Raw genomic sequence first — 57,671 nt, 5'->3', positions numbered from 1 at the left:
CCAGTCACTAAGTGCGATCGCTTCCGCTAGTGGCATGTTTCCCTATTCCTCGTCTTGAGGATCCGCTTGACCTTCGCGCACTTCAAGTCCATCCTTTTCTTCAACTTGGTCGGCTTCCTGAGTTTGGACTGTTTCTTCTTCTGCTTTTTCAGCAGCTTGAGCCTCAGCAGCATTAGAAATAGCTGCATTAGCCGCTTCAGTCCCCGCTGGATCCGCCTTTTGTGTCCGAGCAATCGCTGAACGTTCGAATACGAGCAGGACCCCTTCACAATCTAAGGTAATGGTGTTCTTCACTTCATCGATCTCATAGATGACACCATGAAGGCCGCCGATCGTTACCGCATGGTCACCGACACCCATAGAGGATAGCATGTCCTTATGCTTCTCTTGGCGTTTTTTCTGTGGACGGATCATTAAGAAGTACATAATCCCACCAACAACAATAAAGTATAACAAGAGACTCATTAAGCCTCCGCCAGATGCTGCAATATAATATGAATTCATTCTAATTAGTCGCTCCTTTCAAAAGTAAATGCCGTTAATACGTCTATTCTAACATAGCTCGTCTCCTAAGAGGCTAATTAGCCCTTTAATTCCTAAAAGTTTTTAGGATTTTTAGTATTTAGGCCATATGCTTCGAAGAATTCTTCCTTGAAGTCTAAAAGATTATCATCACGGATCGCTTGGCGGACCTGGGACATGAGATCTAAGAGGAAGTGGAGGTTATGGATAGAAGTTAGGCGCAGACCAAATGTCTCATCCGCCTTAAAGAGGTGGCGGACATAGGCCCGGCTGAAATTCTGGCAGGTATAGCAAGAACAGTTTGGATCGATGGGGTTAAAGTCCCTCTGATAAGGGGCATTCTTAACCACCAAACGCCCTTGGCTAGTCATGCAGGTCCCATTCCGAGCAATCCGGGTCGCCAAGACGCAGTCAAACATATCGACGCCACGAATGACACCTTCAATTAAGGCATCTGGGCTCCCTACCCCCATCAGGTAACGGGGTTTGTGTTCGGGCATGACGGGGGTCAGATAATCGAGGACTTGGTACATCTCGTCCTTGGATTCCCCTACCGATAAGCCACCAATGGAATAACCTGGGAAGTCCAGACTGATCATATCCTTAGCGTGTTGGAGGCGCAGATCCTTATAACCTGCGCCCTGGAGGATCCCGAAGAGAGCCTGGTCGTCTGGTCTCTGATGGGCCTTGAGCCCCCGTTCAGCCCAGCGTGTCGTCCGATCAATGCTGTGTTTAACATAGTCATAATCATGGTTAAAGTCCGGACACTCATCCAAGGACATGATAATGTCTGCGCCCAAATTATTTTCGATTTCAATCGCTTTTTCAGGGCTCAAGAAGAGCTTACGTCCATCCAAGTGGCTCTTAAAGTGGACCCCTTCTTCGGTCAATTTCCGGCTGTCGCTCAAAGAAAAAACTTGGAAGCCACCGGAATCTGTTAAAATGGGCCGGTCCCAATTCATAAACTGGTGGAGTCCGCCTGCCTCTTTAACAATATCATCACCTGGCCTTAACCAGAGATGGTAGGTATTCGATAGAATAATCTGAGCATTCATAGCCTTTAATTCTTCCGGTGACAAGCTCTTCACCGTGGCCAAGGTACCTACTGGCATAAAGATAGGCGTTTCAATAATGCCGTGGGGGGTCTTAATTTCCCCCAAACGGGCCCCTGTGTGTTTTTCTTTTTTGATTAATCGATATTCCAAAGCTGGCATGGACTGGCATCCTTTCTATCAAAGCTAAAGCCTAGCATTCATTGCTTCAATCATCATTTAATCCTACCACATTCTACGCCCCAGCTGCAAGCTCGGGACATATGGATAAGAAAAAAGAGAGTGCGACAAAAGTCGATCAGGCCTGAACCACTGGAGCGAACTATGAGAAAACTTTTATCAACGATTTCTCATAGTTCGTGAAGTGGATGTCAGGCCTGACTTTTGGAGCAGGTTTTTGAAAAATGTTCGCTATTTAAAAAGAGGTTGGAACTTTTGTCCCAGCCTCTCGCGCATTGGCGCTAATTAATCAATTTTAACAGCTTCCTTGACCAGAGCCACAACTTCATCTGCTGTTGTAGCTTCATTTAAGGCTTTATCAGCCAGAGCTGCCATTTCCTTGGTATCTAATTCCGCCATCAAGGCCTTGGTTCTCAGGATGCTTGAAGCAGACATGGAGAATTCATCCAAGCCCATACCAACGAGCAATGGTGCAGCGATTTGGTCGCCGGCCATTTCCCCACACATCCCGGTCCATTTACCTTCTTTATGTGATGAATCAATCACATGCTTGATCAGACGAAGGACAGATGGATTGTAGGGTTGGTAGAGGTAAGACACATGCTCATTCATCCGGTCTGCTGCCATAGTGTATTGGATCAAGTCATTGGTCCCGATAGAGAAGAAGTCTACTTCCTTAGCGAACTGGTCAGCAAGAACAGCTGCTGCAGGGATTTCAATCATGATACCGACTTCAATATCTGAAGCTACTTCATGGCCTTCTCCTTCAAGTTCTTGGCGCACTTCTTCTAGGAAGGATTTAGCCTCACGAAACTCTTGCAGGCTAGCAATCATTGGGAACATGATCTTCAAGTGACCGTGTGCTGAAGCACGGAGCAGGGCCCGAAGTTGGGTGCGGAAGAGATCCTTTTGGTCGAGGGCAATCCGGATGGCCCGGTAGCCCAAGAAGGGGTTCATCTCTTCAGGCAGGTCCATATAAGGCAATTCCTTATCACCACCGATATCCATGGTCCGGATCACAACCGCCTTGTCGCCCATAGCTTCTAGGACTTTCTTGTAGGATTCATACTGGGCCTCTTCTGTTGGCATTTCATCAGAATCCATGTAGAGGAATTCTGTCCGGTAGAGGCCAATCCCTTCTGCCCCATTATTGAGGGCCCCGTCCACATCCTTAGGGGTCCCAATATTAGCGCAGAGTTCAAAATGTTGACCGTCTTTCGTTACGGTTTCAGCATCTTTTAGGAGTGCCCATTGCTTGCGTTTTTCTTCAAAAGCAGCCGCCTTTTCACGGTAAGTGGCGAGTTCTTCTTCAGTCGGGTTAACAATAACTTCCCCGTCTAAACCGTCAATAACAACGATATCGCCATCATTTACGGATTGGGAAATCTTAGCTGTCCCTACGACAGCAGGAATTTCTAAAGAGCGGGCCATAATCGCGGAGTGAGAAGTCCGGCCCCCAATGTCTGTCGCAAAACCGAGCACGTATTGCTTGTTCAATTGCGCCGTATCACTTGGGGTTAAGTCGCGGGCGATCACAATGGCTTCTTCATCGATCGTCGCTGCATTGGGGATGTTCACCCCTAATAACTTAGCTAGGATCCGGTTAGAAACATCACGGACATCGGCCGCCCGTTCTTGCATATAAGCGTTATCCACCATTGCTTCAAAGGTTTGGATAAAGAAATCTGCCACTTGGCGTAGGGCCGCTTCAGCATTGACTTGGTCGCTCTCGATCTTAGCTGTAATCTGTCCGTTAAATTCAGGGTCATCGATCATCTGTAAGTGAGCATCAAAGACAGCCGCTGCTTCTGGTCCAACATTTTCTAATGCTGACTCATAAACTTTTTCAATTTCTTGACGGGCTTCTAAGCGAGCCGCTTCAAAGCGTTGCTGTTCGGCTTTGATATCTTCAATGGTTTTTTCTTCGAAACTTAAGTCTGGTTCAGCTAGTGAGTAGGCCTTGGCAATTGCAATCCCATCACTTGCTGCAATACCTGTTAATTGTAAGGTCATAGGTCCTCCTTAGTTAAAAAGCTTTTTAATGCGTTTACACATCTATTTTACTATATCTTTCGATAAAAGCCCATAGGAATTACTTAGCTTTTGGGTCACGTTTGAGGAAGAAGTTTAGGAGTAAGGCCCCAACTACAGAACCAACTAACCAAGCAATCACATATTGAACGGGGTTAGTCACACCATTGGTCAATACCGCAAAGATCCCACCATGTGGTACATAGCTGACACAGTTAAAGAACATGCTCAAGGCACCGGCTACCCCAGCCCCAATGGCTAAGGAAGGAATCACGCGGACTGGGTTAGAGGCTGCAAAAGGAATAGCCCCTTCAGTAATGAAGGCTGCCCCCATCACATAGTTGACTATAGCTGAGTTGCGTTGGGCTTCTGGCCATAGGTTACGGTTTAGGGTTGCTGAGATAGCAATAGCCATTGGTGGCACCATCCCACCGACCATAACGGCAGCCATAACATCTGAACCTGCCCCATTAGCCTGAGTAACTAAAGCTGTCCCTGTCACATAAGCTGCCTTGTTTAAAGGACCGCCCATATCAATAGACATCATGGCACCGACGATGAAGCCGAGGACAACCCCTAATTCGCTAGGAATAGAAGCCAGGCCATTGGTTAAGGCATCCATGATCATGCCCATTGGCGTATTGACAACAAAGAACATGGCTAAGCCCATGAGCAGGACACCGAAGAGTGGGTAGATGAAGATTGGTTTCATCCCTTCCAAGGACTTAGGCAACCAAGCGAAGGCTTTCTTCAAGAGCCAGATAATCCCACCGGCTAAGAAACCTGCAACTAAAGCACCCAAGAAGCCAGATGGCGCTGCAGTGGCGAAGTAGCCTTCTTGGTTAAAGGCAGTCAAGATCCCTGGATTGGCAAAGACGCCCCCCATAGCCCCTACAACTAAACCTGGCGTATCAGCAATAGATTGCCCGATAAAACCAGCCAAGACTGGGAGCATCATGGCAAAGGCTAAACCACCTAGGGTATTTAAGAAGTGGGCGATTTCATTAAAGCTTGGGTCTGCTGGGTCTGCAGAATTAATCCCCCAGAAGAAGGAAATGGCAATTAACATCCCCCCTGCCACAACAAATGGCAGCATGTGGGAAACCCCATTCATCAAGTGCTTGTAGATTTGACGGCCGAGTGATTCATTGCTTGAATCTTCCTCTTCCTCATGGGTAGATTCACTAGCATGGAAGGTCTTCGCTTCCCCTTCTGCTGCCTGACGAATCAATTCATCTGCCATATTAATCCCATCCGCTACCTTACGGAAGATGACAGGTTTACCATCGAAGCGATTAATTTCTACTTTACGGTCAGCAGCTACAATAATAGCTGTGGCTGCATCGATATCCGCCTTGGTCAAGCGGTGGTTAACCCCACCCTGGCCATTGGTTTCAACTTTGATCTTGTAGCCAGCTTTTTCAGCAGCCTGTTTGAGTTTTTCTTCGGCCATATAGGTATGGGCAATCCCGGTTGGGCAGGCAGTAACGGCTAGGATGTACACATCGTCATCAGCAACAGCTGGTGCGGCTTCCACTTCCTCTTCTTCAGCCTCTTCTTCCTTATCCGGATCAAATTTGTCCATGATAGCAACCACATCGGCAGTTGTTTCAGCTTCTAATAATGCTGCCTTGGCTTCAGGTTTCATCAAGACACCAGATAATTTAGAGAGGGCTTGTAAGTGCTCATTGCCTTCGCCTTCAGGTGCTGCAATCATGAAGATTAATTTAGCCGGTTGCCCGTCCATAGATTCCCATTCGATGCCTTCCTTGCTGCGGCCAAAGATAACCGCTGCTTGCTTAATGGAAGGATGTTGGGCATGCGGAATCGCGATCTCATCGCCTACCCCAGTGGTTGACATTTCTTCGCGGGCCTCTAATTTTGCCACATACTCATCGACATTGGTCACGCCACCAGCTTGGGCAAATTTTTCTGCCAGGTGCTTGAGCGTGTCGGTCTTCGTTGTTGTCTGTAAGTCCAAGTCCATTGCGTCTTGGATAAATAAATCTGCTAATGCCATAAATAACTCCCCTCAAATGCTTCTATTTAATTTCTTTGACATTAATTTCTTGGTAAAGTGCATAAACTTTATCGGCTGTTGCAATCCCTGCGGAATAAGTGGTGGCAGAGCCAGAAGCCGCACCTTGTTGCAAGCTTTGGGCATAGTCTTCTGTTTCCAAGTACTTGGCCATAAAGCCAGCCAGCATGGAATCCCCAGCACCAGTTGGGTTGACCACTTGGCCATTTGGTACGTCTGACTGGTAAACTTCCCCATTAGCTGCTACCAGGAGGGCACCCTTAGCCCCTAAGGAAACCAGCACATTCTCTGCGCCTTCCTCTTGAAGCTTCTTAGCATAGTAGATGATGTCTTCAACACTTTCAATCTTGACATTGAAAATTTCACTCAACTCTTCATTATTCGGCTTAATAATGAAGGGCTTAGAAGCGAGGCAGGCACGCAAGAGATCGCGGTTAGTGTCTAAGACAAAACGCGCGCCCTTGTCCAAGCAAATATCGGCAATTTTCTTGAAGTCATCGGCTGTCATCCCGGGTGCCTTGTTGCCCATTAGGAAAACCACATCACCGGCCTGGAGTTCTTTTTGGAAGAAGACTGCCAGTTCCTCGCGTTTTGCTTGTGGAATCTGAGGGCCTTCGCCGTTAACCTCTGTTGCCGTTGCTTGACGGGTATTGATCTTCGCATTAATCCGGGTAAAGCCATCGACCTCAATAAAATAAGGATCGATTCCTTCAGCTTGGAGCTCATCTTTAATGAACTGACCGGTAAAGCCACCTAGAAAGCCCGTTGCCCGGTTCTCATGACCCAAGCGCCGTAAAAGAATGGACGCATTGACCCCTTTACCCCCAGCGACATAGCTTTCTTCAGCTGAGCGATTCAATCCGCCTTCAACTAATTGATCAAGCTGGTAGACCATGTCGACGGCCGGATTGAAAGTAATTGTATAAATCATCCCTTCACCTCTCTTAAATTAATTTGTTCGCTACATTGTTGCTTGAGCTCAGGGCTCAGCTCGCTCGTTATCACAATTCCTGTGTCCGCATCAGCTACCTTGGCAAAAGACATCTTGTCCAATTTGCTGCTGTCAGCGAGGAAATACACCTGGCCGCCTTGGCTGATCGCCTCTTGCTTAATATTAGCCTCCTCGATATCTGGAGTCGTCATGCCAAAATCGGGGTGGATAGCATTGATCCCCATGAAGACCTTGTTAAAGTGATAATTCGCAAGTTGCTGAAAAGCTTGGGAACCGACGACAGCCCGCGTGTTTTTTTTCAGATTACCGCCCAACATAATCGTATCGATAGCTAAAGCATTCAAAGCCATGGCTTGTTCAATTCCATTGGTAACCACCAAAATATCGAGGCCCGCTAAATGGGGAACCATCTGCAAGGTGGTTGTCCCAGCATCTAAATAAATAATATCCTTATCTTGAACCAAGTCAGCTGCTGCCTTAGCAATCGCTTCTTTCTCTTCAATATGTTGGGTCAACTTCTCGTCGAGTGACTTCTCATTATCCAATGAATAATGCCGTCTAGCGCCACCATGAACGCGGGTTAGCTTCCCTTCATCTTCTAAAGTGGATAAGTCACGTCGGATGGTCGCCTCAGAAGCCCCGAGTTGGTCAACCAGACTGGTTACCTTGACTAGGGACTCTTTCTCGAGCATCTCCACAATGAGTTGCCTTCTTTCTGTCGCAAGCGTTTTCAACACCCCCTCTCAATTAATAGAATATCATGTTCGAAGGATCGTTTCAATCATTTTCGATCATATTCGATCACTTTTTTTGATAGTAAAGCCCTTAACTGGTCAATTATGGTCACCATCAATCATTTATCGCTCGACATAAAAAGAAAATTATGTAAAAAGAGGCTGAAAATTTCAGCCTCAATCTTTCAAATGATAGTATAAATAATCCTTCAGGCAATGGCTAAAGAGCTTCTCATGCGAGAGGAAGGGACTGTGGCCTGCTCCAGGGATAATACGGAAAGCCTTCTGGGGAGCTTGGACCTGGTCAAAGAAGTCAAAGACTTGGTCTAGGGGAGCCTGCCAGTCCAGAGCTCCTGAGACTAGGAGCAGGGGGACCTCCAAGCGATCGATAGCTGTTAAGTCCATACGCTGGGCCTCTTCCATCAGGTCAGCTTGGATCTGGGTAAAGCGCGTCCCTTGGCAGGCCATAAGCCCGTACCAACGCAGGTCGGCCCAGCTTAGATCAGGTGAGCTGAGAGCTTGCCAAAAAACCTTTGCTTGGGCCTTCCAGGGAATCGTCCGCAGATAATCTTGGGCCAAGCGCTCCACCTTAAGATAGTTCTTCGCTTCGATATAGCGAGACTGAAGGGCATGGCGGGTGGCTCGCTTGGCCTTGGTCAAGGAAGCCAGGGCCTGGCGGTCACCAAGACGGTTGATGACCCCCTCAGCCATATCCAAGATGAGGAAGTTACCGGCAATCATGTCCGTAATCTGACTGATCCCCACATAGGCTAAGAGCTTGCCTGGATGGGCCTTGGCATAGCCTAGACCCAAGATGGACCCAAAAGAATGGCCGACCAAGATCAGCTTATCCTTACCGTAACGCTGGCAAAGTTTATCGACTAAGTCATCCAGGCTCCCTTCCAATTCCTGGTAGCTGGGGCCCTCTTGACAACGGTCCGGATTAAGGTAGTAAGATCGGCCAGATCCAGCCTGGGTCCAGTAGCAAATGATAAAATCGTCTTCCAATGCTTCCTGGTAGCTATAAGTAAGCGCCGGATTAGGAAGACCTGGCCCTCCGTGGATCCATAAGATAAGGGGCTTAGTCCGGTCTTGCCCCCGCACCTGGACTGCCTGCCGGTAAGCCCGAGGTCCAAGGTCAAATACCAAGTCCTCAGCCAGTTCAGATCGGTAGAGACGCTGGTTGACCTTTCGATAAATATAGAGAAAAGCAAAGGCGAGGACGAGACAAATCAGGCAAATGATCATAAATGAGCTCCTTTTTAGGGCGGTCAGGCTAGGCTTGGTAGCGGCATTCCCCTTTAAGATAAGTAGCTTTAAGATCCAAGTTTTCGTCCAGAATAATGAAGTCCGCATCCAGGCCAGGCTTAATTTGACCGCACACATTTTCCAAACCTAGCGACTTGGCTGGGTAATAGGAAGCCATCCGGACAGCTTCGGGGAGCGATGCCAAGCCCCATTCCACCACATGCTTAACGGCTGTCTTTAGTTCTAGAATGGAACCAGCCAAGTTACCTCCCTCTTTCAAGCGGGCCGCTCCATCTTTAACGATGACTTCAAACTCACCTAGCTTGGAAGGCCCATCTGCTAAGCCCCCTGCTCGCATGCAGTCGGTCACGAGGAGGCTTTCTTTCGGTCCACGCTGGTCGACTAGAATTTGAGCAGCGCGCGGATGGACATGGTAACCATCACAGATGAGTTCGGCATAAACCTCCTTGAAGCTTAGCGCCGCCCCCACCATACCCGGTTCGCGGTGGTGGAGACCAGACATGCCATTGTAGGTATGGACAAAGAAGTCAGCCCCCGCTTCATGGCAGGCCTTGGCTTGGTCATAGGTCGCATTAGAGTGGCCTAAGCCAACATGGACGCCCAGTTCTTTGGCAGCTTTGACAAAGTCAACTGCCCCTTCACGTTCCGGTGCAATCCCGATCCGGTTAACTAAGCCCTGGGAAAGTTGCCGCCAATTTTTCAGCTGGTCAATTTCTGGATCTAACATGTAATTAGGGTTCTGTGCGCCCTTGTATTTCTCAGTGAAGAAAGGGCCTTCTAGGAAAATTCCTTGAACCCTAGCTCCACTTAAGTGAGGTGCTGTATCACCAATCATCTGGCAAACTTGGTTGAGTTCTTCCGTCGGTGCAGTCAGGGTCGTTGGCAACCAAGAAGTGACCCCACAAGACAATAAGCCTTCCGCAATCGCTGCTAGGCCTTGGGGATCTGCATCCATTACATCATGGCCCAAGAAGCCATGGATATGGAGGTCAAAGAGGCCCGGTGCCAGGGTGACTTCCCCTAGGTCCACATAGTCTCGCCCCTCCTCAAGTTCAGTGTAAATGCCAACGAATTTGCCGCCTGCTACTTCAATATAGGCATCACTTAGGTCTTCCTGGCTGAGGATCACCCGCTTGGCCCTGTAAATTTCTGACATCTCTGTTCATTCCTTTCTCATATCTACCCCGATCACTTATCACATGGCAGAGCTTATTACTGACCTTTATTTTACTCTGTCCCCCTAGAAATTCAAGGCTCTTTCAACCCGCTAATTTTTCTTTAATTACAGAATGAAAGTTTTTTCACCGGCATTCATGGTAAAATAGTCCTAAAGCTTAAAATAGAAAGAAGGACTTAGACATGCCCTACCAAGTATATGCCGACAAAGAGACTGCCTCACAAGCCGTATTTGAGCTTTTTAAGGAAGAGTTCAGCACTAATCCGCAGACCGTCTTTGGCTTAGCAACCGGCTCAACGCCAGAAAAACTCTACCAGTTACTCAGAGAATCTGATCTTGATTTCAGCCAGGCCACTTCAATTAACCTGGATGAATACTACGGTCTGCCGGCTGACCATCCCCAGTCCTACCATTATTTCATGCAAAAAGAACTTTTTGCTGCCAAGCCATTCCGATCTTCCTACCTTCCTGACGGTAGTACGGATGACCCTCAAGCAGAAGTTAAGGCCTATGAAGCTATTATTGACCAAAACCCCATCCAGGTCCAAATCCTAGGCATTGGCCACAATGGCCACATTGGCTTTAATGAACCAGGTTCACCTTTCGATAGTTTAACCCGCCTAGTTGACCTCACCCAATCGACCATCGAAGCTAACCAACGCTTCTTCGATAGCATTGACGAGGTCCCCACCCAGGCTTTGAGCATGGGGATTGCGAGCATTATGAAGGCGGACAAGGTTATCCTCATGGCCTTCGGTGAAGAAAAAGCCAAAATCGTCCAAGCGGCATTAGAAGGGCCGGTGACCGAAGAGGTGCCAGCCAGCATCCTCCAAAACCACCCCAATGCCCTCTTCATCCTCGACCAAGCTGCCGCTAAATACCTAAAGTAAAACTTAATAGGCGATTAAAAAGGCAGCCCGCAAATTTTCTGTGGGCTGCCTTTTTTTTCATTTAATCTAGCCATCGTGCCCCCTCTTCGTCGAGGTCCAGTACACGAATTTGAGCATCTTGGATGTCATGGCTGAGTATGTCAGCTAAGTCTTCGGCATTTTCCTTATGGGCCAGGGTCATGATCGTTGGACCGGCACCACTTAAGTAAGTACCATAAAGACCAGGCTGTCCGTCTAAGGCTTGGCGCACTTGCTTAAGTTCAGGAACCAAGGGGCTACGGTAAGTCTCATGCAAGAGGTCCATCTCCATAAGATGGCCAGCTTCTTCCAATTCACCGATAGCTAGCTTACTGGCTAGGACATTGCCGATACCATTAGCTCTCACGGCTTGGGCGAAGTCCAATTGTTTGGGGAGGACAGCCCTTGCCTGACTAGTTAGGAGCTGCTTATTAGGAATGGTCACCACGAAGGCAATGTGGGGGAAGGTATGCTTGGTCCATAAGACCCGATCGGCTTCCAAGGCCACCCCTATCACTAAGCCCCCTGCAAGAGCGGGGGCCACATTATCCGGGTGTCCCTCAATAGCATTAGCCATATTAATCTTCTCTTCTTCTGACCAGCCTTTTTGTCCCAAACGGTCGGCCAGTTCAATGCCTGCAATAATGGCGCTAGAACTTGATCCTAGGCCACGCGCTGAAGGAATATCGGAATGCATAGCGAGTTTATGGGCAGGCACTTCTGGCGCCAATTTTTGGATGGTTTGGATGATCAGGTTGTCCTCACTGTGAGGAATGTCATCGCCCAAGTCATGGTCAATCCACCAAGCATCAGCCGGCTCTAACACATCCATGGTTAAGTAGAGGCTAACCGCTACACCAATTGAATCGAAGCCAGGGCCCAGGTTAGCTGACGTCGCAGGTACAAGTAAACGTGTCATCGTCCGCCTCCCCTAGTCTAAGACATTATAAGAAGCAGCGCATGCCATCTGGTTAGCTTCCTCAACGAGTTCGAGCAAATATGCCTTCTCTTCCATAGTCATCAAATCCGTCACCACAACTACTTCAGCTTCTTCACTGTCGCTAGGTAATTGGAGGACATGGGCAAGGCTGATATTCGCCTTGGCAAATAGTTCCGTCAAACGGGCAAAAGAGCCAGTTTGGTTGACCAATTTAAAGCGGAAGAAGGCCCGTCCCGTCACATCCTTGGCTTTTGACCAAGTGCTTGCTCGGTTAAAGCGGGCGAAAGGTGCGCCAACTGTGCTTTCATTCATGTTGCGACCAATCGCAATAATATCAGCAACGACGGCAGAGCCTGTTGGTAAGGCGCCAGCCCCCGCACCATAGAACATCAATTCCCCACTAGCTTGGCCAACCGTATAAACAGCATTCATTTCTGCATTAACCGTAGCAAGGGGGTGGCTATTAGGAACAAGGGTAGGAGCCACTTCAGCATAAATCTGGCCATCCTGGCAAGAGGTCGAACCTAATAATTTGATGGTATAACCGAGCTGCTTAGCCACTTGAATATCAGCTTGTTTAATTTGACTAATCCCTTGAATCGGAAGGTCATCTAGGCTAATTTCAGCTCCAAAAGCCATCTTAGTCAGAATAACTACCTTACGGGCTGCATCCAGACCTTCAACATCAGCGGTTGGATCAGCTTCTGCGAAGCCAAGTTCTTGGGCATCCTTTAAGACCCTTGCATAGTCTGCCCCCTCTTGGGTCATCCGGCTGAGGATATAATTCGTGGTTCCATTGAGGATGCCCCGCACTTGGACCAATTCATCAGCCACAAGCGAATTAGATAGGGCACGGAGAATAGGAATTCCCCCAGCAACAGCCGCTTCGTAATAAAGGTCGAGGCCTTTTTCTTGGGCTAAGTGACTGAGACTTGCACCATGGACAGCGATCAAGTCTTTATTCGCTGTCACCACATGCTTGCCGGCATTAAGGGCCGCTTCAATACAGTGTTTAGGGAAATCTATCCCCCCCATCAATTCAGCTACAATCGCAATTTCAGGGTCATTTAGGATGTCATCCAGCGATTCTGTTAAAGGAATTTGTTCAGCTAAAGGCCCAGTGACTTCATCCACAGACTTCACCAAGGCCGCCTTCACAACAACTTCCTTACCGAGGATAGCTTGCATCTTCTCCTGGTGTTGGAGGATAATTTCTGCCGTTCCTCCCCCTACTGTCCCTAAACCTAGTAATCCAATATATAGTTTATCCATCTTTCGGACCTCCTCTTTCTCTTACTTAGAAGCTGACTGCGCTTTATCATAGGCTTTCAGTTCAGCCTGGGCATAGTGCACATCCCCTAAATAGTCTTCTTTATTACCATTAATCTTCATAAAACATTCATCGCCTTTGCCGGCTAAAAGAACTACATTTGGCGCTTGGTCAGCCGCTGCATCCACAAAAGCTTGGTGGATGGCTTGAGGTCGGTCCAGTATAATCTCTGCCTGGCCACCAGCCTCTAAGACATGTTGGTGGAGAGTTTGGCAGATCGCTTCAACAGACTCGGTATCCGGATCATCCATGGTCAAGTAAATGGCGTCCGCCTCCTGGGCAGCAACCTGGGGCAAGTCTTCGCGCCGACCAATCCCGCGATTACCCGGTGCCCCAAAGACAATCCGGTAGCGGTGGTCAGGAAACATCTGCTTAGCGGCGTGAAAGAGCTGCTCAAAACTCAAGAGATTGTGGGCAAAGTCCACGATAGCCTTCAGCTGGCCATCAGCTGACTGAAAGACCTCCATGCGTCCTGGTGCTTTAATTTGAGCCAAGGCTTGGTTAATCAAGGCATAAGGAACACCGTAATGGCGGGCGATTGCGATAGCGACCAGGGCATTTTCTACATTGAAGATTCCCTGCATGCTCATGGTCATTTCTTCCTGGCCTTCCGGATCGTGGAGGGTAAAACGCTGGCCATCCGTTTGCGCCTGGATATCTGTCGCATAATAATCAGCGCTCGCATCATTGAGACTTACTGTAATAATTTCTTCGACTTCAGGACTCCTTTGGGCACGGTCTAGAATACGGTCATAGTGGTCGCTATCTTTAGCGAGAACGGCACACTTGGCCCGGTCAAAAATTTTAAGCTTACTTTCAAAATAATCCTCAAAATTAGGGTGTTCATTAGGGCTGATATGGTCCCTTGAAATATTTAAAAAGGCTGCCACATCAAATACAACTTGATCCACCCGACGATACTTCAAGGCCTGGCTGGATACTTCCATAATCATGAAATCGCGCTGGCTCTGACGGGCATGGTCGAAGTGCTTAAACAAGGGCAAGGATTCCGGCGTCGTTAGCTGGGAAGCCCCCCGATCAATCCCATCATCGAAACGATTAGAGGAGAGGAAGGCTGTTGCTGGCTTGCCCTGGTCCTCCTGGTAGGCATCGAGGATGGCATGGAGATAGGCTGTGGTCGTCGTCTTGCCCTTGGTTCCCGTAATCCCAATCAAGTCAAAGGCCTGGTAGGGAGCCCCATAGAAAGCGTCAGCCACTAAGGGCATCGCCCGCCGGACATCGCGCACCTGGCAGTAAGGAAGGTCAACTTGGGGATAATGATCTTCCGCTATATAAGCGACCGCTCCCTTGGCCTTAGCCTGGTCAAGAAATTTCGGATCAAAATGTGCCCCCTTACAAAAGAACAAGCAGCCCGGCTCAACCTCTCTGGAATCATAGCTAATTTGCTTAACTTCCAGAGCTCCCGGCCAATTCAAGTCCACAATTTCATCTGCTTCAGCTAGTCTATCTGCCAGCTTATCCAAGTTCAATGCATTCACTACCGCTCTTCACCCTTCCTTATCCGCTTCAAAAAAAGAGCCGTGCCAAACACGACCCAGCGTTTCAGCAGTTAACTGCCGATAATCGGATTTCGTTCTATTGCAACAATTCAAAGATTTCAATGGCAACTAAGTCAATATCGTCAAATTGGAAGCTTTCATTAATTGTATGGTCATGCAATTCAAAGCTCTCAGTTTCACGATCATAACGAACTTGGCAGCGTTCCTGACCTTCAAATTCGAAACGTCTTACCTCAATCTCAGAATCATCTGCCGTCATCGCTTCTAAACGGTTAAGAATCGCTTTTAACTGTGATGTTTTCATAAGAAAACTCCTTTCACTATATCCCAAATTACCCTATTAAATATAAAGTAACTTAGCTAAAATTGTACACTAAATCCTTGCTTCTGTGAACAATTATTCTAAATTTCTTAGCCAGAGCTATCCATTCCTCTAGCGTCCTACTTTATTCTAGCATAGTCTCCTAGAGACTTCTCGAACAATGCATGAAAAAATCCCTAAATTATTAGAAATTAAGAAAAAAGGTCTTGCGATAAAAGTTGAATTGAATGGATAGAGTTTGTGAGGTCGAAGAGGATGGGATAAAAGCCCCAGCCTCTTAAAAAAGGAGCTTTTTCAAAAACAGTTCCAAAAGTCAGACCTGACATCGGTCGTGAAGTAATCCAGGCCTAAATGACTTTTGTCACACTCTCAATTTTTATAAAGGAGCAAAAAAATAACCGGTGCGAGCACCGGTTAATGAAAGTTTTTTATTATTCAGACAAACCTTCGTTTGACATCGTTTCTTTAATGGCTGCGATAGCTTCTTCTTCGTCGCTACCTTCAGCAGTAATTTCAACATCTGCGCCTTTACCAACACCTAAAGACATAACGCCCATGATGGATTTAAGGTTAACAGATTTACCTTTATATTCCAAGTTGATTTCAGATTCAAACTTGCTAGCAGTTTGAACTAATAAAGTAGCTGGACGTGCGTGGATACCAGTTTCAGCAGTAATATTGAAAGTTTCTTTTTGCATAATAAATATCTCCTTAATCTATATTATTGACTTCACTTCGTAGCAGAATACTCAAACTCAAGAGAGATGAACATACTCCTAAATAATAATTTACCACGTTTGCGCACTTGAAACAAGGCCCTGTGGTAAAGATTACTTAATCATATGATACCGCTATCAGTTTTTTTATGCAAGTCTTTGCTTAAATTTTTAGCAGATTCACATCTTTATTTTTTTCAGATAATTTGTACACTTACCGGGATAAATTTAAGGCTTAAGACTTGAAAGTCAGTAAAGGTCAATGTATAATATGGGTATAGTCAGTATTGGTCAAGATATTTTGACTAGGTACTTGACCAAGTATTTGTAAAGATAAAGGAGTGACCCTATGATTTGTCAACGCTGTGGCAAGCGCCAAGCCGCGATCCATATGTATGCCAATGTTAACGGCAAGCGCCAAGCCATCAACCTCTGCCAACATTGTTATCGCGAAGTCATCAATGATGGCGGCTCCCAAGAAAACTATAAACAAGATAAGCCAAACCAAGACCTCCCCTGGAATGACCTTGATAGTATTTTTAGAAGTCTCCGCCAGAACCCGGCAGGCTTCCAAGCCTCTTCTAAACAGGGAGAGAATCCTTTTGCTAACTTCACCGCTGGTCAAGGGCAAAGTACCAATAATGAACAGAGCCTGCTGTCAACTTATGGCACGAATATGACGGACCTAGCTCAGAATGACCACTTCGATCCCATTATTGGACGCGACAATGAAATTCGCCGAGTGATCGAAATCCTCAACCGTCGGAACAAAAACAATCCTGTCCTAATCGGAGAAGCCGGTGTTGGGAAAACGGCGGTGGTTGAAGGCCTCGCCCAAAAAATTGTGGCCAAGGAAGTCCCTGAAAAACTTCAAAATAAGGAAGTGATTTCCTTAGATGTGGCCTCCTTGGTCCAAGGAACTGGCGTGCGCGGGCAATTCGAGGAAAAAATGCAACAATTAATCCAAGAAGTCAGTGCCAATGATGACATTATCCTTTTCATTGATGAAATTCATGAAATTGTCGGTGCCGGTAGTGCTGAAGGCTCCATGGACGCAGGCAATATCCTCAAGCCAGCCCTAGCTCGGGGTGAGCTCCAATTAGTTGGGGCTACCACCCTCAATGAATTCCGCCAAATCGAAAAAGATGGGGCCCTCGCCCGTCGCCTCCAACCCGTTTATGTGGAAGAACCAAGGGTGGAAGAAACCCTTGAAATTATCCAGGGCATTACGGATAAGTATGAGAAGTACCACAATGTTATCTACAGCCCAGAGGCCATTGAAGCCACTGTCCGCCTATCTGACCGCTACATCACTGACCGTCAGCTCCCGGACAAGGCCATCGACCTCTTAGATGAATCTGGGTCGCGTAAGAATCTTACCATTCCTTTTGTGGACTTGGAATCGCTCGACAAGCAAATTACGCAATTGAATGACCTGAAGCAAATGGCAACCGAAGCCGAAGACTATGAAAAAGCGGCATATTACCGGGACCAATTAGCCAAATACCAAGAAATGCGCGACAACCATGTAGATGTCCCTGAAAAACGTCCCCGGGTGGAAGTCGAAGACATTCAATCCATTGTGGAAGAAAAGACCGGCATCCCTGTCTCTGACCTCCAAGAGCAAGAACAAAACCAGCTCATCAACTTAGAGGAAAACTTACAGTCCCGTGTCATCGGCCAGGATGAAGCGATTGAAGCTGTCAGTCGGGCTATCCGACGCAACCGGGTTGGCTTGACTGCTGGTGAACGTCCGATCGGTAGCTTCCTCTTCGTGGGACCGACTGGTGTTGGGAAGACAGAACTTGCCCGTCAACTCGCCCGCGAACTCTTCGGTAGCAAGGATGCCATGGTACGCTTTGATATGAGTGAATACATGGAGAAACATAGTGTCAGCAAGCTGATTGGTTCACCACCTGGCTATGTAGGCTACGAAGAAGCTGGTCGCTTAACCGAACAAGTCCGGCGCCGCCCTTACTCCCTGATCCTTCTCGACGAGATTGAAAAGGCCCATCCCGATGTCCTCAACCTCTTCTTGCAGATCATGGATGACGGCCGACTGACTGATTCCCAAGGTCGGGTGGTTTCCTTTAAAGATACCATCATCATTATGACTTCTAATGCGGGATCAGCCGGTGTCGAATCCAGCGTCGGTTTCGCCGCCAGCCAGCAAGGTAAGACCAAGACGGTTCTCGACAAGCTGGACGACTACTTCAAGCCGGAATTCCTTAACCGCTTCGACGCCATTGTCGAATTTGAACCATTGACTAAAGAAGAGCTCATTGTCATTATTGACCTCATGATCAAAGAAATGAACAACTTGCTCAAAGGTCAAGGCATTCAGGTCCAAGTGAGTCCAGAAGCCAAGGATGAACTCGTGGAACTGGGTTATAATCCTAAACTCGGTGCTCGGCCCCTCCGCCGTGTTCTCCAAGAACATATTGAAGACCAAATCGCGGATGCCTACCTCAAGCACCCAGACCTGAAGGAAATCAGCTTTGACCTCGATGGTGACAAGAAGATTACCGTCAGTGACCTGGAGGAAAATAATACGTCTGACTCGGAATCAGGTACTGATAGTGCGAGTGATGACGGAGAAACTGAATAAGTTCAAAAGATAAAAGTGCAGTCCTGAAAATTTGGGACTGCACTTTTTGATTGTTAAAATTTTTTCTTAAAGCAAGCTCTTCAATTCGACATCCGGATACTTGTCTTGGAACCAGCGCTCAGCGAAATTGTTTTCAAAGAGGAAGACAGGCTGGCCATAGCGGTCCTTGCAGAGCAGGTTTCGGCTCGATGACATATTCGGGTCGAGGTCGTCTTCGTCAATCCAGCGCGCGGTCTTAGACCCCATAGAGGACATGATAACTTCTGAATTGTACTCGTTCTTCAGGCGGTCTTCAAAGACTTCAAACTGCAAGTGACCCACAGCGCCAAGGATATACTCTTCGGTAAACCAAGTCTTATAGAGCTGGATGGCGCCTTCTTGGACCAGCTGCTCAACCCCCTTGTGGAAGGATTTTTGCTTCATCACATTCTTGGGTGTCACCTTCATAAAGAGCTCTGGCGTAAACTGGGGCAGGGGCTTGAACTGAACCTTCTGGCCGCCTGCATAAATAGAGTCTCCGATCTGGAAATTCCCCGTGTCATAGAGACCGATAATGTCTCCTGCAACCGCTTCGCTCGCGTTCTCCCGGCTGTCGGCCATAAAGCGAGTCGTATTATTGAGTTTCAGCTTCTTATCATTGCGGGCCAGTTTGACGGTCATCCCCTCTTCGAAACTCCCCGAACAAATCCGTACAAAGGCAATTCGGTCACGGTGGCGGGGATCCATATTAGCTTGGATTTTGAAGATAAAACCAGACATCTCTGGATCTAAGGGACTGACCATTTCGCCATTCTGAGTCTCCACTGGACCCGGTGCTGGCGCGAAGTCAACAAAGCTATCCAGGAAGGTTTGGACGCCAAAACCGGTCAGGGCAGAGCCAAAGAAGACAGGAGTCAGCTTCCCGTTAAGGATGGCTTCCTTATCAAAGTCATTGCCAGCTTCCTGGAGCAATTGGACATTCTCCAAGGCTTCTTCGTAGAAAATAGAAGACTGGATCGGATGACTTTGGGCGAGATCGCCGGATTCATCCAAGGCGAGGAAAGGATCCTCCGCTTCTGGATGGTTGAGCTCGATCCGTTGATTATAGATATCATAAATGCCTTCCAGGCTCTTGCCCATGCCGATTGGCCAATTCATTGGATAGGCATCAATCCCTAAGATATCCTCCAGTTCGGCCACCAAGTCCATGGGCTCACGGCCATCACGGTCCAACTTATTCATAAAAGTAAAGATAGGAATGCCCCGCATGGCACAAACTTGGAAAAGTTTTTTAGTCTGGGGTTCGATCCCCTTAGCTGAGTCGATCACCATGACAGCCGCATCCACAGCCATCAACGTCCGGTAAGTATCTTCAGAGAAATCCTCGTGCCCAGGGGTATCTACAATATTGACCTGGTGACCATCATAATCGACCTCCATAACGGAAGAAGTAACGGAAATTCCCCGTTTCTTCTCAATATCCATCCAGTCAGACTTGGCATATTGACCAGTCTTTTTCCCTTTGACGGTCCCAGCTTGACGGATGGCCCCAGAGAATAGTAAGAGCTGCTCAGTAATCGTTGTTTTCCCCGCATCCGGGTGGGAAATAATGGCAAAAGTGCGCCGTTTTTGAACTTCTTCTTTAAGATTCATCTTCTTCATCCTTTATATTTAACGCTAACTGTTTTTTACATCCCCTCATTCTATCATAACTTCCAAGCAAGTAAAATATTAGTCGCTAGATATTTTATTAGCTTTACCCAAAGCTTTAGTGCTAGAATTAAGCAAAAAAGGAAAGATGCGCATGAAATTTAAATGGACCCAAGACCTCAACTCCCAAACTTACCAGGATGCCCTGGCGATCCGCAAAGCTATTTTTATCGGTGAACAAGGGATCGACCCCGCACTGGAAATCGATGATAAGGAAGAAGTTGCCCGACACCTGGTGGCCTATCGAGCTGGTGAGCCCTTAGCCTGTGCCCGGCTCCTTCCCCTCTCCGAAGAGACGGCCAAGGTCCAACGCGTCGCTGTCTTGAAGGCCCAGAGAGACCATGGGATTGGGCGAGAACTGATGGCTGAATGCCAAGCTTATAGCCAAGAACAAGGCTTTAAAGAACTCATCCTCCATGCCCAAGCCGGTCGCGAGAACTTCTACCAGCTATGTGGTTACCAAGGGGAAGGGGACTACTTTGAGGAAGCCGGCATCCCCCACCTGCAAATGCGCCTCTCCTTAGCTGAAAAATAGAAAGAACAGGAAAACAGTTAAACTGACTGCTTTCCTGTTTTTTCTTTGAGGATATATTTTCATCTATAATGCATCACATATAATATATAAGCTCTAATATCACATAAAATATTTGTGAAAAAAAAGAATTTATCCTTCATAGATTTGCATTTTAAAAGCTATTCCGCTCCCTAAGTAGCTATTCACAATCAAAAGAAGCGCTTGCAATTGTATATGATGCATTATATAATATTTGTGACGTATCACTTAGCAGTCAAAGGAGGCTATTATGTCACAAAATGTTTATGCTTTCACAGAAGGTCATGCTGGAATGCGCGATTTACTGGGCGGCAAGGGAGCTAACTTGGCCGAACTCTGTCGTTTGGGACTCCCTGTTCCCCAAGGTTTTACCATCACGACCCAAGCTTGTCTCGCCTATCTCAAAGATCCTAAGCAGGGTCTGAGTACTGACCTTAAAACGGATATTCAAAAAGCCATCCAAGATTTGGAAGCACAAACCCACAAACAATTTAACCAAAAAGACCAACTCTTACTGGTTTCTGTCCGCAGTGGGGCCAAAATCTCCATGCCAGGGATGATGGATACCATCCTGAATGTGGGCTTAAACGACGAGAATGTGGAGGCTTTAGCCCAAATGACGGATAACCCACACTTCGCCTATGACTGCTACCGGCGGCTCTTACAGATGTACGCCGATGTGGTCTACGGCTTGGACAGTCAATTATTTGAAGACCGACTCAGCCAGGCCCGCCGCAAAGAAAAGGTCACTGCCGATTACGAGCTCAGTAGCCAGGCTCTAAAAGATTTAGTGGAAGACTTCAAAGCCATCTACCAAGAAGAATTGAACTTTCCCTTCCCCCAAGATGTCCACCAACAAATCTATGATGCTGTCGAAGCTGTCTTTAAATCTTGGAACAATAAGCGAGCCCGCGTCTACCGCCAGCTTCACGATATTCCAGATGACCTGGGCACAGCCGTCAACATCCAAGAGATGGTCTTTGGTAACCTAGGACCTCATTCAGGCACTGGCGTTCTCTTCACCCGCCATCCTGCAACAGGGGAAAAGGCCCTTTTTGGCGAATTCCTAGTCAATGCCCAGGGGGAAGACGTGGTAGCCGGCATCCGGACACCCCAAGCCCTCGATGAAATCAACCAGCATGCCCCTCAGATCTACCAAGAAATTGAAAGCTTAGCGAATAAACTCGAAGCCCATTACCATAATATGCAAGATATCGAATTTACGATCGAGGAAGGCAAGCTCTACTTCCTCCAAACCCGGGATGGAAAGCGGACCGCCAAGGCTGCGGTTAAAATTGCGGTAGATATGGTCAAGGAAGGACTCATCACCAAGGCCCAAGCCCTCCAACAAGTTGACGCCAAGAGCCTTGACCAATTGCTCCACCCTAGCTTTACAGAAGAAAACTTAAGCCAGGCAGAACTCCTATCAGAAGCTGGACTAGCAGCCAGCCCAGGAGCAGCCAGTGGGGCGATTGTATTCACGGCAGACAAGGCCAAGGCCTGGGCCGAAGCTGGCAAAGCTTGTATCCTCGTCCGTCAAGAAACCTCGCCCGAAGATATTGAAGGCATGACGGCTGCCCAAGCTATCCTCACTTGCCATGGTGGCATGACCTCCCACGCAGCGGTTGTCGCTCGCGGCATGGGCAAGTGCTGCGTGACCGGATGCCACGACTTAAGCGTTGATGAAGGTCAAGGCCTTCTCCACTGCGGCGACCGTTTGCTCCACGAAGGTGATAGCATATCCGTCGACGGCAATACAGGCAAGGTCTACCTGGGCCAAGTTCCAAGCAGCCCCAGCAAGGCCGGAGCTGACTTTGAAGCCTTAATGACCTGGGCCCGTGAAGAGAGCCGCCTAGCCGTTCGCATGAATGCTGAAAATCCCCAAGACATCCAGACAGGCTTGGCCTTCAAGGCACAAGGGATCGGTCTCGTGCGCACTGAGCACATGTTCTTCCAGGCTGAACGCCTCTTAGAAATTCGCCGCTTTATCCTTTCTTCTAACAACGACGACCGCCATGCGGCACTAGAGAGAATTGCCGGCTACCAAGAAGCAGACTTCAAAGCTATCTTTGACCTCAGCCAGGGGCAAAAAACGGTCATCCGCTTACTGGACCCACCCCTCCATGAATTCCTGCCCCAGGATGAACAAGAAATCCAAAGCCTGGCGCAGTCGCTTGAACTCTCTGAAGAAGCACTCAAGGACCGGATCCAACAATTGAAGGAAGTTAACCCGATGCTGGGTCACCGGGGCTGCCGGCTCGCCATGACCTATCCCGAACTTTATGAAATGCAAGTTCACGCCATCCTAGCTGGTGCTCTGGCCAGCCAAGAAGCCGGTGGCCAGGACTTAAAAGTGGAAATCATGATTCCCCTGGTTAGCCTAGGCAAAGAATTACAGCTTTTAAAACAAAGACTAGAGGAAACAGCAGACCGCTATCTAGCTGAACACCAGATGACTTTATCTTATAAAATTGGTACAATGATAGAGATTCCAAGGGCTTGTCTAACGGCTGACCAAATTGCCCTGGATGCCGACTTTATGAGCTTTGGGACTAATGACCTGACCCAAATGACTTTTGGTTATTCCAGGGACGATGCTGGCAAGTTTATCCACCAATACCTGGCAGATGGCACCCTAGCCAAGGATCCCTTCCAAAGTCTCGACCTGGAAGGCGTGGGAGCCTTGATCAAACTTGCTTGTCAAAAAGCCCGGTCCGCTAAAGCTGATATTCCGATTGGGGTATGTGGCGAAGTCGCAGGAGATCCCGCTTCCATCGCCTTCTTTGATGCGATTGGACTCGACTATATCTCCTGCTCGCCCTTCCGTCTCCCCATTGCCCAATTAGCAGCCGCCCAGGCCAGTCTTCGCAACCGGCCCTAACCATTTGTCGTCGCTAAGAATTAGAAATTGAGGAAGATGCATGAAATTTAGCCAACGCCAAGAGGAAATTATCCGCATTGTCAAGAAGAAACAGCCCATCACAGCTGATGCCATTGCTGACCATTTCCAGCTCACCAAGTCTACCCTGCGTAGCGACCTAGCTGTCCTCACCATGGTCGGGATACTAGACGCTAAACCAAAAATTGGTTACTTCTATACCGGGCAAAATGTTGAACCGCTCTGGTCCGACCAATTTGCTGACTTGACAGTGGCGGATGTGATGGGGTCTGCTATCCAAGTGAGCCCAGATAGTTCCGTCCAAGAGGCAATCACCCTGCTCTTCCTCTATGATTCCGGTTCGCTCTATGTGAGCCTTCCCGAAGACCAGGAGCTCTTAGGGATTGTCTCGCGCAAGGACCTCCTGAGGGCCAGCCTTTCGGGAGGCGACCAAGGTCAAACGGCTCTAGCGGTCATTATGACCCGGATGCCCAATATTCTGGTCACCCGTGCGGATACCCCCCTCATCGAAGCGGCCAAAATCCTAGTTAAACACGAGGTGGACTCCTTGCCCGTGGTCGAAGACCTAGAACACTTTAAAATTTTGGGAAAACTATCCAAAACCCAGCTTGTCCGTTTATTTGTTCAATCCCTAGTTAGCGAGGAAGATTTATGATTCACAAAAATATCTATATCCTATCAGATGCTGTTGGCGAAAGCGCCCGCCTCATGGCCCAAGCTGTTCTTGCCCAGTTCCAGCACGGTCTCAAGCCCCAGGTTAAACGCTACCCCTTCATCCAGGAGACAGAAGACCTTCTCCCCATTCTGGAAGACGCTAAGAAAGAAGAGGCTCTTTTGGCCGCCACCTTTGTGAATCAAACGCTCGACCACTGTGCCCGCAACTTTGCCCAAGACCAGGGTCTGGCTTATGTCAACTTTATGCAGGAGATGATTGACCAAGTCACCCAGACCACCCAGTTAGCGCCGAGCCAAGAAATCGGGGCCCAGCGCCGGGTCAACCAAGATTACTTCAACCGCATGGCCGCCATGGAATACGCCATCAAGCATGACGACGGCAAGCTCAGTCAGAAGAGCCTGCTTGAAGCAGATATTATCCTGCTCGGTGTTTCGCGCTCGGGTAAAACGCCCCTCTCCATGTACCTGGCTAACCATTCCTGGAAGGTTGCCAACTTCCCTCTCATGCCAGAAGTTTAGCTCCCGGAAACCCTCCGTCAAGTTCCCCCTAAGAAAGTCTTTGGTCTGATTGCTTCCCCGCGCTACATCCTCAATGTGCGTACCCACCGCTTGAAAGACCTGGGCTTAACCGGGGAGGCCCCTTATAGCCAGCTAGACCGTATCAAGCACGAACTCCAACATGCTCGGTCCATCTACCAAGAACTCGGCGTCCAGGAAATCTCCATTGAATACAAGTCCATTGAAGAGAGTGGTTCCGAGATCGAACACTTGCTTAACCTGTCCTAAAGGTAAAAATCGATACATAAAAAGGAAGCCAAAAGTAGGCTTCCTTTTTGTGTTGATTTCATTCCGTTGACATTTAGTAGACCCTATCCCTTAAATAGCGAACTTTTTCAAAAACCTGTTCCAAAAGTCTGGTCTGACCGACTTTTGGAACACTCTCTATTTCTCAACCCGCCATTTCTCCGGAATCTGTTCAATAACAAATGGCGTATCTTGGTAGACATAATAGTTCAGCCAGTTGCTAAAGAGCATATTGGCAGCTGTCCGCCACTTCAATAGCGGAGCTTGCTTGGGATCATCGTGTGGATAATAATTACGGGGCATTTGGATAGTCTTGCCTGCGTCAAGGTCGCGGCGATATTCCTTGTCCAAGGTATCAGCATCATATTCCACATGGCCAAAAATAAAGACAAAGCGCTGGTCCTTGCTGTAGGCGACACTCACGCTGCCATCTTCCGAATAAGCGAGAACTTCCAGCTCATCCTGTGCTTCAATATCTTCACGACGAACTTCCGTATGCCGGGAATGGGGCATGAGGAAGACATCATCCAGGCCCCGTCCCAGACTATTTTCCCGGTCATTGAGCCGCTGCTCGTAGATACCGAATAGCTTGTCCTTAAGAGGGAACTTATTGATCCCATAATGATGATAAAGGGCAGCCTGGGCTCCCCAGCAAATGTGCATGGTGGAGAAGACATGGCCCTCACTCCAATTCATAATGGCCTCAAGCTCTTCCCAGTAATTGACTTTTTCAAAGGGCATGGTCTCCACCGGCGCCCCTGTAATGATCATCCCATCAAAGTAACGGTCCTTAATATCTTCAAAAGTCCGATAGAAAGTTCGCAAGTGCTTTTCCGAAATATGCTTAGAAGTGTGACTAGCCGTATGAAGAAAAGTGATATTGACCTGCAAGGGCGAGTTACTCAATAGACGGAGCAGCTGCTCTTCGGTCGCTTCCTTAGTCGGCATCAGATTCACAATCACAATTTCAAGGGTACGGAAGTCTTGCATCTCCGCCCGTCGATCATTCATAACAAAAATATTTTCCTCTGCTAAACGGTGAATCGCTGGTAAATTACCCGCAACTTTAATCGGCATATCCTCAACCTCCTAATATCATTCGAAACGTTGCTACTGCTCACAAGTCATTGATATGAAAACTATTCTTTAACCACTAGCTAGCCAGGCTAAACATCCGAGCAGCTTTTTGAGCTTCCTATCAAATAAAAACGTCCCTACAGTACTCCACTGTAAGGACGTTGATAACGTGTTACCACCTTAGTTTACAGGCTTAGACAGCCTGCCTCATTCGCCATAAGCTATGGCAGTGCTTTAATGGGCACTAAACAGAAGGACTCACGAGCCTAAATACGGCTTATTCTATCCTTCCCTGCTCACAGACCATATTCAATCGCTTCAACGCATCCGTTCTCAGCTTACCGGATTCTCTGTGCCGCGCCACCATCTACTCATCTGTTCTTCGCTTTAATCTTGATATCACTAAACTATCACTATTTTAATCTATTTATAAACTAAAATCAAGTTTCCGGTCTTAGCTCGATAATTACATCAACAAAGGCAGGAATTGCGCCGCGATCGTAAAGTAAATTAATACCGAAGTCAAGTCACTCAAGGTCGTAATAAAGGGACCCGAAGCAACGGCGGGATCGAAGCCTAAACGGTCCATTAAGATGGGGATCAAGCTCCCCGCTAAGTTGGCTACAGTAATGGCACAGAGCATAGCAATTCCAACCACAGCCCCTAAGACAAAGTTAGACTGCCAGAAACCAACAATCAACATAATGGTCAGACCTGTAATCGCCCCACAGAGGAGCCCCGTTACAATTTCTCGCATAATCATCGAAAAAAGCGAGGTCGACTGGTCATCAGGCAAGGCAAGCTTGCGAACCGCCACGGCCAAGGACTGGGTCCCCGCATTCCCTGCCGTCCCTGTGATCAGGGTGATAAAGAGGGACAAGGTAGCGACTTCTGAAATCATGCCTTCAAATTGGCTAATCAAGCTCGATGTCCCCATACCCAGGCAAAGCAAGGTAATCAACCAGGGTAACCGGGACTTGGCAGACTTGGATGGACTCTCATACTGCTCATCCACGTCCACCCCTGCCAGACCAGAATAATCGGCCATGGCTTCGTCATCCATAACATCGAGGATATCATCAACGGTAATAATCCCCAGCAATTCGCCGGTTGCTTCCACCACCGGAATGGCGAAGAAGTCATAGTCCTTAATGGTTCGGGCCACCTGGCTCTGCTCCTCATCGACATCCACCGAGATCACCCGGCTAGACATGACATCAGAGACTAGGACATGGCCTTCACTGAGGATGAGGTCACGCAGGGAGAGAACGCCCACTAAGCGGTTATCATCGTCAACAATATAGAGATAGTAGATACTCTCCGCATTTTCGGCCTTGGCCCGAAGCAGGGTCATAGCTGAACGGATGGTTTGGTTGGCCTTAATCGAGACAAACTCCGTGGTCATAATCCCCCCGGCCGTTTCATCCCCATAATTCATCAGGACCTTAAGTTCATCCGCTCGCACCTTAGGCATCAGGCGCAGGTAGGTTCGCATCTTCTCCGGTTTCAGGTCATTCAAGATATCCGCAGCATTATCGGTGTACATCTCGCCCAGGACCACTGCCGAATACTCGTCATTCATTTCATTCAGGAAGGCTAAGATCAGGCTTTCATCTTCATCATCGATAATATCATAGATTTCAGCCAGCTCCTGGGGCTCCAGGAATTCATGGACGAGCTGGCGGTCAGCAAATTCCAAATTCAAATAAATCTGAGCTTGAACAAAGGTATGGTTTTTGAAGAATTCTTCACGAAAAGCCACCCGGTCATTTCGCCTCAAACAGGCCATGACCCCTTCAAAAACCTCTTCATCGGTCATTTGTTGACTTTCATAGATTTCAGGATTTTCAGCGTTTTGGACTTCTTTTTTATCTACCATCTTCACACTCTTTCTCTTGGTCTTCAAAATAACGCGTCTGCCAATCCGACAATTCATCAGCTAAAGGGGCAATAATCTGCAAGTGGTCGCCGGTCAAGGGGTGGTTGAAGGATAAGCTCCGGCAGTGGAGGGCCTGGCGGTCAAGACCGGCTGCCAGGTCTCCGCCGTATAGGCTGTCACCATACAAGGGCGCTCCCGCATAGGCAAAGTGGACACGGATCTGATGGGTGCGCCCGGTATGGAGGCGGACCCCATAGAGGTAACCAGCTGCCGTCTCCCGCAAGAGCTGGTATTCCGTTAAGGCCGGCTTACCGTCTGGGTCAACCCGACGTTCAATGATCGAGCCCGGCTTCCGACCAATGCCCGCTTCAATAAAACCCTGGTCCTTGGGCTGCAGAGGGTCAGGGGTAAAGGCCCAGTAACGCTTATCAATCCCGCCCTGACGCAAGCTCTGGTCCAGGAGCGAATGAGCAAATTGGTGCTTGGCAAAAAGCATCACGCCGCTGGTATCTCGGTCCAAGCGTGTCACGACATGGATGACCTGGTTATCATAATTCTGTGCTTGGTAATAGGCCTTCAAGATATTCGCCATCGACCCCTGGGGATTATGGAAAGAAGGAATCGAAGTATAATAGGCCGGCTTATTGACAGCCAAATAATGGTCATCCTCAAAGAGAATTTCCAAGGGCCCTGGCATCCCCTCAATCTCCTCCTGCTTCCCTTCATCTGGGATTAAGACTTTAATCCGATCACCCACCACGGCCTGGGTCCCCACATAACGGGGCTCATCATTCAAGAGGACCTCCCCGCCATGGTATTTAATCCGAGCTAGGAGACGGCGCGAAATCCCCTTCCCCCGCAAAAAAGTACGAACATACATGTCTTGGTGGACCGTCCATTCAAAAGATAACACAGTGCTTCATTCCTTCCTTGTGTCCTATGCAGTGCTAACCAATAAAGCTTGTCTTGACACGGTTCCAAAAGTGTAAATGACGGTAACGTGCAAAATGAATCCGCTCTTCGGCAATCCGAAATTCAATCTGCTTAACCTCCTCTAGAGGGGCTGAATATTGGTCAACAAACAAATAGACGCCTGAAATCTCCCCATCACCTGGTCGGAGCACAATCCATTCATCCGGTGCAATCAACATCGAAGAGCTCAAGGTACGGAAGACCCGGTTGTTGAGCGAGGCGATCTCTGTCAGCTGGAGGGTCTGCAAACGCGGATGGACCACAGCTCCCCCTAAGGATTTATTGAGCCCGGTTGAGCCAGTGGGAGTTGATACACAAAGGCCATCCCCTCGAAAGACTTCAAAGAGCTCATCGCGGATATAAACTTCGCAAGTCATGGTCCCCTCATAACGTCGAATAGCCGATTCATTCAGAGCCAAGCGTCGGCTGCTTAGCCCATCACTATGAACGAGGCGCACTTCCAAGAGGGGGTAGGAGACATGCTCCCCCTGGTCCCGGCTGATGGCGTCGACCAGTTCAGCCACTTGGTTGTCCTTCCAGTCCGTATAGAAACCTAAGTGGCCAGTATGTAAGCCGATAAACCGTACCCGGTCAAGCTGGTCTTGGTAGGCATGGAAGGCATGGAGCAAGGTGCCATCCCCGCCTATACTGATCACGATATCCGGTTGGTCTTGGTCAAGCAAGATCCCCCGCTCTAAAAACAATTCTAGTATTTTTTCTTTTACTGCCAAGGACTGTGTCTTTGGATTATTTACAATAGCAACTTTCATGCGAGCCAGTCCCCCTTTCTTTTCAAACAAACACCCCTATTTTATCATAAAAAGCTTAATAAGCTAGAAAAAATCCCTCTCTCATGAAGACATAAACCGTGACAAAGTCGCTTTCTTCTAGCTCATTTTCCACTAAAGCCCTGAGCAATAGCCTTTATCTATAAACTTTATATTCAATTATAATAAGCGCAAAACCTTGCCTAGTCCTTCTTTATCAGTTACAATTCATATGATTAAAGATTATTTTTTGGTCATCCTAAATTTAATCTTATGAGACTTCAGCCAAGCACATTAGTTTCTATCTCCCCTGAGAATTGCTATAATGGCCTTGAAACAGGGAAGGGAAGGAGCGATCAAATGGAAGAAGAAGTTGAAATCGAATATAAGAATATCCTTTCCCCAACTGAGTACCAGACGCTTATCAGCGAATTTGAAGATTGCGAGCAAAGGATCAAACACTTACACAATATGTATTATGATACGGCTGACCGGCAACTCAAAGCCAGGGGAATGGGCTTACGTATTCGCCAAGCGGATAACTACCAGCACCTCACCCTTAAGGTCCGCCAAGCTGACCAAGAAATGCGGGAATATACGGAGATACTCTCAGTAGAAGAAGTTACAGCCAGTCTAGCCCAGGGACGCCCCGTCATCAAAGAGAGTCTCAAGCAGGTCCTCAATCAGGCTGGTATCACCTGGCAAAGCCTGGAAATGATTGGGCACTTCCAGACCTTGAGGCGGGAACTCCCCTACCAAGGCCAGCTCCTTGTCCTCGATGCCTGCCAATTCGACCACTACCAAGACTATGAACTTGAGATGGAGGTCAACAGTTCCCAAAAAGGCTGGCAAATTTTCCAAAACTTTTTAGAGGAACGGCAAATTGAACGGCGACCTGCTGCCGTCAAAGTCGCCCGTATGCAAGCGACTGTTCCGGATTATACATTTTAGCATAGGCTCAATTGGAAGGAGGTTATCAGCCTTATGAAGCAATTTCAGTATTCTCACAAGCAGACGACCGACCTAACCGCAGAAGACCACGACCATGTCTTCGAGCTCTTCCTATTCGTTAACCCAATGGGAAGTAATTGCCATTCTTGTGAAGAGGAAGTTCTAGACTTTATGGAGCATACCGACAAGCGAGTGTACTATCACTTCATTGCCTGTAATGACTTCCGCTTATTCAACGAATACTTAAAACAAAAAAACTGGACCAAGCTTAGCCTAGGCGAGCGCAACCGCCTCTACTGCCACATGCACCAAATTGCAGTGGGCTACAAGGCTGCCTTGCTCCAAGGCAAGAGAGTGGGCCGACAATTTCTCATGACCATGCAGGAGCACTTTGGTCTCGCTGAAGAAGAATTTACCAAAGAACGAATGCTTGAACTCGCCAAAGAAGCCCGCGTCGACCTCGAGATGTGGCAGGAAGATATTGATTCTGGTTCTGCCCTTAAGTCTTACCATACAGATCTCAAAATCGCCCAGCAGATGAAGATTCGTTCTAACCCTAGCCTGGTCATCTTCGACAATTTGGATTTTCGCTACGGTCTCAAATTAGACCAGGATATCACTAAGGACAATCTGGACTATATCACCGACCAAATGATTCATCCAACAGAAGATAGTTTATTCAATTACCAAGCCAGCCATTATCATAACAAGGCCAACAAAAGCCAAGTGTCCACCATTAACACCGGCAACCTGCGCCTACTCAATAAATAAAAAAGGAGACCCCTTGAAAAGTCAGCTTAACTCGCCAGCTCTTCAAGATTGGGTCTCTTTTTTCTTGTTCTCTATTTTTAATAAAGGAAGCTTTTTTTAAGCCATTAGTTGTTTCAGTTCTTGGAGACGAGCCTTGAATTGGTCAAAGGCAGAATCCAAGTAGTCACCCTGGGTCATATCCACACCAGCGCGCTGCATCACCTGAATCGGGTAATCGCTAGAGCCCGCTGATAAGTAGCTTAGGTAAGCACTAACAGCCCCCTCTTCCCCACGACTAATCCGTTCAGCCAAACGATTGGCAGCAGAGAAACCTGTCGCATATTGGTAGACATAGAAATTGTAATAGAAATGCGGAATCCGTGCCCATTCCATAGCAATCGTCTGGTCTTCAGGATCAACAGCTGACCCGTAGTAGCGTTGGTTGAGTTCGAAATAGGCCTTATTGAGGGTCTCTGCCGTCAAACTCCGCCCTGCGGCTGCCTCTTCATGCATCCACTGTTCGAATTCAGCGAACTGGGTCTGTCTAAAGAGCGTCCCCTTCACGCTATCCAGGTATTGGTTGAGAATATAGATCCGGGTCTCCGTATCTTCCACGGTCGCTAAGAGATATTCAGTTAAGAGATTCTCATTCGTGGTCGAGGCAATCTCAGCCAAGAAGATCGAATAATCTCCATAAACATAAGGCTGGTGCTTGCGGGTATAGTAAGAATGCATACTGTGACCCAGTTCATGGACCAGGGTATAGACATCATTTAAGGAATCTTGCCAGTTGAGCAGAACATAAGGCTTGGTGTCATAGGCACCAGATGAATAAGCCCCTGACCTTTTACCGATATTTTCATAGACATCAATCCAGCCTTCCTCAAAGGCCTGTTCCAGATCAGCCAAATAAGCCTGGCCAAGGGGCGCTAGGGCCTTGCGGGTAAGCTCCTTAGCCTCTTCAAAAGTAAAGCGGATAGGCGCCTCACCAGCTAGGGGCGTATAGAGGTCATACATCTGCATCTTTTCTAAGCCAAGTTGGTCTTTACGGAAGTTTAAGTAGTCGTGGAAGTCTCCTAGGTGGTCGTTCACCTTTTCTACCAGACGATCATAGACAGCCACGGGAATATGATTTTGCGCCAGAGCAGCTTCGCGTGCACTATCATAGTGACGGAGCTTGGCCTTGTAATTGTGGCTCTTCACATTATTACTCATATTCTCGGCCAGGGTATGAATCAAGCCTTCATAGCCCTGGTAGAGATTGTGGAAGGCCTGACGGCGCAAGTTGCGGTCCGAGTGTTCTAATAAGCGGCCATAACTCCCATGGGTTAAGGAAATTTTCTGACCATCCGCCGCTTCAACCGGCTCAAAAGTTAAGTCAGCGTTATTAATCATGCTAAAAATCCGTCCTGGGCTAGAGAAGATTTCACCCGCTGCTGCTAGGGCCTTTTCCAATTCAGGATCAAGGACATGGGCCTTCTGATCTCTCAATTCCTTAAAGAATTGCCCGTAATCCTCACGCTCAGCGAGGCGGTCCAAACTGTCATCGGGCAAGGCCAAGACTTCAGGCTCAAACCAAGACAGAGCACTTGAGACCTCAGTCAAGAGACCACTGGCTTTGTTATTATAGTCCAAATACTTGGCGTTAGTCGTATCCTGGTCGTGCTTGAGATGGGCATAGACATAGAGCCGTTCCAGTTGCCGGCTAATCTCTAAAAGAACCTCTAGGGCGCCAATCACCTGGTCTTCCCCCTTATGGAGCTGGCCTTGGTAAGGGGCGAGACGGTCTAAATGTTGGCTAAAATTAGCTAAATCTTTTTCAAAGTCTTCATCTTGGGCATAAATTGAGCTCAGGTCCCACTGGTAGGCGGGATCCATAGCCTCTCTGGCTTGGGCTTCTTTAATTTCTGACATATGATATCCTCCTTTATTCTCTCTTCCTATTCTAGCATAGTCTCACCCGCCTTCAAAAACTGAGGCAAGCTCTGGAAGAGATGGTTCAAAAAATCTTCTCTTAATGCTAACTCAAAAACAGGATGCGGGCGCCAAGACAAGGCTTGGGCCAAGTCCTCTCGAGTCAAAAAGCCCTGGTTAACCAAGTAAGTATAGGCTAAAACTAGCCAAAAGGGCTCTTCAGTGAGTAAAGATTTGTCTGTGACTAAGACCAAGATCTGGGGCAAATCCATGAGAGAGAGGCCGACCTGGTAGAGGCAATTGAGCAAACGCCGCTCCGACTGGCTGGGCCGCCTTAGGATCTCCAGTAAGCGACGCTGGTAATGTGAGGGAGGCAGACTATGGATGGCCTGCTTAGGGATCAGTTGACTAAAGTTGAAACCCTCCTCCCAGCCTGTCAACTGACAGAGGGCGAGGTAGTCCGGGAGCGATAGCCGGTAGACTGTCCCGAGCCTCCCATAATAATCAAGAGCATATAGACGAACATCAGCCGCTTCCTCGTGCCAATAAGGCAGGCAGAGGCCTAGCTGGGCAAAGGGCTTGAGGAAGGGCCACAAACGCTTTAAATAAGCTGGTCGCAGCTTGAAGTGGGGCGACTGGTGGCCGAGCAACCAGAGCAAATTAAAACCTGCCAAATGATAATCACTGGTCCGCTTCCCTGCTTCCTCAGCTGACATTTGCGCATATTGGATCTCTAAAACCCAGCGCTTATCTACGCATAAATCAGCCCGTCGTTTAATCGTATCGATAGGCAGTTCCGTCAAGACCTCATAGCCTCCTGCCCTTAGGATTTCGGCCATTTGCTCCTTAGAAGCCCGGTGGCGGTCAGATTCCCCTCCCCCAGTAGAGCGCTTAGCTTGGTGGGCGAAGTAAGGGCGACCTCGCCGCGGTTGGCAGAAGTTTACTTGCTGGTGGCAAGTCGGACAATAAAAGCGCGGCTGGCTGTCCAAAGCCCCCACCTGGCTCGCTGCAATCAATTGATTATTTTCGATATGTGCAAAAAACATCTCACGCACCTCCTATAGATATATAAACCAAATTGCGCCAAATCCACGAAAGTTTATTTAGAATATAGGAAGCCAAAAAGTAGTAGGAACTAATTTTGATCAAAAGCGGAAGGTATGCTCACCCAGACAATTTAAATAACGAGCAGATAAAAAAGCAAGTCCCCTTTTTGATAGGAAACTTGCTTGCTTTGACTATAAAACTTGCATTAATAACGCAGTCCCATAGCATCTTCCATCTCAGCCAGGGTTTGGTTGGCAATGACTTCTGCCTTCTTAGCCCCTTCGCGCAAGATATCTTCCAGTTCATCAGACTCGAGCAAGTCATAATAACGGGCTTGCATCGGTGACAAGAAGTCAGCCATCACTTCAGCCAAGTCGCCTTTAAAGGCCCCATAGCCTGAACCCTCATACTCAGTGACTAAGTCGTCAATGCTCCGATTCGAGAAAGCTGAATAGATGTCTAAGAGATTGGAGACCCCTGGTTTTTCTTCAGGATCATAGCTAATGACACCAGAAGAATCCGTTACAGCAGACTTGATCTTCTTAGCAGCCTTCTTGGGTTCATCCAAGAGCGAGATAAAGGCCTTCTGATTATCATCTGACTTGGACATCTTCTGACTTGGATCCTGCAAGCTCATAATCCGGCCCCCTGACTTAGGCGTCAAGTGTTCTGGCTTGGTTAGGATAGGCTGGTCCTTGCTGGCAAAGCGCTTGTTAAAGCGGTCCACAAAATTCCGGGTCAGTTCCATATGTTGCTTCTGGTCATCCCCCACAGGCACTAAGTCGGCATGGTAGAGGATAATATCTGCCACCATCAAGGTTGGATAGGTCAAGAGCCCTGACATAACAGACTGTTTCTTGGCTGACTTATCCTTAAACTGAGTCATCCGCTCCAACTCGCCCAGAGGAATCAGGCATTGGACCAACCAGCCTGCCTTAGCATGAGCCGCAACATCCCCCTGTACGAAGATGGTTGACTGATGTGGATCGACCCCCAAGGCAAGATAGAGAGCCGCTAAACGCCGTGTATTCTCTCTTAAGCTTTCTGGATCTTGGGGCACCGTGATGGCATGCTGGTTCATAACACAATAGATGGCATCGTGGTCATTTTGCAGGTCAACAAATTGCTTGAGCGCGCCCACATAGTTCCCTATGGTCGGGATACCACTCGGTTGAACCCCTGAAAAAATTTTTTTCATTCCTGCTTCCTCCTAGTTAGTAAATTACCTTCTTATTATAGCATTAGCCCTCAAGGAATTCAGTAGAAGACTGTTTTTTTCCTGCGACTTTTAATTCAAAAGTTGCTTTTAATGGTATTAAATCAGATCTGTGGTAGAATAATGAGTTGTACATTTTTATTCCAAAAAACTATATCTCCTTAAAAGGCGCGAGATCTTAAGCTTTAATTATTGCGACTGAATAAAAAAAGAAATAAAAATACAAAAAATGTTTTTATTTTTTCTTTATTGTAGATAAATCCATTTCTTTACAAATTACTTACAATTTAAAAGCCCTTCATGTCAGGCTTTTAACCCATCTTCGTATTTAATCAAATTCTTACTTTCGAAAGTAGCTTTAAATGGATTTTAATAATTGTTATAATAAGTATGTTGAATGATGCATTAGTCATTTCTTAAGGAGAGATGCAAATGGTAAAATTATACACGTCACCAAGTTGCACTTCATGCCGTAAAGCGCGCGCTTGGCTAGAAGAGAACGACATAGCTTACGAAGAGCGCAATATCTTTTCCGATCCCCTCAGTTCAGATGAAATCAAAGACATTTTACGTATGACTGAAAATGGGACTGAAGAAATTATTTCAACAAGATCTAAGGCTTTCCAAGAATTGGACCTCAATCTTGAAGAAATCGGTTTGAATGAACTGTTTGATTTAATTCAAACAACGCCAGGCTTACTTCGCCGTCCAATTATTATGGATGAGAAGCGCCTGCAAGTAGGATACAACGAAGATGAAATTCGTCGCTTCCTACCTCGTAAAGTTCGTAAGATTGAACTGCATGAAGCTTTACGTAAGATGGGCTAATAATTCATCTAAGGAGTGTGTTTTACGCACTCTTTTTTATTTACTTCCCTAGCTAATTAACATTGACAATTAGTCCTAAAAAGCAAATTCAAAAGCAGAGCGGATGCTTACTTAAAGGCTATACACTTTTATTTTTCCAAAGATTTCTGTGTCATTCAAGCAAAAAAGCTTAAAATTGCTTCTTTTCGCATTTTTCAATCAGAATCAATTTACTATTCTCGTTTTTTACGATAGACTAGAATAAACAGCAAGAGATTGAGGTGAGACCCAATGGAAATGGAATATATCAATGAAAATACTATGCGTGTCTTTATCGCGTCAGAAGACCTCGTCGATCGAGGAATTTCCTTCACCGATATTATTAGTGACCAGAAGGCTGTCGAAAGTTTCTTCCTATCTGTCTTGGAAGAAATGGATACCTCCCGGCGCTTCCAAGACTCGGAAGCCCTCACCTTCCAAGTTATGCCTAAAAAGGGAGGAATTGATCTCTATATCAGCAAGACAGGACCTGAAACTTCCCCTGAAGAAGAGCGCCGAGCCTATAAGAAATTGCTCGATATTATCGAAGAAGGCGAAAGTGCCTTAGACGAAGAAGATAGTATCTTGAGCAAGGACTGGGACCAAGAAGACTGGAATCAGGTCATTCTTGGCTTCCAAAAATTCGATGACCTTATCGCCTTCAGCCACGCCTATCCCCTAAGAGATGTCCAAGTCGATCTCTACCAGCTAGGCGGCCAATTTTATTATCTTTTAACCTTTAACCCGACTGAATATGATCCAGGAACCATCGAGAACGCCATCTATTGTGCCCTCGAATACGGACAACTTCCATCCATCAACCAAGCAGTCCTAAGAGAACACGGCCAAATCCTAGCAGAAGGCCGCGCCAACCAAACCATCGCCCAAAACTTTAACTAAAAGGGTGTGAGAGCTGGCGCTTAGCTTTCCTTCACTGGAACAAGTCAACAAAACAGTCTAAAGGACTGCGGCGGAGACTTGTGAAGTGACAGGAAAGCTGCCAGACCGAACCCGACTAAAGGGTGTGAGGGAGCGCGGTAGAAGTGGACCTCTGGAGCAAAAGACCGAAGAAGTCTGAAAGACTTCGCAGGGATTTTGTGAAGAGGAGCCCTTTCTGCATCTTCGAACCCAACTAGACCAGGGTGTGAGACTTGGCGTTTAGGCTTAGATGATTAAAGTAAGTCGGAATAAGACTTTGACCACATAAGCACCCTATCAAGAAGCTAACCAGCTATAATTCAGTCTGGCTAGCTTCTTTTTTTACTAAAATACATATTCTTTAGATAAACTATCGCAAGGCTAGCCCTAAATAGACAAATTAGCTAGCCTTCCTTCAAGCCATCGCCAACAAAATAAATCCTCTCACAGCATATCAAAGGCCCCAAAACCATCACTCAGCGGATTGTTTTGGGGCTTTTCCCTTTTTTATGAAAATTTGAGAACAAAACCAAGACAAGCAAACTCGCTCACACATGCCACTTCCTTGAGCAACTAATAAATCAAGTCAATCAAGTCTTCGACGGAGATGTTGCCAAAATATTTATTAATATCAAGGGTTGAGAAAGTCTCTCTTAAACCCTCTTCCGTATAGTCCGAGCCTCTGAGGGCCTCTTCTACATCGGAGATTTCGCCCAGGCCGAAGAAATCCCCATAAATTGAAATTTCTTGAATTTTTCCTTTAGAGATATTGAATTGAAATTCAATTTGACCAGCTGGCGTCCGGCCTTCGCGGATCAGTTCATAGTCTGGATCCTTGCCATAATTCCAATCATCATTGCCGGTATAGCGATCTCTAAAGTGGAAGATTTCTTCCCAGTCTTCATCCGTCAATTGATACTCTTTGACTTGGTCTAGGCGATCGACATCAAAGATAAATTTCAATAGAATTTCACGGAATTCATGGATAGAAATATTTTGATAATCATCGTTCAAGAAAGGTTTAATATTCGTCACCCGGCTGCGAACTGATTTAACCCCCTTAGACGTTAATTTTTCTTTCTTAGGCTTTAAGACCTCTGTCGTTACCGAAATATCCACGTCAAACATCAGGGTCCCGTGGGCGGTCATCCGGCCCTTGTGGCTGTACATGGCATTACCGGAGAACTTCTTGCCATCAATCACCAAGTCATTGCGGCCGCGCAACTCTGCTCCCTCAACCCCCATCTTATGTAAGGCATCGATCACAGGGTCTGTAAACTTCTTGAAATTGCGGAAGGAATTGCCATCGTCATCGGTGATAAAGCAGAAGGAAATATTGCCTAGGTCATGGTAGACCGCACCCCCACCAGAAAAGCGGCGGACGACATGGATATTATGGTCACGCACATAGTCCTGGTTGATTTCGGCCCGGGTGTTCTGGTTTTTACCAATAATAATAGAAGGCTCATTAATATAAAAAAGAAGAATGGGCTCATCTAAACGTTTCTCATTGAGTAAATAGTATTCAATGGCTAAATTAAGCCTAGGATCATAGATTTCTTCACCTTGGTATTCATTCTTTACGTAATACATCGTTTCCTCCTTAAATTAATGCATAGTCATAGGTCCAGCGAAAGCCCCCATTGGCTAAGTAAGTCGACCCCGTGCGCTTAAAGCCCTCCCGTTCAAGGATATGCTGCATGACTCGATTATCTGGATGGGTATCCACCCGCAGCGACCGCTTCTCATCTGCTTTAGCAATGTTTTTGATCATTGCGAAGACAGTCCGGCTGAGGCCCTGACCTCTTTGCTTAAAGCTAATCATCACCCGGTGGATCGCATAGTAAAGGGCCTCTGTCTGCCAAGCCCCCTCAGCTAAGTCATCATAGGCTTGGTCTTCATCAGCTAAGACGAAAAAGGCTAAAATGTTTTTTCCTTCATCTAAGCAGACATAGGCCTGGTCAGCCTCAATCACTAAGCGAAGATGGTCAATGGTTACTTCCCCATTCTGCCACTGGTCTACTCCCTGGTCGGCCAAGTATTGGATGCTAGCCTTCAAAATATCTTCTAATCGATCGAGATCAGCCAAGCTGGCCTTGCGATAAGCTACACTTTCCATAGTCGGCCTTCTTTCCTTATAAGATACTTACATTATAGCAAAAGATAAGGCTTTCATCTAGACCGAGCCAAGCCAAGAAAAAAAGCTAGTCCCCAGCACACTTCTTCCAAAGTTATACTGGGAAACCAGCTAATCAATACTATTTCTTTTTGGCAGCCTTCACTTGCTCATCGAGAGCCTTATAATCTGCAGAGATATTATCATTATCAGACCAAGCCTTTTGGTCAGCGCCATCGGTTACTTCCTTAATCTTGGCCTCTGTTTCAGGCGTTTGATAGGTTTCAACAACCTTCTTAATGGCTTCATCATTGGCCCGATCTTTCTGAGTGGCGATGATACACTTGTACTGGGTCCCTACCTTGGCTAAATCTTCAGTATCGACGAAGATTCCATCCTTAAAGGGATTCAAGCCGGCATCTACCGCATAATTGGTATTAGCAACAACGGCATCAGCATCCCCAAGTGAACGTGGCACCTGAGCCGCATCCAATTCAGTAATCTTAACATTCTTTGGATTCTCAGTGATATCATTAGGGGTTGGAGAAATGCCGGCATTGTCATCAATTTCAATAACACCCGCTAGTTCTAAAAGGAGTAGGGCCCGACCGCCATTGGTTGCATCGTTAGGAATCGCAATTTCAGCGCCATCTTTGAGATCGTCCAATGACTCGACCTTGTCAGAATAAGCGGCCATAGCTGAAATATAGGTATAGCCGACAGGTTGGAGGTCTTGTTGTTCACTGCTATTGAAGTCATGCAAGAAGGCCATGTGTTGGAAGGCGTTAAGGTCGAGTGACCCATCAGCTAAAGCCTTATTAGGTTGAACATAGTCAGTAAAGACTTGGACATCTAGGTCAACCCCCTTGTCCTTAGCACGCTCCGCAACATCTTCCCAAACTTCGCGTTCTACATCGCCAACTACCCCTACCTTGAGCTTGGTTGGCTCAGCGGTTGAACCGCTGCTTGCTTGGTCATCACTGCTGGCCCCGTTCGAACAAGCTACCAAGGCAAAGGCAGCCGCTGTTAAGAGCCCTAATTTTTTAAAACTTGTTTTCATAAATAAATTCTCCTTTAATTGTTAATCTAATGCTCAATGCGGCGGACATACCAGTCAGCAACCGCTTGTGAAATAAAGACAATAATCAGAATAATGATAGTTGAAACAATCGTCACATCGGTTTGGAAACGGTTGTAACCCCGGGTGATGGCTAGGTTACCCAAGCCCCCACCCCCGATGGTACCAGCCATAGCGGTCAAGCCAATCACATTAATGATCGATAAGGCAGAAACCCGGATAATACCTGGCAGTGCTTCTTTAAGATAAACTCGGCTAACAATTTGCCAAGTGCTCAAACCCATAGAGAGGGCGGCTTCAATCACACCCGGATTCACTTCGATCAAGGCATTCTGAATCTGACGGGCGAAGAAAGGCACTGTAGCTACAACAAGTGGCACAATAGCAGCCGTTGTCCCGATTGAAGTCCCTACGATAAAGCGGGTAACGCCCACTAAGAGAGCCATCATAATAACAAAAGGAATGGAACGGAAGATGTTCACTATTTTATCCAGAATGCTGTAAGCCACACGATTTTCCTTCAAGCCACCCGGCATGGTCAGAACGAGGAAGATCCCCACCACAATCCCCAGGGCAAAACCGATGATACAGGTCAGGATGGTCATATAAATCGTTTCAATCGTTGCTGTGATAAATTCGTCTGGAATTTCACTCACATTAGGCAATAAATTCGTTAAAAAATCCATTATTCAACACCACCATTTCCTTCAACTTGATATTCCCGCCATTTAACGCCATTGTCGTCAATAAACTTAACGGCATCAGCCATGGCTTGATCATCCCCACTAATCGATACCAACATGGTCCCTGTCGGTATGCCTTGGAGAACTTCAATATTCGCATAAAGAATACTTGGAAGAACGCCGAAATCACGTGCTAGCCGGGCTACCAGAGGGTCTCCTGTATCCGCCCCCGCAAAGTCAATACGGATAATCCGATCAGACGAGTTCACATCGACCAACTGGGAATTGGCTAGGACGGAAGCGATCCCCTTCTCAGTAGGACTCGCTGACTCGATAAAGTTCCTGGTTAATTCCGTCTGTGGATTAGAGAAGATATCAAAGATCGATCCCTCTTCCATGACATAACCATCCTGCATGACCGCTACCCGGTCACAGATCTCTTTAATCACGCTCATCTCATGGGTAATAATGACAATGGTTACTCCGAGCTGTTCATTGACAGTCTTTAACAATTGCAAAATCGACCGGGTTGTCTTAGGGTCCAAGGCTGATGTCGCCTCGTCACAGAGGAGAACATCAGGGTCATTGGCTAGGGCCCGGGCAATGGCTACCCGCTGCTTTTGTCCCCCGGATAATTGGGAAGGATAAGCATCCCGGCGGTCCGATAAATTAACCAGTTCTAAGAGTCGGTCCACTTTTTCACGGATTTCTTCCTTGGATAAGCCTGAATCCTGGAGTGGGAAGGCCACATTACCGGCAATCGTCCGCGCATTCATCAGGTTGAAGTGTTGGAAGATCATTCCGATATTTTTGCGAGCCTTTCTTAAGTCACTATTGTTGAGTGCGGTCATTTCATAGTCACTCACCCGCACCGTCCCACTTGTTGGAGCTTGGAGCATGTTAATAGTACGGACTAAGGTCGACTTCCCGGCCCCAGAATAACCAATCACACCAAAGATTTCACCCTTAGCAATCGACAAGCTCACATCTCGAACGGCATGGACTTTGCCACTTGCTGTATCAAAGCTGACATCGACGTTTTGTAAATCAATCATAGCCATCATCCTTTACTCTCTCAATTGAAGCCTAAGCCCAAATACATGGCTGGCTCCTTAACTGCCAATGAACCTCAGCGATTCATTTTCATCTACTTTTTCTAAGAAAAGTAGACAAGTATCTATACTAATTTATTTTATCATTTTTTTAGCTTTTAGAAAGCATTGATTTCCAATAGCCTTTGATCGAGTGAAGCGATCACTATATCATGATAAAACAAGAAGTTTGCACATCATTTTATCATTTAAGGCAAGCTTTTCTTAGCTTTTTGTGAATTTTTATTCATGATCACTAAAAAAGCCCAAGGCACAAGGCCTTGAGCTTAATTGAATCGCTTAGAGGGCTTCGCCTCGCCCTGCTAGACCCTGTCCAGGGAAACAAGACGTTCCCTTTTCCTTATCTACTAGGGCGGTGTAGAAGAGGGCCTTGGCCACATTCAGGCGCAGACCGTAATAGAGTCCAATTAAAGCCGCAACTAAGAGGGCGAAGAAGAAGAGTGAGAAAGCCAGGACATAGCTAGGCCCTTGAACAGGACTTGCAGCAATGGCGTAAGCAAAGAAAGCGACAATGCTGGCAATGAGGATTAGGATTGGAATCCAGATATAAGTTAGGATCAAGCCTAGAAGTTTCCAGCGGTTGCCCTTCATCATACGGAAGCTTTCCTTCATCACTTGCCAAGCCCCCATCTCTGGATAATCACCTAAGAGCGGCGAAACCATAGCCAGGGACAAGTCCAACCAAGTGACGACAATCCCTAGTATGATCCCTGCTAAAATAAAAATCCCAAAGAAGGCCGCATAGCCTTGCCATTCTTCAGTAGAAAGTATACTGGCGCCAATAAAACCGAAGCCAGAGAGAACCCCCACCACTATCGTTGGAATTAACCCAATTAAGGCAAGGAGGAAGAGGGCTAAGATATTACGGCCCAATTTTTCTTTAAAGGGCTGAACCAAGCTTCCCTGGTCATAAGAGCCGCCATGGCGGACCAGACGTACTAAGCCCCACATGATCCCCATAGAGAAGAGACTGGAAGCTAGCGTTGAGATCAGATTGAGTAAGGGAACTAGGCCAAAGCGAAGGCTGAGACCTTCCTGGGGATCCAAGCTAATTACCTGGTCAATGAGATAATCGATGGCAAAAACAACGATAAAGCTAATGACCATATCCCCTAAAATGCGCCAAAAATTACTGTGACTGATAGTTTTTTCGTGCTGATGGATGGTTCGATTACTTAGGTCAAGTTTCATTTGAATTGCCTCCTTAATGGCTTGCAAAGTGTACGGTTAGGTGGAAGCTTGCCCTTAATCACTTAGCGATGCTTTATGCAGTTCCAGGTGTTGGCGCAGACGGTTGGAAGCCTCTTGGCGGTCTTCTTCTGAGACAATGCTCAGATAAGTTCCTGTTGACATATCATCCGTTCCCTTGAGAACCCCCTGTTCAATGGCGTCGGCCGTATTACGGTAGTCCTTGGCCAGGACCATCATATCGGACAGCTGGAGGTCTGTGCGGACATTTTGGCGGACAATATCTGATAAGTCTTTGAGGTGGGTCAGGCTTTGAACGGAACGCAGAGAATCTAGGATTCCTCTGAGAACCACTTGTTCACGCCGGGCCCGGCCAAAGTCCCCTTCCGGATCTTCGTAGCGCATGCGGATATAGGCCATGGCTTCCTGACCATCATGGAGGGTAATACGACCTTGAGGGAAGCTATAGCCCATATTGCTGAAGCTGAGGGGATTATCGACCTGGATGCCACCCAGGCTATCCACAATATTCACTAGCCCAGTCATATTGACCAAGGCATAGTAATCAACAGGAACATTCAAGAGCTCTTGGACAGCTCCAATGGTCGCCTCAATCCCCCCTTGTCCGTAGGCTGCATTGATCTTCGTGCCAACTTGTTCGCTATAGGTATCCCGGGGAATACTCAGCATTTTAGCGGACCCTGTCTTGGGATTGAGAGTCAGCAGGATGAGGGCATCCGTATTCTGTTCTCCAGTGGTCCGCCCATTGCCTGAGTCCATACCTACCAAGAGGACAGAGATGGGATCTTCCCCTAATTCTGGATTCCGCTGACCTGCCTCCTTGTCCTGGTCCCTCCCCTGAGTTGGCGCATAGAGGTCATCTGCTACCTGCTTAGCACCAAAGTAAGTCCCCCCTAGAACAACTAGGACCAAAAGGGCAAGTCCAGCCAGGATCCAAGGCCATATTCTCCTCTTGTGTCGTCGGTAGTGGTCACGTTGAGGCATCATACCCTTCCTTTCTATCATCGTATTCTACTTTTATTATAAAGTGTTTTAGCCAACAGTACAATTATAATCAAAAAACTCCAGTCATTGCCAACTGGAGCTTTGAATAAATCGCTTAATCTTTTCTAATAACATAGGAATGAACGAGACCAATTAATAGGCCAAGAATGGCTGGTAGGACCCAGGCAAAACCATAGCTATAAAAAGGAAAAACGGCCCCAGCAAAATGATCCAATGCTGCAATCGATCCTGTAGGCAGGGCATGCTGGAGGTCAAAGCAGGCAGGAACCAGGGTAAAGCCCAGGGTCCAGCGCATAATCACTGGTCGCTTCGTCCAAGCTGGCACCAAGTGAAGGAGGGCAATCACAATCGAGAGGGGGTACATAAAGGCCAGAAAGGGGACTGCCCAAGCCAGGATCGCATTCAAGCCCGCATTAGCAATCACAAAGGAAATACCAATGAAAACATAGGTCCATTTCTCCTGGTCGAGCACATTGGGATAGATCTCCGCAAAGGTTTCTGCACAGGAGACGATAAGGCCAATGGCGGTCTTGAGGCAGGCCACAAACATGACTACAAAGAGCAGGATCCCCGCAAAGACGCCAAACTTAGTGGATACAATTTGGATCAAGGCTTCGCCCCCATTTTGGGCCAGGCCAATATCTTCCAAGCTCCGGGCCCCCAACATGGTCAGGAGGAAGTAGATCACAGCCATCAAGCCCATGCTCAAGGCCCCACTCTTAATGGTTCCCATGGCTACGTCCCGGTCTTCTGTCACCCCAACTTGGTGGATAGACCGCACCACCAAGATGCCAAAGATCAAACCAGCAATCACATCCATGGTATTATAACCATTTAAGAAACCTTGAAGAAAGGGGGCCTCCTGGTACTTAGGAGCAACCGGGAAAGCGGCAAAGGAAAAACTATCAGCAGTTAATAAGACGCCCGCTAAAATCAAGGCTAGAAAAATGAGAAAGACCGGATTCATCCACTTGCCCACCCAGGTCATAATCCCTGAAGGCTTGAGAGAGAAATAAGCCACACAAATAAAAAAGAAAATCGAATAAGCAAATAATAAGAGCGGGTGTTGGGTAAACTGACTAAAGCCAATTTCATAAGATACCGTCGCTGTCCGGGGAATCGATAAGAGCGGCCCAAGGACAAAATACAAGAGCGCCGTAAAGATATGCCCGTACTTGGGAAGGACCCGCTCCGACATATCATTGAGTCCCTTAGATCCCGACACCCCAATAGCCACCACAGATAGGAGGGGCAAACCCACCGCTGTTACCACAAAGCCGAGAGCAGCCGGCCAGAGATTAGCTCCAGCTTCCTGCCCCATTTGAACGGGAAAAATCAGATTACCAGCCCCAAAAAATAAGCCAAATAACATAGACCCGATGACGGTTGACTGACGCCAGCTCAAAGTCTGGTGTTGATTCTTCAATGCAATCACTCCTCTTTCGCAAATTTATACCAATGATTAAAATTTTAGCATAAATCAAAGGCGCTTAAATTAATTTATGATGAGGATAAGCCCATAACTATCTCTATTCTATCATTTTCCCCTATTTCTGAAGATAAAATCATCTTATCCAATAAAGTTTTAAGGTCCAAATTCAAAAGCGCAAGGTATACTCTCCAGCGCAATTCACTAAAAAAGCTGGAGCCCAAACGCTCCAGCCTAATGGTTCACAAAATGGTAAAGATACAAGAGATAAGCCCAGTACTTGTAGAATTCTTGCTGGGCAAAGTCTTGGATATAGTCCGGTCCTTCCTTCCAAGTCACCCAATGGTCCCCCTGGCGGTGGTAGGCAGCAACGAAGGTAAGATCGAAGTCATAGCGACGGTTAACTCGCTCGAAGATCATCTTGGTCCTCAACATATGATAGTCTGAGGAAACCACCAAAGCGGAGCTATAGCCCGCCTCTTCCATCATCTTCAAGCTATGGGTCGCATTCTCATAGGTAGAGGTCGCTGTGGCATCATTGACGATAGCGGACTCTGGCACCCCATGTTCGGCATAGTATGCGCCATTAATTTGATCATAGGGCGACACAATCAGCTTACCAGACCGGCTATAGCCTCCCCGGTAAAGGTTAGCCGCCCGCTCGGCCCGTTCCTCAGTAATCATCCCCTCTGGCACAATAATCACATCAGCTTGCTTGGGCGTCTCATCCACAATTAAATGATCCATGATCACAAAATATGACAAAGAAATAAAAGCCAAAGCTAGCCCGAGAGCTAGAATGGCTCCTAAAAAAAATCGTTTCATATGCACCTTTCCAAGCCTAGTCGTGATTCCTTAAGAGACCTAAGTCCTCACAGTGCCCTCCCTAGGCTTTCATCGGTCCAAGTTTTATGGACCAAGCGAGGGAGGTCCCAAGTCGGCACCTTACCTTCCTTCAATCAATTAGCGGATCCCTAAAGCGATGCGGGCGTAACGCGAAAGACGTTTGGTTGTCCAAGCAGGCACCCAAACCAAGTCGATCTTCATTTCTTTAATCGCATCGACATCATCCAGGGCAATGGCCGCCGATTCCATGAGCACATCCTGGAGAGGACAGCCCATAGTGGTTAGGGTCATCTTAATCAGGAGGTGGCCCTCACCGTCATAGAGCAAGTCGTAGATCAGACCCAGGTTGACAATATCAATGCCCAGTTCCGGGTCAATGACTTGCTCTAAGGCCTGGATACACTCCTCATAGAGGGCTTCGTCCATGAGTTTCAAATCTTCAAATTTGGAAAGGTCGGTAAAATTTTCTTCACTCATATAAACTTCCTTTCTTTATTCAGATCGTTCAGCGACTTTGACAGTCTTATTGTTGATGGCTTGCTCCAGTCGCGGATAGAGGTCCCGGGCAACGCTAGCACCCAAAGTCATGAGCTCATAGAGAACTCGGACGTCCTCACCGGTCCGCGACAGGCAACGCGTATAGATTTCCCCATCGCCCGAGAGGATCAGGTTGTAATAGCCGCTCCGTTCACGGTTCAAATCATTGATGACTTCGAGGGCCTTGGCCGTCTGTTGGTAGTCTTCCACCTGGCAGAGCTGGCGGTAGTTAATTTGAAAGTCCGTGGTGGCTTCTCCCTCGTTAAAGTCCCGGGCAATGATATGGCAAGGCACGACCTTGTCTTCCCCTAACTGATAAGCTAAGGCAAAGAGGTGCTGGCCACCATCTAAAGGCCGGTATTCTACAGGAACCTTCATTTCTTTAAATAATTGGCTTAAAATATCCTGGATTGCTGGCATGACAAACTCCTTACTATTTTGTTGTCGTTTTCAAGAACTCGCTTTTTAACTCTAACATTCTAAGGCTCATTTGTAAATGAATTGCCCTGGTCCTGGTCGATCGTCTTAATCACCTGGCCGGGGACCCCCATGACGAGGGAGTTCTCTGGGATATCCTTGGTAACCACCGACCCGGCCCCAATTACAGAGCCTGAACCGATACTGACACCTGGCATCACTGAGACATTAGCCCCGAACCAGCAGTCAGAACCAACCTTAATAGATCGGGCTTGCTCCAAGCCCGCATTGCGGGCTTCTGCCCTCAGGGGATGGGCAGCCGTATAGAAGCCACAATAAGGGCCGATAAAGACATGGTCCCCGAATTCAATCCGGGCTCCATCCATAAAGTAACAGGCGTGGTTGACAAAGCAGTGTTTGCCGAAGTGAATATTGTCGCCGTAGTCCACATAAAGCGGCGCCATGACTTCCAGGCCTTCAGGCAGGTCCCCTAGTAGCTTAGCTAAGGCAGTCTCAGCTTCTTTGCGATCAGCAGGATCGATCTGGTTGAAGCGGTGGGCCCTGCTTTTTGCTGCTTCTCGCTTGGCGAGGATATCCGGATCATAATTGGCGTCGTACCATTGGCCGGCACGCATTTTTTCATAGTGACTTAACATATATACCTCCTAAGGCCAGAGTCCTGATTGTCGGTAGTCTTGGCCGCAATAGTGCCAGTTGATCACATCCTGGGCATAGCGTTGGATGGTAGTCGTTGAATTATTGTGGTAGACCGAGGGGGCAATTAAGAGGCCGTGGGGATGGACATGGTCTAAGCGGCCAAAGCGCGGAGAAATTAGCTGGTAGCGGTTAACATCCAGGCTAACTCCCTGGGCTGGATCAGGATTCAACCAGCCCTTATCACGCAGGTCATAGAGGAAGCTATCTTGGGGTAAAGCTTGCCTTAAATCGAGATTGATCCCCGTCGCATTGACAATATAGTCCACTTCTTCAATGATCATGCCCTCCTGGTCGAGCAGGTAGTAGAGCCCAGTCTGCTTATCATAAATAATTTCTTCAACACCCGAACAGGAGCTGAGGCAGCCTTCATCGGCTAGGTCTAACAAACGCTGAGCCGACGCCAAGGGCATCTTACCCTTGGCCAGGGAAAAGACCTTGTCGTACTTGTCCGCAAATTGCTGACGGTCGCTTAGGCTCAGATATTGCCAGTAGTGGAAGAGGAGGCGGGTCACCCGGGTGGCCAAAGCCTCCAAAAGTGCTCCCTGGCTGGTCCAATCCATCGCACGACGGATCCCTTCAATTCCTTGGCTGAGACTCACTTCCTGGCAGTCTGCCCAATCTAGGCCTAGGTTCTGGCATTCGGCCTGGATCCACTGGTCGACCTGCTGGTAGGTCAGCCCCTCTTCCGCTTCCTGGGCTGCCTGAAAATTCTCCTCACTGAGATAAGCCCAGGCCAGGTCTTCCGCCTCCTTACCGCTCACAATCGGAAATTGATTGCCCCGGGAGAAGGCCAGAATTTGATTGGGCTGGCAAATATCGGCCAGGTATTTAATCACATCGATAGCTGATAAACTTGTTCCAATCACGGCCACCCGTCGCAAGCCTTCCTCATCCATCTGATAGCGGTCAGCCTCTAAGGGATAGGCCTGGTTGAGATAGCGGGGCGTTCCTTCCAATCGATAGAAGTCATTGGTCCCCAAGTCCCCACAGCAAAGATGGATGCGGTCGAAGCTCGCGTATACCTGGCCAGATTTGGTCTCAAGACACCAAGTCTCCGCCTCTTGGTCGAAGTTGACTTTAGCCACATACTCCTTCACCAGCTGGACCTGGAGGTTATCCAAGAGCGTCTCCACCCGGTCTCTTAAATAGCTTCCAAAGAGATAGCGGGAGCTATATTCAGGCCAGTCGCGGTCGGGATCCTTGGCCTTAAGCCAAGTTTCAAAATCACCGGGATAAGCTTGGTCATAGGTCAGACCAGCATTCCGTGTATTCATCAGGGCCCCTTCATAAGACTCCGTGAAGGGGATCCCCCGTCCCAAATAAGGCTCACGGTCAAAAACAACTAAGTCAAAGTCATGGGACTGAGCCAAGTGCTGGTAGGCTGCCAAACAAGCTGAGCCAGAAATCCCTAAACCTATAATCGCAATTTTTTCCATTGTCTCTAGTCGCTCCTTGTTCGCTTTTACTTTCTTTATTATAACATTTCTAAGCTAGAAGGCGAAAGCTTCTGCAGACTAAAGTAAAAGCTCAGCAGAAGCTTCGCTTAGTCCCTATTATTTGAAGGCGAGTCTCTCTTTGACTTTAAGTTCAAACATGTGAACCCTTACACAAATATTTGCAGTTTAGCCCAAAACTCCTTATACTAAAGATTAAAGAAATATTAAGATAAAGGAGTCCTTTGCATGAAAACTAAGCTTCCCTTAATCGCCGTTCTGACGGCACTCACCACTGCCCTATCGATCCTAGTAGTTATCCCTATTCCAGCCACTAGCGGGATCTTCACCCTCTGTGATGCAGGCATCTATGCCTCTGCCCTCCTGCTTGGTCCAGTAGCTGGCGGCATCGTGGGTGCAGCCAGCGGGGCCCTTATCGACCTCATCTCCGGCTATCCCCAGTGGATTGTCTTTTCTTTTATCATCCACGGCCTCCAAGGTTATATTGCTGGTTGCTTAGCTAAGAAAAAATTACCTGGTGGCAACTGGACAGCGCTCATCCTAGCTAGTATCTGGATGATGGTCGGCTATGCCATTGGGACAGGGATCCTCTATAACTGGGCCGCAGCCATCCCATCCATTCCTGGCAACTCCTTGCAAAATATCTTCGGTATCCTCGTAGCTATCCCCCTCAACCGCAGCATCCGTCGCCTCCGCCTACCTGCCCTCCAAGCTTTTATAGAAGACTAAACTAAAGGACCTTCCTCATCAAACAAGAAGATGAGGGAGGTCCTTTCTAATTTTACAATTAAGCCTGGCGAATTAGCTCATGGTCCAGCCGCCGTCAACAGGGAGGGCATGACCCGTCGTATAAGAACCAAGGTCCGAAGCTAAGAAGAGGGCTGCCTTAGCCACATCTTCCGCTTCCCCAAAGCGTTGCATAGGGATAGGTGCTAGGAAGCCTTGGGCAATGTCAGGGTCTTCCAAGAGTTCATTAGTCATCCCCGTTTTACCTGTGCCTGGGCAAATGGCATTGCAGCGAATTCCCTCACTGGCATAGTCCACGGCAATCGCCTGGGTCATAGACACCACTGCCCCCTTAGTAGCGGCATAGGAGACCGCATCAGGGAAGCCGATCAGACCGGCAGCAGACGCCGTATTAATGATATTCCCCTTGTTTTCCTTGAGATAAGGCATAGCAAATTTAGAAGCTAGGAAAGCCGCCGTAACATTGATGGCCAAACTCTTCTGGAAGGCATCGAGCGGTGTTTCTTCCACATTGCCTGGAACATAGATGCCCGCATTATTGAAGAGAATATCAATGCTTTGGTAAGCCTCAACAGTTTCTTCAACCATGGCTTTGACAGCCGCTTCGTCAGCCACATCAGCTTGGATAGCCAGGGCTTGTCCCCCTGCTGCTTCAATTTGACTAACGGTTTCTTCAGCCGCTTCACGATTAATATCGACCGCAGCAACTTTGGCCCCTTCCTTGGCGAAAAGTAAGGCCGTCGCCCGACCAAAACCAGAACCGGCACCCGTAATTAAGGCAACTTTATTTTCTAATAACATAATATAATATCCTCCTTGGTATTCTGCTTTAACGTTTATCTTTGATACGAACTTGAATGGTGATCAGAGGCTCTATGCCCTGGTCAAAGTTTAGGCTTAAAATCCGTGCCTCTAGAATATTCCCATGGCCAAAATAAAGCAATTGGCTAATGAAGTGATTGTCATCTGCAGGGAGATAACCTAACTGATGCCCCTTATAAGCCACTTGGACAGCATCCGAATCATAAGGATTATCCGCTTCTGCCAAGAGGTCCACCGCCGTCCCCACTTTCAGATCATCAATCACATCCAAACCGTCATAGCAGCGAAAGCCCTTGACTTTGAAGCTATCTAATTCGCGCGAACGGTCATACTTGACCAAATATTTATCCTTTTTTGCCATTTCTTCAGCTCCTTTAGCTTTTAATTTAATTGACGAAAAATTAATGACTTGTCCCCGGTCATCAAAGGTCAGACCTTCCCCTTCTAAGAGGGCCTGCTTCCGCTGGGGACCATAAGCATAACCCGTTAGTTGTCCCCGACTAGAGACCACCCGGTGGCAAGGAACCAATAAGGCAATGGGATTGCGCCCTACTGCGCCGCCGATTGCCTGAGCAGACATGGGGACCTGATAGCGGTCTTCATAGGTCTGAGCCAGGTCCCCGTAAGTCGTCACCCGGCCATAGGGGATTTCTCTTAATAAAGCCCAAACCCGCTCCTGGAAGGGCGTTCCCTGGAGAACCAAGCTCTCAGGCGCTAGCTGGACGGCTTGCCCGGCGAAATAAGCATCTAAGGCCTGGCAGACTTCCTCTAATTCAGGGCAGCTCTCTGCTGGTTGACCATCTTGGGGCAGGTCATCGTCAAAAGCAAGCCCATATAAGCTTCGCCCTTGATAAGTCAGTTCGATGACTCCAAATTTAGATTGATAATAAGCACTCAGCATCCTAGGCCCCTTTCAAGCTTCAAGTCAAGTGTACAAAATTTTATCCAGAGATGAAAGTAAAAAGCTAGTCCTTATCTTCCGGCTGGCGCATGTACTTGGTGAGGAAGGCTGTTCCAACCACTAGCAACAGAAGAAGGCCAATCGCTAAGACAAAGTCCCAGGTGTTAGGCGCGACCGCCTTGTCCCCCACATTGACATAAATCAGGGTTCCCGGCAAGATGGTGACTAAGGAAATCAGCAAGTAGTCGATAAAAGTAATGTCCGTTAAACCAAAAGCATAATTTTCAATATTATAGGGAATTAGAGGAATCAAGCGGGCAAGGGCCAGCACTAGGCGTAAGCGACTGGGTTTGCTGGACAAGATCTCCTGGGTGGAGGGATAACGTTCATAAAGGAAATTCTGTACAGGGCGTCGGAAGAGGTAGCGGGCTATTAAAAACATAAAGGACATATTAAAACTTGCCCCAATCACTGTCAGCAGCGATCCTTTCCATAGACCGAAGCCCATTCCCCCCGCCAGAGCCAGGATAGGCACCGGGAAGAAACCCATAGGCAGGAAGGTCCACAAGAGTACATAGATCCCTTCAGCATAGGAACTCGTCATCACCAAGTCCCTGACCCGGTTGAGATTAAAGGTCTTAAAGATCCACCAGCTCACAAGCACGAGTAATCCTAGGGCCAGCCAACGCCCCCATTTCGACCAATTAATTTTTTTACTCACTAGGCTAGCCAGCTCCTTTCTATAATAACTTTCTCTATTCATTATAACAGTTTGTGAAAACGTTTCAATATCAAAAAGCGATGGAAGTCCTGTCTGCCTATCGAGAAGAGTTGCTGGATAGGCTTTGGACTCCCATCGCTTTTTGGGGATGGGCTCATTCGGTGTGTCAAGCTACAATCGGAACTTTTAATTGGCGCTTGGTCAATTAAGCGTCAGCCCACACACCCTTTAGTCCGCTTCGACTTGGCAGACTCGGAGTGATTTCACAAGTCAGAAACGAGCGAATGCTTCGCTCTTTATTCTGCCTTGCTCCAAGCATCCAAAGCTAAGCGCTCTTGCTCTCACCCTGCATAGTCGGGTTCGCATGAGCAGCTTTGGAGTGCTTTCGCAAGTCGGGAACGAGCAAGCGGTGCTTGCCCTTATCCCGACTTACTCCAAGCATCCAAAGCTTAACGCTCTTGCTCTCACCCTTGTTTAATGCGTTTTTCCTCCTACGCTGTGGAGGTCTTCTTTGCCGTCATAGGCGACAATAGCTGAGATGGCAGCTTCTAGGCCTCGGCTGATGTCGGTGAGGCCCATGGATGGGGTGTTGGGACGGTCAACGACTTGTTCGGGCAGGTAAGGGATATGGATGAAGCCGGCGCCCTTAACTTCTGGGTAGGTCTTGTCGATCAGATAGAGGGTTTGGTACATGATGTGGTTGCAGACGAAGGTGCCGGCTGTATTGGAGACTTCTGCAGGCAATTGGGCTTCCTTAACGGCCGCTACCATGGCCTTGATGGGGAGGCTAGAGAAGTAAGCTGCTGGTCCGTCCGCTTGGATAGGCTGGTCGATGGGTTGCTTGCCCTCGTTATCCGCAATTCGAGCATCATCCCAGTTAATAGCCACTCGTTCTGGGGTTAAGGCATAGCGCCCCCCTGCTTGGCCCACATTGACCACATAGTCAGGTTGATGGTCTGCGATGGCCTGGCTCACGACCTCCGCGCTTTTCACAAAGACTGTCGGAATTTCTAACTTAATGACTTCTGCTCCAGCAATTTGGTCAGGGAGTGTTTTGACGGCTTCAGTGGCCGGATTGATCTTATCCTCACCAAAAGGATCAAAAGCTGTAACTAAAATTTTCATCGATAAAGCTCCTTTCTTTTATTAAAAGGCCCAAATATATAAGAGAACAATATGGACCACGATCATAATAAGGGCAAAGGGCAACTGGCGCTTGATGACACCATTGGGATCAGTCATCTCAAGCAAGGCCACAGGGAGGGCGTTGAAATTCCCTGCCATCGGTGTCAATAATGTCCCACAAAAACCGGCTGTCATCCCTAAGGCACCTACAACAACTGGATCAGCCCCCTGCATCAGGACAAAGGGAACCCCGATACCTGCCGTGATGACCGTAAAGGCGGAGAAGGCATTCCCCATCACAGCGGTAAAGAAGACCATGCCCAAGACATAGGCCACAATCCCCCAGAACTTCGACCCAGCTGGGACAATGCCTGCCAAGATTTGGGCCACAATCTCACCGACCCCGGCGTTGACAAAGATCACACCCAGGGCAGCGAGCAGTTGGGGCAAGATACTGGTCGTGCCGACTTGCTGGGTCATCCGATCCGTCTCATAGAGGGCCTCCTTGGCTGAAGGCTTAAAGAGAGCCAAGGCGACCAAGGTTCCCAAGAGCGAGCCAATCCCAATCGAGGAGGCACTGGACTCTGGAATCAGTCGGGCCACAATGACAGCGGACAGGGCCATGACCAAAACCGGTAAGAAAAGTTTCCAGCCAAAACGCTTAGCAGCTGCTTCCTGCTTAGCCTTGTCTTCAACAAAGGCCGTCCCTGCTCCGAATTGCTTGAACAAGGTGATGACACCCAAGAGGACCACCAAGATCCCGGAAACGAGACCAGGTAAGAGGCGGCCAAAGACAAAGAGCAAACCTAGAATGGCCCAAAAAGCTGCGGTCCCCCAACGCTTGGGATTCGTTCGATCCTGAGCCCCTTGGTAGGCAGAATAGAAGAAGATCAGACCAGACAAAATAAAGAAAAATTCTAAAACATAGCTAAATAATACTTCCATGGTCATTAGTCCCTTCCTCCTTTATCCGACTTAGAATAGCCATTCAACCGGTCCAACCGGCGGTCAAAGATATAGTTTGAAAGCAGGCCAAAGACGAAGGCTAGAAAGGCAACAACTAAGGAAGCCATGGCAATCTCAGCAGCAGCAACAGGATAACCCAAGGATTCCATGGTGCCGACAATGAGCAGGGTGCCCGCTGCGCCAACGAAGCCGTTCTGGGCAAAGAAGTTCCCGATATTTTCCATAGCAGCCGACTGGGCCTTGATTAATTCCTGGCTCTTAGCATCCGTCTTGTGGTAACGGGCCTTAGCAGCTGACTGGGCCATGGGTTCCACCAGGGGACGGACAAAGGCGGGGTGGCCACCCAAGCGAACTGAGATAATCCCTGCCACTTCCCGGATTAAGAGATAGATGCTGAGAAATTTTCCCGCCGTTAAGCCCTGGATGCGGTTGACTAAGCGGATGGCCTGCTCTTTTAAGCCATAGCGCTCCGATAAGCCCACAATGGGAAGGGTTAGGACAAAGAGCGTGACCAGGCGGTTGGCCACAAAGGCGTCCCCCAGGCTGGTCAAAAATTCGGCAATCGACATGCCAGAAGCGAGGGCAGTAACAGCTGCTGCGATCACCACCACGGCAATAGTATCCAACTTCAAGGCAAAACCGACCACAATGATCAGGATGCCCAGTAAGGGTAGATAGGACATAATATTTTCCTCCAATTGTAATGAATTCTTTAAAAATTGTCTTGATGAGCATCCGTTTTGCTTTTTGAATTTGCCCCTTGAAGAGCCATGGCTAAGGGTCAACTTTAAAGCTCCACTCCTGCTCAAAAATAACCTGTATTGATTTCTTGATTACTAGCCATCAACATTAAAAAATTCAAAGTTTTTATAAAATCTACTTATTATTATAACACTTTAGGAATAGCTAACATAATATTAATTGCTAAATTTGTTGTAACAGTATAAAAATGCTTCAGTAAGATTTTAAGTTAGCTACAAAAAAACGCATTGGGACAGGAAAATTGTCACACAATGCGCTTGTTTCATGCGGTTCTTAGATTTTATATGCCGGTCATTTTATAAAATAGCCGCCGCTGATAAGACCATGGCCGTTGCGACGGCGGCTCCCATACAAGTTGGGGCGACTTTGAACAAGAGGCGACGGTAGAGGGCGCGCTGGCTGTCTTGGCAATAAGAGCCAGTCGCCAAATAGAGGCTACCCGTATCGGAGAAAGGCGAAGCTCCTGTTGAGAAGCCGCCCACAATGACCAAGCAGGCCAATAGAAGAACTGGCCAACCCGTCGCACCCGAAATGGCAGCCAAGGCTGGGAAGAAGAGGGGTGCTAGGACGCCGATGGTTGAACTGAAGATCGACATCAGGCCACACAGAACCGTTAGGACAATCGGAATCGTTAGCTTAGGCATGTAAGAGATCAGCTTGGCCATCTCTTCCGTGATGCCCAGCTCAATCCCCAGACTAATCAAGAAGGTCATCCCGCAGGCCACCCAAATCGTCTGCCAAGGAATCTGGTCAAAGACCTTGTCCCGGGGCGCCAAGTTCATCATATAGGCAATAATCCCGAAGATGATAGTCAAGAAGCTGAGGTTGATGTGTTCACTAATAAAAGTCAAGGTTGGGAAGTCATCGGTAAAGTTGGTAATCATGGCGGGAAGCAAGAGCACCACAGCAAAGCAGGCAATCAAGGCCAGGGTTTGTTTTTGCTTGGAAGTAAAGGCTTGAGGGGGATCAATTTCTACACTCTCTTGACCGTAACGGTAGTGTTGCCAGAGACTAAGCCCGGCAATAAGCACCAGGGGATAGAGGATCGACACACCGAAAATCTTCCAAGTCATCTCAGCCGCCTGGTCAGCAAAACCCGATTCAGAGAGGACCCCGAGGATGATCGCGCCGTGAGGGCCAAAAGGAATATTCCCGCCATTCATCCCACCTAGGATAACGGAGATGGCAGCCACTGTCTCATTCATCTTAGTCTGCCGGCAGAGCTGGAGGGCAATGGCTCCCACAATCGGCACAGAACCCCAAGTCCCTGCCCCCAAACCAGATAAGAGGGCTGCAGTCAGATAGAGGCCCAAGGGAATAAGCGAGGTATGGTGGCGGAAGCGGTAGATCATGTGGTGGCCCACCGCTTCTAAAGTTCCATTCATCTTAGCGAAACTGAAGAAGAAGGAAACTCCAAAGATCACCATGAATAACTCAATCGGCCAGAGCGCAAAGACTTGGTCCGTCGTAAAGCCAAAGACGAAGACAGCTAACAAGTAAGCGAAGGCAACCGCGACAAGACCTGCGTTTAAACGGAAACGCTCCCCAATCGCAATTGCCAAGATAATGGTGCCAAAAATAATAAGACTATTCATTTACATTTCCTCCTATTTTAGAATATTCAGACGAATCATCAAATAAAAAAGCACCCTTCAAGAACCTCTGCGGTCCTCAAAGGGTGCGCTAGCACGGTACCACCTTTGTTGCCAGGCAAAAGCTGGCCAACTCTCTTCCCCTAGGGGAATGCCGGTTAATGGGGGCACCAGAT

Annotated in this window: 52 protein-coding genes and 1 pseudogene (1 of these 53 cut by a window edge); 11 read left to right on the top strand and 42 right to left on the bottom strand. The window is 47.7% G+C overall.

Going from position 1 to position 57,671, the window contains the following annotated elements; genetic code table 11:
• The 9 genes from QP339_RS05645 to nagA form a co-directional block, all read right to left on the bottom strand.
• Nucleotides 1-36, bottom strand: the beginning of a protein-coding gene (locus QP339_RS05645) for a post-transcriptional regulator (RefSeq protein WP_067975630.1). It extends 261 nt beyond the left edge of the window; 36 of the gene's 297 nt are visible here — the first part of the coding sequence; the start codon lies at nucleotides 34-36; the stop codon falls past the left edge of the window.
• Nucleotides 37-42: 6 nt separating this feature from the next.
• The gene (gene yajC, locus QP339_RS05640; RefSeq protein ID WP_070616786.1) at nucleotides 43-504 is read right to left on the bottom strand and encodes a preprotein translocase subunit YajC; all 462 of its coding nucleotides are present in this window, start codon (nucleotides 502-504) and stop codon (nucleotides 43-45) included.
• 92 nt (nucleotides 505-596) lie between these two features.
• The gene (tgt, locus tag QP339_RS05635) at nucleotides 597-1,736 is read right to left on the bottom strand and encodes a tRNA guanosine(34) transglycosylase Tgt (RefSeq protein WP_284910746.1); all 1,140 of its coding nucleotides are present in this window, start codon (nucleotides 1,734-1,736) and stop codon (nucleotides 597-599) included.
• A gap of 303 nt (nucleotides 1,737-2,039) precedes the next feature.
• Nucleotides 2,040-3,767, bottom strand: coding sequence for a phosphoenolpyruvate--protein phosphotransferase (gene ptsP, locus QP339_RS05630; protein WP_070616782.1), 1,728 nt, complete (start codon nucleotides 3,765-3,767; stop codon nucleotides 2,040-2,042).
• A 79-nt stretch (nucleotides 3,768-3,846) separates the two neighbouring features.
• On the bottom strand, nucleotides 3,847-5,805 hold the full coding sequence (locus QP339_RS05625) for a PTS fructose transporter subunit IIABC (RefSeq protein WP_284910745.1): 1,959 nt from the start codon (nucleotides 5,803-5,805) through the stop codon (nucleotides 3,847-3,849).
• A gap of 22 nt (nucleotides 5,806-5,827) precedes the next feature.
• Nucleotides 5,828-6,754, bottom strand: a complete 927-nt coding sequence (gene pfkB, locus QP339_RS05620) for a 1-phosphofructokinase (RefSeq protein WP_284910744.1) — start codon at nucleotides 6,752-6,754, stop codon at nucleotides 5,828-5,830.
• Nucleotides 6,751-7,512 (bottom strand): DeoR/GlpR family DNA-binding transcription regulator, encoded by a 762-nt coding sequence (locus tag QP339_RS05615; RefSeq protein WP_256374727.1) that lies wholly within the window; start codon nucleotides 7,510-7,512, stop codon nucleotides 6,751-6,753. The genes pfkB and QP339_RS05615 overlap by 4 nt, the downstream gene beginning before the upstream one ends.
• Nucleotides 7,513-7,686: 174 nt before the next feature.
• Nucleotides 7,687-8,757 (bottom strand): alpha/beta fold hydrolase, encoded by a 1,071-nt coding sequence (locus QP339_RS05610; RefSeq protein ID WP_284910743.1) that lies wholly within the window; start codon nucleotides 8,755-8,757, stop codon nucleotides 7,687-7,689.
• A 28-nt stretch (nucleotides 8,758-8,785) separates the two neighbouring features.
• On the bottom strand, nucleotides 8,786-9,934 hold the full coding sequence (gene nagA, locus QP339_RS05605) for an N-acetylglucosamine-6-phosphate deacetylase (protein ID WP_284910742.1): 1,149 nt from the start codon (nucleotides 9,932-9,934) through the stop codon (nucleotides 8,786-8,788).
• Nucleotides 9,935-10,137: 203 nt separating this feature from the next.
• Between nagA and QP339_RS05600 the strand changes: the two genes are divergently transcribed.
• Nucleotides 10,138-10,845, top strand: a complete 708-nt coding sequence (locus QP339_RS05600) for a glucosamine-6-phosphate deaminase (protein ID WP_284910741.1) — start codon at nucleotides 10,138-10,140, stop codon at nucleotides 10,843-10,845.
• A 61-nt stretch (nucleotides 10,846-10,906) separates the two neighbouring features.
• Here QP339_RS05600 and thrB read toward each other — a convergent pair whose 3' ends face one another.
• The 5 genes from thrB to QP339_RS05575 form a co-directional block, all read right to left on the bottom strand.
• Nucleotides 10,907-11,782: a homoserine kinase gene (thrB, locus tag QP339_RS05595; protein ID WP_284910740.1), complete on the bottom strand. Its 876-nt coding sequence runs from the start codon at nucleotides 11,780-11,782 to the stop codon at nucleotides 10,907-10,909.
• 12 nt (nucleotides 11,783-11,794) lie between these two features.
• The gene (locus QP339_RS05590) at nucleotides 11,795-13,075 is read right to left on the bottom strand and encodes a homoserine dehydrogenase (protein WP_284910739.1); all 1,281 of its coding nucleotides are present in this window, start codon (nucleotides 13,073-13,075) and stop codon (nucleotides 11,795-11,797) included.
• A gap of 21 nt (nucleotides 13,076-13,096) precedes the next feature.
• Complete coding sequence (locus QP339_RS05585; protein ID WP_284910738.1) at nucleotides 13,097-14,632, bottom strand: Mur ligase family protein; 1,536 nt, start codon at nucleotides 14,630-14,632, stop codon at nucleotides 13,097-13,099.
• A 97-nt stretch (nucleotides 14,633-14,729) separates the two neighbouring features.
• Nucleotides 14,730-14,957 (bottom strand): YkuJ family protein, encoded by a 228-nt coding sequence (locus tag QP339_RS05580; protein WP_067975593.1) that lies wholly within the window; start codon nucleotides 14,955-14,957, stop codon nucleotides 14,730-14,732.
• 449 nt (nucleotides 14,958-15,406) lie between these two features.
• Nucleotides 15,407-15,673: a phosphocarrier protein HPr gene (locus tag QP339_RS05575; RefSeq protein WP_067975590.1), complete on the bottom strand. Its 267-nt coding sequence runs from the start codon at nucleotides 15,671-15,673 to the stop codon at nucleotides 15,407-15,409.
• Between the two features lie 367 nt (nucleotides 15,674-16,040).
• Here QP339_RS05575 and QP339_RS05570 point away from each other — a divergent pair, with 367 nt between their 5' ends.
• Entirely contained in the window at nucleotides 16,041-18,299 is a 2,259-nt protein-coding gene (locus QP339_RS05570) for an ATP-dependent Clp protease ATP-binding subunit (protein WP_284910737.1), read from the top strand.
• A 66-nt stretch (nucleotides 18,300-18,365) separates the two neighbouring features.
• Here QP339_RS05570 and QP339_RS05565 read toward each other — a convergent pair whose 3' ends face one another.
• Nucleotides 18,366-19,940: a peptide chain release factor 3 gene (locus QP339_RS05565; protein WP_284910736.1), complete on the bottom strand. Its 1,575-nt coding sequence runs from the start codon at nucleotides 19,938-19,940 to the stop codon at nucleotides 18,366-18,368.
• A 142-nt stretch (nucleotides 19,941-20,082) separates the two neighbouring features.
• Here QP339_RS05565 and QP339_RS05560 point away from each other — a divergent pair, with 142 nt between their 5' ends.
• The 4 genes and pseudogenes from QP339_RS05560 to QP339_RS05545 all read left to right on the top strand — a co-directional run bounded on the left by QP339_RS05560 (nucleotide 20,083) and on the right by QP339_RS05545 (nucleotide 24,901).
• Nucleotides 20,083-20,523 (top strand): GNAT family N-acetyltransferase, encoded by a 441-nt coding sequence (locus QP339_RS05560; protein ID WP_284910735.1) that lies wholly within the window; start codon nucleotides 20,083-20,085, stop codon nucleotides 20,521-20,523.
• Nucleotides 20,524-20,791: 268 nt separating this feature from the next.
• On the top strand, nucleotides 20,792-23,422 hold the full coding sequence (gene ppdK, locus QP339_RS05555; protein ID WP_284910734.1) for a pyruvate, phosphate dikinase: 2,631 nt from the start codon (nucleotides 20,792-20,794) through the stop codon (nucleotides 23,420-23,422).
• Between the two features lie 40 nt (nucleotides 23,423-23,462).
• Entirely contained in the window at nucleotides 23,463-24,095 is a 633-nt protein-coding gene (locus QP339_RS05550; protein WP_284910733.1) for a CBS domain-containing protein, read from the top strand.
• Nucleotides 24,092-24,901, top strand: a pseudogene (locus QP339_RS05545) (pyruvate, water dikinase regulatory protein). The gene QP339_RS05550 and the pseudogene QP339_RS05545 overlap by 4 nt, the downstream one beginning before the upstream one ends.
• A 156-nt stretch (nucleotides 24,902-25,057) precedes the next feature.
• On the opposite strand, the gene metA reads toward QP339_RS05545, so the two are convergent.
• The 4 genes from metA to QP339_RS05525 all read right to left on the bottom strand — a co-directional run bounded on the left by metA (nucleotide 25,058) and on the right by QP339_RS05525 (nucleotide 29,617).
• Complete coding sequence (gene metA / locus QP339_RS05540) at nucleotides 25,058-25,996, bottom strand: homoserine O-acetyltransferase MetA (RefSeq protein WP_284910732.1); 939 nt, start codon at nucleotides 25,994-25,996, stop codon at nucleotides 25,058-25,060.
• A 466-nt stretch (nucleotides 25,997-26,462) separates the two neighbouring features.
• Nucleotides 26,463-27,833: a magnesium transporter gene (gene mgtE / locus QP339_RS05535; protein WP_284910765.1), complete on the bottom strand. Its 1,371-nt coding sequence runs from the start codon at nucleotides 27,831-27,833 to the stop codon at nucleotides 26,463-26,465.
• Nucleotides 27,834-27,864: 31 nt separating this feature from the next.
• The gene (locus QP339_RS05530) at nucleotides 27,865-28,788 is read right to left on the bottom strand and encodes an RluA family pseudouridine synthase (protein WP_284910731.1); all 924 of its coding nucleotides are present in this window, start codon (nucleotides 28,786-28,788) and stop codon (nucleotides 27,865-27,867) included.
• A 34-nt stretch (nucleotides 28,789-28,822) separates the two neighbouring features.
• Nucleotides 28,823-29,617, bottom strand: coding sequence for an NAD kinase (locus tag QP339_RS05525; protein ID WP_067975559.1), 795 nt, complete (start codon nucleotides 29,615-29,617; stop codon nucleotides 28,823-28,825).
• Nucleotides 29,618-29,974: 357 nt separating this feature from the next.
• On the opposite strand from QP339_RS05525, the gene QP339_RS05520 reads away from it, so the two are divergent.
• Both QP339_RS05520 and QP339_RS05515 read left to right on the top strand, forming a co-directional pair.
• Entirely contained in the window at nucleotides 29,975-30,565 is a 591-nt protein-coding gene (locus QP339_RS05520) for a CYTH domain-containing protein (RefSeq protein ID WP_284910730.1), read from the top strand.
• A gap of 33 nt (nucleotides 30,566-30,598) precedes the next feature.
• The gene (locus QP339_RS05515) at nucleotides 30,599-31,336 is read left to right on the top strand and encodes a DsbA family protein (RefSeq protein WP_284910729.1); all 738 of its coding nucleotides are present in this window, start codon (nucleotides 30,599-30,601) and stop codon (nucleotides 31,334-31,336) included.
• A gap of 96 nt (nucleotides 31,337-31,432) precedes the next feature.
• Here the strand turns inward: QP339_RS05515 and pepF are convergent, their stop codons facing one another.
• From pepF to trpS, 3 genes are all read right to left on the bottom strand, one after another.
• Nucleotides 31,433-33,229 (bottom strand): oligoendopeptidase F, encoded by a 1,797-nt coding sequence (pepF, locus tag QP339_RS05510; protein ID WP_284910728.1) that lies wholly within the window; start codon nucleotides 33,227-33,229, stop codon nucleotides 31,433-31,435.
• Nucleotides 33,230-33,255: 26 nt separating this feature from the next.
• Entirely contained in the window at nucleotides 33,256-34,275 is a 1,020-nt protein-coding gene (locus QP339_RS05505) for a competence protein CoiA (RefSeq protein ID WP_284910727.1), read from the bottom strand.
• Nucleotides 34,276-34,481: 206 nt separating this feature from the next.
• A complete protein-coding gene (gene trpS / locus QP339_RS05500) occupies nucleotides 34,482-35,474 on the bottom strand; it encodes a tryptophan--tRNA ligase (RefSeq protein ID WP_284910726.1) in 993 nt (330 codons plus the stop codon).
• A 450-nt stretch (nucleotides 35,475-35,924) separates the two neighbouring features.
• Between trpS and spxA the strand changes: the two genes are divergently transcribed.
• The gene (gene spxA, locus QP339_RS05495) at nucleotides 35,925-36,320 is read left to right on the top strand and encodes a transcriptional regulator SpxA (protein ID WP_070430294.1); all 396 of its coding nucleotides are present in this window, start codon (nucleotides 35,925-35,927) and stop codon (nucleotides 36,318-36,320) included.
• Between the two features lie 270 nt (nucleotides 36,321-36,590).
• Entirely contained in the window at nucleotides 36,591-37,238 is a 648-nt protein-coding gene (locus tag QP339_RS05490) for an adaptor protein MecA (RefSeq protein ID WP_284910725.1), read from the top strand.
• A gap of 591 nt (nucleotides 37,239-37,829) precedes the next feature.
• On the opposite strand, the gene lplA is transcribed toward QP339_RS05490, so the two are convergent.
• From lplA to QP339_RS05425, 13 genes are all read right to left on the bottom strand, one after another.
• Nucleotides 37,830-38,849 carry a lipoate--protein ligase gene (gene lplA / locus QP339_RS05485; protein WP_284910724.1) on the bottom strand — a complete coding sequence of 340 codons (1,020 nt, stop codon included), beginning with the start codon at nucleotides 38,847-38,849 and terminating at the stop codon, nucleotides 37,830-37,832.
• Between the two features lie 10 nt (nucleotides 38,850-38,859).
• The gene (locus QP339_RS05480; RefSeq protein ID WP_284910723.1) at nucleotides 38,860-39,375 is read right to left on the bottom strand and encodes a GNAT family N-acetyltransferase; all 516 of its coding nucleotides are present in this window, start codon (nucleotides 39,373-39,375) and stop codon (nucleotides 38,860-38,862) included.
• A 139-nt stretch (nucleotides 39,376-39,514) separates the two neighbouring features.
• Nucleotides 39,515-40,432 (bottom strand): MetQ/NlpA family ABC transporter substrate-binding protein, encoded by a 918-nt coding sequence (locus QP339_RS05475; protein ID WP_284910722.1) that lies wholly within the window; start codon nucleotides 40,430-40,432, stop codon nucleotides 39,515-39,517.
• A gap of 26 nt (nucleotides 40,433-40,458) precedes the next feature.
• The gene (locus QP339_RS05470) at nucleotides 40,459-41,139 is read right to left on the bottom strand and encodes a methionine ABC transporter permease (protein WP_502869656.1); all 681 of its coding nucleotides are present in this window, start codon (nucleotides 41,137-41,139) and stop codon (nucleotides 40,459-40,461) included.
• Nucleotides 41,136-42,188: a methionine ABC transporter ATP-binding protein gene (locus tag QP339_RS05465; RefSeq protein WP_284910720.1), complete on the bottom strand. Its 1,053-nt coding sequence runs from the start codon at nucleotides 42,186-42,188 to the stop codon at nucleotides 41,136-41,138. Before QP339_RS05465 ends, QP339_RS05470 begins: the two co-directional genes overlap by 4 nt.
• Nucleotides 42,189-42,524: 336 nt before the next feature.
• Nucleotides 42,525-43,436: a DUF975 family protein gene (locus QP339_RS05460; protein ID WP_284910719.1), complete on the bottom strand. Its 912-nt coding sequence runs from the start codon at nucleotides 43,434-43,436 to the stop codon at nucleotides 42,525-42,527.
• Between the two features lie 54 nt (nucleotides 43,437-43,490).
• Entirely contained in the window at nucleotides 43,491-44,441 is a 951-nt protein-coding gene (locus QP339_RS05455) for an LCP family glycopolymer transferase (protein WP_284910718.1), read from the bottom strand.
• Nucleotides 44,442-44,553: 112 nt separating this feature from the next.
• Nucleotides 44,554-45,885, bottom strand: coding sequence for a branched-chain amino acid transport system II carrier protein (gene brnQ, locus QP339_RS05450; RefSeq protein ID WP_284910717.1), 1,332 nt, complete (start codon nucleotides 45,883-45,885; stop codon nucleotides 44,554-44,556).
• Between the two features lie 237 nt (nucleotides 45,886-46,122).
• Nucleotides 46,123-46,713 carry a YdcF family protein gene (locus QP339_RS05445; RefSeq protein ID WP_070616728.1) on the bottom strand — a complete coding sequence of 197 codons (591 nt, stop codon included), beginning with the start codon at nucleotides 46,711-46,713 and terminating at the stop codon, nucleotides 46,123-46,125.
• A gap of 138 nt (nucleotides 46,714-46,851) precedes the next feature.
• Entirely contained in the window at nucleotides 46,852-47,211 is a 360-nt protein-coding gene (locus QP339_RS05440) for a metal-sulfur cluster assembly factor (protein WP_067975504.1), read from the bottom strand.
• 15 nt (nucleotides 47,212-47,226) lie between these two features.
• Nucleotides 47,227-47,691, bottom strand: coding sequence for a hypothetical protein (locus QP339_RS05435; protein WP_070616724.1), 465 nt, complete (start codon nucleotides 47,689-47,691; stop codon nucleotides 47,227-47,229).
• 59 nt (nucleotides 47,692-47,750) lie between these two features.
• Nucleotides 47,751-48,344 (bottom strand): sugar O-acetyltransferase, encoded by a 594-nt coding sequence (locus tag QP339_RS05430; protein WP_284910716.1) that lies wholly within the window; start codon nucleotides 48,342-48,344, stop codon nucleotides 47,751-47,753.
• A 9-nt stretch (nucleotides 48,345-48,353) separates the two neighbouring features.
• Nucleotides 48,354-49,841, bottom strand: a complete 1,488-nt coding sequence (locus QP339_RS05425; protein WP_284910715.1) for an FAD/NAD(P)-binding protein — start codon at nucleotides 49,839-49,841, stop codon at nucleotides 48,354-48,356.
• Nucleotides 49,842-50,087: 246 nt separating this feature from the next.
• On the opposite strand from QP339_RS05425, the gene QP339_RS05420 reads away from it, so the two are divergent.
• Nucleotides 50,088-50,588: an ECF transporter S component gene (locus QP339_RS05420; protein ID WP_070616719.1), complete on the top strand. Its 501-nt coding sequence runs from the start codon at nucleotides 50,088-50,090 to the stop codon at nucleotides 50,586-50,588.
• Between the two features lie 72 nt (nucleotides 50,589-50,660).
• On the opposite strand, the gene QP339_RS05415 is transcribed toward QP339_RS05420, so the two are convergent.
• From QP339_RS05415 to QP339_RS05385, 7 genes are all read right to left on the bottom strand, one after another.
• A complete protein-coding gene (locus QP339_RS05415; protein ID WP_070616717.1) occupies nucleotides 50,661-51,407 on the bottom strand; it encodes an SDR family NAD(P)-dependent oxidoreductase in 747 nt (248 codons plus the stop codon).
• A gap of 28 nt (nucleotides 51,408-51,435) precedes the next feature.
• Nucleotides 51,436-52,329, bottom strand: a complete 894-nt coding sequence (locus QP339_RS05410) for a methylated-DNA--[protein]-cysteine S-methyltransferase (protein WP_284910714.1) — start codon at nucleotides 52,327-52,329, stop codon at nucleotides 51,436-51,438.
• A 64-nt stretch (nucleotides 52,330-52,393) separates the two neighbouring features.
• Nucleotides 52,394-53,050 (bottom strand): TVP38/TMEM64 family protein, encoded by a 657-nt coding sequence (locus QP339_RS05405; protein ID WP_284910713.1) that lies wholly within the window; start codon nucleotides 53,048-53,050, stop codon nucleotides 52,394-52,396.
• 474 nt (nucleotides 53,051-53,524) lie between these two features.
• Entirely contained in the window at nucleotides 53,525-54,175 is a 651-nt protein-coding gene (pcp, locus tag QP339_RS05400) for a pyroglutamyl-peptidase I (protein ID WP_070616710.1), read from the bottom strand.
• Between the two features lie 21 nt (nucleotides 54,176-54,196).
• A complete protein-coding gene (locus QP339_RS05395) occupies nucleotides 54,197-55,120 on the bottom strand; it encodes a DUF979 domain-containing protein (RefSeq protein ID WP_070617108.1) in 924 nt (307 codons plus the stop codon).
• 5 nt (nucleotides 55,121-55,125) lie between these two features.
• A complete protein-coding gene (locus QP339_RS05390) occupies nucleotides 55,126-55,824 on the bottom strand; it encodes a DUF969 domain-containing protein (protein WP_284910712.1) in 699 nt (232 codons plus the stop codon).
• A 375-nt stretch (nucleotides 55,825-56,199) separates the two neighbouring features.
• Nucleotides 56,200-57,498 carry an SLC13 family permease gene (locus QP339_RS05385; RefSeq protein ID WP_284910711.1) on the bottom strand — a complete coding sequence of 433 codons (1,299 nt, stop codon included), beginning with the start codon at nucleotides 57,496-57,498 and terminating at the stop codon, nucleotides 56,200-56,202.
• Nucleotides 57,499-57,671 lie beyond the last annotated feature (173 nt).

Origin of the sequence: Aerococcus sp. UMB7834 (assembly GCF_030215145.1) — a bacterium.
GTDB lineage: Bacteria > Bacillota > Bacilli > Lactobacillales > Aerococcaceae > Aerococcus.
This window is presented reverse-complemented; position numbering and strand designations above follow the sequence as displayed.

Excerpts from the sequence above, each read along its gene's own strand:
- QP339_RS05435 (WP_070616724.1), bottom strand. The coding sequence starts at position 47,691 with ATGCCAGCAATCCAGGATATTTTAAGCCAATTATTTAAAGAAATGAAG.
- QP339_RS05425 (WP_284910715.1), bottom strand. The coding sequence starts at position 49,841 with ATGGAAAAAATTGCGATTATAGGTTTAGGGATTTCTGGCTCAGCTTGT.
- QP339_RS05580 (WP_067975593.1), bottom strand. The coding sequence starts at position 14,957 with ATGAAAACATCACAGTTAAAAGCGATTCTTAACCGTTTAGAAGCGATG.
- QP339_RS05430 (WP_284910716.1), bottom strand. The coding sequence starts at position 48,344 with ATGTTAAGTCACTATGAAAAAATGCGTGCCGGCCAATGGTACGACGCC.
- ppdK (WP_284910734.1), top strand. The coding sequence starts at position 20,792 with ATGTCACAAAATGTTTATGCTTTCACAGAAGGTCATGCTGGAATGCGC.
- QP339_RS05625 (WP_284910745.1), bottom strand. The coding sequence starts at position 5,805 with ATGGCATTAGCAGATTTATTTATCCAAGACGCAATGGACTTGGACTTA.
- QP339_RS05490 (WP_284910725.1), top strand. The coding sequence starts at position 36,591 with ATGGAAATGGAATATATCAATGAAAATACTATGCGTGTCTTTATCGCG.
- tgt (WP_284910746.1), bottom strand. The coding sequence starts at position 1,736 with ATGCCAGCTTTGGAATATCGATTAATCAAAAAAGAAAAACACACAGGG.
- thrB (WP_284910740.1), bottom strand. The coding sequence starts at position 11,782 with ATGACACGTTTACTTGTACCTGCGACGTCAGCTAACCTGGGCCCTGGC.
- QP339_RS05460 (WP_284910719.1), bottom strand. The coding sequence starts at position 43,436 with ATGAAACTTGACCTAAGTAATCGAACCATCCATCAGCACGAAAAAACT.
- QP339_RS05440 (WP_067975504.1), bottom strand. The coding sequence starts at position 47,211 with ATGAGTGAAGAAAATTTTACCGACCTTTCCAAATTTGAAGATTTGAAA.
- QP339_RS05600 (WP_284910741.1), top strand. The coding sequence starts at position 10,138 with ATGCCCTACCAAGTATATGCCGACAAAGAGACTGCCTCACAAGCCGTA.
- QP339_RS05515 (WP_284910729.1), top strand. The coding sequence starts at position 30,599 with ATGAAGCAATTTCAGTATTCTCACAAGCAGACGACCGACCTAACCGCA.
- trpS (WP_284910726.1), bottom strand. The coding sequence starts at position 35,474 with ATGAAAAAAATTTTTTCAGGGGTTCAACCGAGTGGTATCCCGACCATA.
- QP339_RS05465 (WP_284910720.1), bottom strand. The coding sequence starts at position 42,188 with ATGATTGATTTACAAAACGTCGATGTCAGCTTTGATACAGCAAGTGGC.
- QP339_RS05385 (WP_284910711.1), bottom strand. The coding sequence starts at position 57,498 with ATGAATAGTCTTATTATTTTTGGCACCATTATCTTGGCAATTGCGATT.
- QP339_RS05505 (WP_284910727.1), bottom strand. The coding sequence starts at position 34,275 with ATGTTTTTTGCACATATCGAAAATAATCAATTGATTGCAGCGAGCCAG.
- QP339_RS05560 (WP_284910735.1), top strand. The coding sequence starts at position 20,083 with ATGAAATTTAAATGGACCCAAGACCTCAACTCCCAAACTTACCAGGAT.
- QP339_RS05610 (WP_284910743.1), bottom strand. The coding sequence starts at position 8,757 with ATGATCATTTGCCTGATTTGTCTCGTCCTCGCCTTTGCTTTTCTCTAT.
- QP339_RS05420 (WP_070616719.1), top strand. The coding sequence starts at position 50,088 with ATGAAAACTAAGCTTCCCTTAATCGCCGTTCTGACGGCACTCACCACT.
- QP339_RS05415 (WP_070616717.1), bottom strand. The coding sequence starts at position 51,407 with ATGTTATTAGAAAATAAAGTTGCCTTAATTACGGGTGCCGGTTCTGGT.
- QP339_RS05480 (WP_284910723.1), bottom strand. The coding sequence starts at position 39,375 with ATGGAAAGTGTAGCTTATCGCAAGGCCAGCTTGGCTGATCTCGATCGA.
- lplA (WP_284910724.1), bottom strand. The coding sequence starts at position 38,849 with ATGTATTACGTAAAGAATGAATACCAAGGTGAAGAAATCTATGATCCT.
- QP339_RS05520 (WP_284910730.1), top strand. The coding sequence starts at position 29,975 with ATGGAAGAAGAAGTTGAAATCGAATATAAGAATATCCTTTCCCCAACT.
- QP339_RS05445 (WP_070616728.1), bottom strand. The coding sequence starts at position 46,713 with ATGAAACGATTTTTTTTAGGAGCCATTCTAGCTCTCGGGCTAGCTTTG.
- metA (WP_284910732.1), bottom strand. The coding sequence starts at position 25,996 with ATGCCGATTAAAGTTGCGGGTAATTTACCAGCGATTCACCGTTTAGCA.
- QP339_RS05475 (WP_284910722.1), bottom strand. The coding sequence starts at position 40,432 with ATGAAAACAAGTTTTAAAAAATTAGGGCTCTTAACAGCGGCTGCCTTT.
- QP339_RS05565 (WP_284910736.1), bottom strand. The coding sequence starts at position 19,940 with ATGAAGAAGATGAATCTTAAAGAAGAAGTTCAAAAACGGCGCACTTTT.
- QP339_RS05395 (WP_070617108.1), bottom strand. The coding sequence starts at position 55,120 with ATGGAAGTATTATTTAGCTATGTTTTAGAATTTTTCTTTATTTTGTCT.
- QP339_RS05590 (WP_284910739.1), bottom strand. The coding sequence starts at position 13,075 with ATGGATAAACTATATATTGGATTACTAGGTTTAGGGACAGTAGGGGGA.
- QP339_RS05390 (WP_284910712.1), bottom strand. The coding sequence starts at position 55,824 with ATGTCCTATCTACCCTTACTGGGCATCCTGATCATTGTGGTCGGTTTT.
- pfkB (WP_284910744.1), bottom strand. The coding sequence starts at position 6,754 with ATGATTTATACAATTACTTTCAATCCGGCCGTCGACATGGTCTACCAG.
- QP339_RS05525 (WP_067975559.1), bottom strand. The coding sequence starts at position 29,617 with ATGAAAGTTGCTATTGTAAATAATCCAAAGACACAGTCCTTGGCAGTA.
- spxA (WP_070430294.1), top strand. The coding sequence starts at position 35,925 with ATGGTAAAATTATACACGTCACCAAGTTGCACTTCATGCCGTAAAGCG.
- QP339_RS05550 (WP_284910733.1), top strand. The coding sequence starts at position 23,463 with ATGAAATTTAGCCAACGCCAAGAGGAAATTATCCGCATTGTCAAGAAG.
- QP339_RS05410 (WP_284910714.1), bottom strand. The coding sequence starts at position 52,329 with ATGCTGAGTGCTTATTATCAATCTAAATTTGGAGTCATCGAACTGACT.
- pcp (WP_070616710.1), bottom strand. The coding sequence starts at position 54,175 with ATGAAAATTTTAGTTACAGCTTTTGATCCTTTTGGTGAGGATAAGATC.
- ptsP (WP_070616782.1), bottom strand. The coding sequence starts at position 3,767 with ATGACCTTACAATTAACAGGTATTGCAGCAAGTGATGGGATTGCAATT.
- QP339_RS05570 (WP_284910737.1), top strand. The coding sequence starts at position 16,041 with ATGATTTGTCAACGCTGTGGCAAGCGCCAAGCCGCGATCCATATGTAT.
- pepF (WP_284910728.1), bottom strand. The coding sequence starts at position 33,229 with ATGTCAGAAATTAAAGAAGCCCAAGCCAGAGAGGCTATGGATCCCGCC.
- QP339_RS05575 (WP_067975590.1), bottom strand. The coding sequence starts at position 15,673 with ATGCAAAAAGAAACTTTCAATATTACTGCTGAAACTGGTATCCACGCA.
- yajC (WP_070616786.1), bottom strand. The coding sequence starts at position 504 with ATGAATTCATATTATATTGCAGCATCTGGCGGAGGCTTAATGAGTCTC.
- QP339_RS05455 (WP_284910718.1), bottom strand. The coding sequence starts at position 44,441 with ATGATGCCTCAACGTGACCACTACCGACGACACAAGAGGAGAATATGG.
- nagA (WP_284910742.1), bottom strand. The coding sequence starts at position 9,934 with ATGTCAGAAATTTACAGGGCCAAGCGGGTGATCCTCAGCCAGGAAGAC.